This window comes from Caloramator proteoclasticus DSM 10124 (genome assembly GCF_900129265.1).
Lineage (GTDB): Bacteria > Bacillota > Clostridia > Clostridiales > Caloramatoraceae > Thermobrachium > Thermobrachium proteoclasticum.
Genome location: NZ_FQVG01000015.1, coordinates 1 through 45,908 on the forward strand (window position 1 = coordinate 1; position 45,908 = coordinate 45,908).

General features: G+C 33.0%; 42 protein-coding genes, 2 tRNA genes and 1 other annotated feature. Of the genes, 6 read left to right on the forward strand and 38 right to left on the reverse strand.

Features of this window, described 5'->3' with window-relative positions; all coding sequences use genetic code 11:
- Position 1: 1 nt before the first annotated feature.
- From tuf to BUB63_RS05110, 7 genes are all read right to left on the reverse strand, one after another.
- The gene (gene tuf / locus BUB63_RS05080; RefSeq protein ID WP_073248108.1) at positions 2–1,204 is read right to left on the reverse strand and encodes an elongation factor Tu; all 1,203 of its coding nucleotides are present in this window, start codon (positions 1,202–1,204) and stop codon (positions 2–4) included.
- Positions 1,205–1,405: 201 nt separating this feature from the next.
- Positions 1,406–1,481, reverse strand: a tRNA-Thr gene (locus BUB63_RS05085).
- A 64-nt stretch (positions 1,482–1,545) separates the two neighbouring features.
- Positions 1,546–2,187 carry an RNA polymerase sporulation sigma factor SigH gene (gene sigH / locus BUB63_RS05090; protein WP_073248220.1) on the reverse strand — a complete coding sequence of 214 codons (642 nt, stop codon included), beginning with the start codon at positions 2,185–2,187 and terminating at the stop codon, positions 1,546–1,548.
- A gap of 73 nt (positions 2,188–2,260) precedes the next feature.
- Positions 2,261–2,779 carry an NYN domain-containing protein gene (locus BUB63_RS05095; protein ID WP_143290244.1) on the reverse strand — a complete coding sequence of 173 codons (519 nt, stop codon included), beginning with the start codon at positions 2,777–2,779 and terminating at the stop codon, positions 2,261–2,263.
- Between the two features lies 1 nt (position 2,780).
- On the reverse strand, positions 2,781–3,557 hold the full coding sequence (gene rlmB, locus BUB63_RS05100; protein WP_035166204.1) for a 23S rRNA (guanosine(2251)-2'-O)-methyltransferase RlmB: 777 nt from the start codon (positions 3,555–3,557) through the stop codon (positions 2,781–2,783).
- 14 nt (positions 3,558–3,571) lie between these two features.
- A complete protein-coding gene (gene thyX / locus BUB63_RS05105; RefSeq protein ID WP_027308826.1) occupies positions 3,572–4,345 on the reverse strand; it encodes an FAD-dependent thymidylate synthase in 774 nt (257 codons plus the stop codon).
- A 14-nt stretch (positions 4,346–4,359) separates the two neighbouring features.
- Positions 4,360–4,773: a Mini-ribonuclease 3 gene (locus BUB63_RS05110; protein ID WP_051350664.1), complete on the reverse strand. Its 414-nt coding sequence runs from the start codon at positions 4,771–4,773 to the stop codon at positions 4,360–4,362.
- Between the two features lie 94 nt (positions 4,774–4,867).
- Between BUB63_RS05110 and BUB63_RS05115 the strand changes: the two genes are divergently transcribed.
- On the forward strand, positions 4,868–5,389 hold the full coding sequence (locus BUB63_RS05115) for a phosphatase PAP2 family protein (protein WP_027308828.1): 522 nt from the start codon (positions 4,868–4,870) through the stop codon (positions 5,387–5,389).
- 325 nt (positions 5,390–5,714) lie between these two features.
- Here BUB63_RS05115 and cysS read toward each other — a convergent pair whose 3' ends face one another.
- From cysS to ilvA, 3 genes are all read right to left on the reverse strand, one after another.
- Positions 5,715–7,112 carry a cysteine--tRNA ligase gene (gene cysS, locus BUB63_RS05120; protein ID WP_073248259.1) on the reverse strand — a complete coding sequence of 466 codons (1,398 nt, stop codon included), beginning with the start codon at positions 7,110–7,112 and terminating at the stop codon, positions 5,715–5,717.
- Positions 7,113–7,156: 44 nt separating this feature from the next.
- Positions 7,157–7,365 (reverse strand) — a binding site (T-box leader).
- 5 nt (positions 7,366–7,370) lie between these two features.
- The gene (gene gltX / locus BUB63_RS05125) at positions 7,371–8,825 is read right to left on the reverse strand and encodes a glutamate--tRNA ligase (protein WP_027308830.1); all 1,455 of its coding nucleotides are present in this window, start codon (positions 8,823–8,825) and stop codon (positions 7,371–7,373) included.
- Positions 8,826–9,231: 406 nt separating this feature from the next.
- Positions 9,232–10,197, reverse strand: a complete 966-nt coding sequence (ilvA, locus tag BUB63_RS05130; RefSeq protein ID WP_035166206.1) for a threonine ammonia-lyase — start codon at positions 10,195–10,197, stop codon at positions 9,232–9,234.
- 367 nt (positions 10,198–10,564) lie between these two features.
- On the opposite strand from ilvA, the gene BUB63_RS05135 reads away from it, so the two are divergent.
- Positions 10,565–10,978, forward strand: coding sequence for a hypothetical protein (locus BUB63_RS05135; RefSeq protein ID WP_027308831.1), 414 nt, complete (start codon positions 10,565–10,567; stop codon positions 10,976–10,978).
- Positions 10,979–11,236: 258 nt separating this feature from the next.
- On the opposite strand, the gene BUB63_RS05140 is transcribed toward BUB63_RS05135, so the two are convergent.
- The 7 genes from BUB63_RS05140 to BUB63_RS05170 form a co-directional block, all read right to left on the reverse strand.
- Positions 11,237–12,412: an ABC transporter permease gene (locus BUB63_RS05140; RefSeq protein WP_027308832.1), complete on the reverse strand. Its 1,176-nt coding sequence runs from the start codon at positions 12,410–12,412 to the stop codon at positions 11,237–11,239.
- A complete protein-coding gene (locus BUB63_RS05145) occupies positions 12,405–13,133 on the reverse strand; it encodes an ABC transporter ATP-binding protein (protein WP_073248222.1) in 729 nt (242 codons plus the stop codon). The genes BUB63_RS05140 and BUB63_RS05145 overlap by 8 nt, the downstream gene beginning before the upstream one ends.
- 1 nt (position 13,134) lies before the next feature.
- A complete protein-coding gene (gene ispF / locus BUB63_RS05150) occupies positions 13,135–13,611 on the reverse strand; it encodes a 2-C-methyl-D-erythritol 2,4-cyclodiphosphate synthase (protein ID WP_027308834.1) in 477 nt (158 codons plus the stop codon).
- Between the two features lie 222 nt (positions 13,612–13,833).
- Positions 13,834–15,951: a glutamine synthetase III family protein gene (locus BUB63_RS05155; protein ID WP_073248223.1), complete on the reverse strand. Its 2,118-nt coding sequence runs from the start codon at positions 15,949–15,951 to the stop codon at positions 13,834–13,836.
- Positions 15,952–16,073: 122 nt separating this feature from the next.
- Positions 16,074–16,784, reverse strand: a complete 711-nt coding sequence (gene ispD, locus BUB63_RS05160) for a 2-C-methyl-D-erythritol 4-phosphate cytidylyltransferase (protein WP_073248225.1) — start codon at positions 16,782–16,784, stop codon at positions 16,074–16,076.
- Positions 16,785–16,792: 8 nt separating this feature from the next.
- Positions 16,793–17,920 carry a PIN/TRAM domain-containing protein gene (locus tag BUB63_RS05165; protein WP_073248227.1) on the reverse strand — a complete coding sequence of 376 codons (1,128 nt, stop codon included), beginning with the start codon at positions 17,918–17,920 and terminating at the stop codon, positions 16,793–16,795.
- A gap of 110 nt (positions 17,921–18,030) precedes the next feature.
- Positions 18,031–18,510 carry a CarD family transcriptional regulator gene (locus tag BUB63_RS05170; RefSeq protein WP_027308838.1) on the reverse strand — a complete coding sequence of 160 codons (480 nt, stop codon included), beginning with the start codon at positions 18,508–18,510 and terminating at the stop codon, positions 18,031–18,033.
- 204 nt (positions 18,511–18,714) lie between these two features.
- Between BUB63_RS05170 and BUB63_RS05175 the strand changes: the two genes are divergently transcribed.
- A complete protein-coding gene (locus BUB63_RS05175) occupies positions 18,715–19,110 on the forward strand; it encodes a nucleoside triphosphate pyrophosphohydrolase family protein (protein WP_073248229.1) in 396 nt (131 codons plus the stop codon).
- 21 nt (positions 19,111–19,131) lie between these two features.
- On the opposite strand, the gene disA is transcribed toward BUB63_RS05175, so the two are convergent.
- The 9 genes from disA to fusA form a co-directional block, all read right to left on the reverse strand.
- Complete coding sequence (gene disA / locus BUB63_RS05180; protein ID WP_073248231.1) at positions 19,132–20,187, reverse strand: DNA integrity scanning diadenylate cyclase DisA; 1,056 nt, start codon at positions 20,185–20,187, stop codon at positions 19,132–19,134.
- 5 nt (positions 20,188–20,192) lie between these two features.
- Entirely contained in the window at positions 20,193–21,554 is a 1,362-nt protein-coding gene (gene radA / locus BUB63_RS05185) for a DNA repair protein RadA (RefSeq protein ID WP_073248233.1), read from the reverse strand.
- Positions 21,555–21,664: 110 nt separating this feature from the next.
- On the reverse strand, positions 21,665–24,100 hold the full coding sequence (locus BUB63_RS05190) for an ATP-dependent Clp protease ATP-binding subunit (RefSeq protein ID WP_027308842.1): 2,436 nt from the start codon (positions 24,098–24,100) through the stop codon (positions 21,665–21,667).
- A gap of 10 nt (positions 24,101–24,110) precedes the next feature.
- Positions 24,111–25,133: a protein arginine kinase gene (locus BUB63_RS05195; RefSeq protein ID WP_035166213.1), complete on the reverse strand. Its 1,023-nt coding sequence runs from the start codon at positions 25,131–25,133 to the stop codon at positions 24,111–24,113.
- Between the two features lies 1 nt (position 25,134).
- A complete protein-coding gene (locus BUB63_RS05200) occupies positions 25,135–25,662 on the reverse strand; it encodes a UvrB/UvrC motif-containing protein (protein WP_027308844.1) in 528 nt (175 codons plus the stop codon).
- Between the two features lie 11 nt (positions 25,663–25,673).
- The gene (locus BUB63_RS05205) at positions 25,674–26,132 is read right to left on the reverse strand and encodes a CtsR family transcriptional regulator (RefSeq protein ID WP_027308845.1); all 459 of its coding nucleotides are present in this window, start codon (positions 26,130–26,132) and stop codon (positions 25,674–25,676) included.
- A 177-nt stretch (positions 26,133–26,309) separates the two neighbouring features.
- Positions 26,310–26,450, reverse strand: coding sequence for a hypothetical protein (locus BUB63_RS13595; protein WP_156897890.1), 141 nt, complete (start codon positions 26,448–26,450; stop codon positions 26,310–26,312).
- Position 26,451: 1 nt separating this feature from the next.
- Positions 26,452–26,685, reverse strand: coding sequence for a hypothetical protein (locus tag BUB63_RS05210; protein ID WP_027308846.1), 234 nt, complete (start codon positions 26,683–26,685; stop codon positions 26,452–26,454).
- Positions 26,686–26,774: 89 nt separating this feature from the next.
- The gene (fusA, locus tag BUB63_RS05215; RefSeq protein WP_073248235.1) at positions 26,775–28,862 is read right to left on the reverse strand and encodes an elongation factor G; all 2,088 of its coding nucleotides are present in this window, start codon (positions 28,860–28,862) and stop codon (positions 26,775–26,777) included.
- 229 nt (positions 28,863–29,091) lie between these two features.
- Here fusA and lepB point away from each other — a divergent pair, with 229 nt between their 5' ends.
- On the forward strand, positions 29,092–29,613 hold the full coding sequence (gene lepB / locus BUB63_RS05220) for a signal peptidase I (protein ID WP_159431456.1): 522 nt from the start codon (positions 29,092–29,094) through the stop codon (positions 29,611–29,613).
- Positions 29,614–29,624: 11 nt separating this feature from the next.
- Here lepB and phoU read toward each other — a convergent pair whose 3' ends face one another.
- From phoU to BUB63_RS13990, 6 genes are all read right to left on the reverse strand, one after another.
- Positions 29,625–30,275, reverse strand: a complete 651-nt coding sequence (gene phoU / locus BUB63_RS05225; RefSeq protein WP_073248239.1) for a phosphate signaling complex protein PhoU — start codon at positions 30,273–30,275, stop codon at positions 29,625–29,627.
- A gap of 14 nt (positions 30,276–30,289) precedes the next feature.
- The gene (gene pstB / locus BUB63_RS05230) at positions 30,290–31,045 is read right to left on the reverse strand and encodes a phosphate ABC transporter ATP-binding protein PstB (protein ID WP_073248241.1); all 756 of its coding nucleotides are present in this window, start codon (positions 31,043–31,045) and stop codon (positions 30,290–30,292) included.
- 12 nt (positions 31,046–31,057) lie between these two features.
- Entirely contained in the window at positions 31,058–31,930 is an 873-nt protein-coding gene (gene pstA / locus BUB63_RS05235; protein ID WP_027308851.1) for a phosphate ABC transporter permease PstA, read from the reverse strand.
- On the reverse strand, positions 31,930–32,835 hold the full coding sequence (pstC, locus tag BUB63_RS05240; protein WP_027308852.1) for a phosphate ABC transporter permease subunit PstC: 906 nt from the start codon (positions 32,833–32,835) through the stop codon (positions 31,930–31,932). The genes pstA and pstC overlap by 1 nt, the downstream gene beginning before the upstream one ends.
- A gap of 51 nt (positions 32,836–32,886) precedes the next feature.
- Positions 32,887–33,792 (reverse strand): PstS family phosphate ABC transporter substrate-binding protein, encoded by a 906-nt coding sequence (locus BUB63_RS05245; protein WP_073248243.1) that lies wholly within the window; start codon positions 33,790–33,792, stop codon positions 32,887–32,889.
- A gap of 137 nt (positions 33,793–33,929) precedes the next feature.
- Complete coding sequence (locus BUB63_RS13990; RefSeq protein WP_278298430.1) at positions 33,930–34,064, reverse strand: hypothetical protein; 135 nt, start codon at positions 34,062–34,064, stop codon at positions 33,930–33,932.
- Between the two features lie 72 nt (positions 34,065–34,136).
- On the opposite strand from BUB63_RS13990, the gene BUB63_RS05250 reads away from it, so the two are divergent.
- Positions 34,137–36,032, forward strand: coding sequence for a methyl-accepting chemotaxis protein (locus BUB63_RS05250; RefSeq protein WP_073248245.1), 1,896 nt, complete (start codon positions 34,137–34,139; stop codon positions 36,030–36,032).
- Positions 36,033–36,045: 13 nt separating this feature from the next.
- On the opposite strand, the gene BUB63_RS05255 is transcribed toward BUB63_RS05250, so the two are convergent.
- Together BUB63_RS05255 and BUB63_RS05260 are read right to left on the reverse strand one after the other, a co-directional pair.
- The gene (locus BUB63_RS05255; protein WP_073248247.1) at positions 36,046–39,387 is read right to left on the reverse strand and encodes a TSCPD domain-containing protein; all 3,342 of its coding nucleotides are present in this window, start codon (positions 39,385–39,387) and stop codon (positions 36,046–36,048) included.
- 524 nt (positions 39,388–39,911) lie between these two features.
- Positions 39,912–40,751: a CPBP family glutamic-type intramembrane protease gene (locus BUB63_RS05260; protein ID WP_073248249.1), complete on the reverse strand. Its 840-nt coding sequence runs from the start codon at positions 40,749–40,751 to the stop codon at positions 39,912–39,914.
- Positions 40,752–40,777: 26 nt separating this feature from the next.
- Between BUB63_RS05260 and BUB63_RS05265 the strand changes: the two genes are divergently transcribed.
- Positions 40,778–41,383 carry a DNA-3-methyladenine glycosylase gene (locus tag BUB63_RS05265; RefSeq protein ID WP_073248251.1) on the forward strand — a complete coding sequence of 202 codons (606 nt, stop codon included), beginning with the start codon at positions 40,778–40,780 and terminating at the stop codon, positions 41,381–41,383.
- A 15-nt stretch (positions 41,384–41,398) separates the two neighbouring features.
- Here the strand turns inward: BUB63_RS05265 and BUB63_RS05270 are convergent, their stop codons facing one another.
- From BUB63_RS05270 to BUB63_RS05285, 4 genes are all read right to left on the reverse strand, one after another.
- The gene (locus BUB63_RS05270) at positions 41,399–42,799 is read right to left on the reverse strand and encodes an aspartate aminotransferase family protein (RefSeq protein WP_143290245.1); all 1,401 of its coding nucleotides are present in this window, start codon (positions 42,797–42,799) and stop codon (positions 41,399–41,401) included.
- A 10-nt stretch (positions 42,800–42,809) separates the two neighbouring features.
- Complete coding sequence (locus tag BUB63_RS05275) at positions 42,810–44,141, reverse strand: acyl-CoA reductase (protein ID WP_073248253.1); 1,332 nt, start codon at positions 44,139–44,141, stop codon at positions 42,810–42,812.
- Positions 44,122–45,255 (reverse strand): LuxE/PaaK family acyltransferase, encoded by a 1,134-nt coding sequence (locus BUB63_RS05280; RefSeq protein WP_084106537.1) that lies wholly within the window; start codon positions 45,253–45,255, stop codon positions 44,122–44,124. Before BUB63_RS05280 ends, BUB63_RS05275 begins: the two co-directional genes overlap by 20 nt.
- A 562-nt stretch (positions 45,256–45,817) precedes the next feature.
- Positions 45,818–45,892: transfer RNA gene (locus BUB63_RS05285), tRNA-Asn, on the reverse strand.
- Positions 45,893–45,908 lie beyond the last annotated feature (16 nt).

Consider the following 45,908-nt stretch of genomic DNA (forward strand, 5'->3'; position numbering starts at 1 on the left):
ATTATTCAAAAATCTTAGCAACAACACCAGCACCTACAGTTCTTCCACCTTCACGGATAGCGAATCTTAATCCTTCTTCCATAGCGATTGGAGTGATTAGTTCAACTTCCATGTTGATGTGGTCTCCTGGCATACACATTTCAACGCCTTCTGGTAGCTTAATTGAACCTGTAACGTCTGTTGTTCTGAAGTAGAATTGTGGTCTGTATCCGTTGAAGAATGGAGTATGTCTTCCACCTTCTTCTTTCTTTAATACGTATACTTGACCTTCAAACTTCTTGTGTGGATTTACTGATCCTGGCTTTGCAAGTACTTGACCTCTTTCTATTTCGTCTCTTGTTACACCTCTTAGAAGTGCTCCTATGTTGTCTCCTGCTTCTGCCATATCAAGTATCTTTCTGAACATTTCTACTCCAGTTACTACTGTCTTCTTCTTTTCATCTGATAGTCCTACGATTTCTACTTCGTCTCCTACCTTTAGTACTCCTCTTTCTACTCTACCAGTTGCAACTGTTCCTCTTCCTGTTATTGTGAATACGTCTTCTACTGGCATTAGGAATGGCTTATCTCTATCTCTTTCTGGTGTTGGAATGTAGCTATCTACTGTGTTCATTAGCTCTAATATCTTTCCACACCATTGACATTCTGGCTTTCCACATCCACATTCAAGTGCTTGTAGTGCTGATCCTACTACGATTGGAGTGTCATCTCCTGGGAATTCATATTCGTTTAGTAGGTCTCTGATTTCCATTTCTACAAGGTCGATTAGTTCTGGGTCATCTACCATATCTGCCTTGTTTAGGAATACTACAATGTATGGAACACCAACTTGTCTTGCAAGTAGTATGTGCTCTCTTGTTTGTGGCATTGGACCATCTGCTGCACTAACTACAAGGATTGCTCCGTCCATTTGTGCTGCTCCTGTTATCATGTTCTTTACGTAGTCAGCGTGTCCTGGACAGTCAACGTGTGCATAGTGTCTTGTTTCTGTTTCGTATTCAACGTGTGCTGTGTTGATTGTTATTCCTCTTTCCTTTTCTTCTGGTGCCTTATCTATTTCGTCATACTTTGTTGCTTGTGCTCTTCCGTATTGAGCTAATACTGTTGTTATTGCTGCTGTTAATGTTGTCTTACCGTGGTCTACGTGTCCTATTGTTCCTATGTTTACGTGTGGCTTGGTTCTCTCAAAATGTGCCTTTGCCATTTCTCTTCTCCTCCTTTATGTATAGTTTTAAATATAGCAAAATTTGAACTTCCCTTTTTGGGTTCCTGCTTCACAGATTCTTAATCTCCACAGGCGTAACTTCGGGTTGTTCATACCCTACTTTATTTTTTCGCCCATTTTTAAATGGGGCGATATGTCTAACAGAAAAACTTACCCTGGTGTTTCATAAAAGTAAAATAATGGAGCCCATGATCGGGATTGAACCGACGACCTCCACCTTACCAAGGTGACGCTCTGCCTACTGAGCTACATGGGCAAAGCTCAGAATACACTTCAGTATTATATTGTACACTCTTTAAAAAAATATGTCAATATTATAATTAATCCTCTGTTAATAGCTTCTCTATTTTTCTTTTTACCCTTTGAAGTGCATTATCGATGGATTTTGCATGTCTATCTAAATCACAGGCAATCTCCTGATAGGTCTTTCCATTAAGATAACTTCTTAAAACCTCAAGCTCTAAATCACTTAATACTTCCCTCATTCTTCTTTCAATCTTTTTTCTCTGTTCCCTGCTTATTATAAGTTCCTCTGGGTCTGATACATATATCGTAGATAAAACGTCAATAAGCGTTCTATCTGATTCTTCATCATAAACAGGTTTATTTAGAGATATGTAGCTATTTAAAGGAATATGTTTCTGTCTTGTTGCCGTTTTAATTGCTGTTATTATTTGTCTTGTTATGCATATTTCAGCAAAAGCCCTAAATGAAGCAAGAGTCTCGGGTCTAAAATCTCTAATCGCTTTATATAGACCTATCATACCCTCTTGATATAAATCTTCCTTTTCAGCACCTACCAAAAAATAACTCTTAGCCTTTGATTTAACATAATTTTTATATTTATTAATTAAATATTCCTCGGCTTTAGTATCCCCCTTTTTGGCAAGTTCAACAATTTCTTCATCCACCATATCAATATATTTCAACATTTTATTTTGTGTAGCTACATTATAACTCAATTTAACCCCCCCTAAATCAAAGGCCTTAACTAAATTAAATTATAATGCTAAATCTTCCACAAATCAAGTATTTTCAACGCTTTCGACGCATTTTTTCAAGTTTTTCCAAAATCTCATCATCTAAAACATCAGCAAGTGTTATTGTTTTATCTTTATAGCTAACATTCGACTTTTTGTAAACATCCTTTTTTAAAGACTCTATCTCCCACCAAAGCTCTGATGGTGTAATTCGTACACCACCCATCTGAAGTACTATTCTCTGTTCTATGTAATCAGAAGTTACAACATAAACCTGACCTTTTTTTGAATACTTAGCTACATTTCTTTCTATAAAGCAATCGGCAGTTTCACCCTCTTTTGTATATACCACCTCAATACTCCCCACCATTTGTCTACTCTCTATGTTACCTTTTTTAAGATGTGCATCAAATACAACTATTATGTGTGTATTTTTTACAACAGAATACTCCTGTAATAGATCAATAAGTTTATCTCTTGCATAATCTAAATTTTCATCTTTAATACTTTTTAAAACCTTCCATTGATTTATAACATTGTAGCCATCTACAAACATATATCTTGTAAACTCCACCTTATATTCCCCTCTGTCTTATAACTTCATACATAACAACTCCTGCTGCAACAGACGCATTTAAGGAATTGACTTCCCCCATCATTGGTATTTTTACAATTACGTCGCAATTTTCTTTAACAAGCCTTGAAAGACCCTTACCTTCACTTCCAATAACAAGTCCAATAGGTCCCTTTAGATTTGTTTTGTAGCTTACCTCGCCATCCATATCTGTTCCTATTATCCAAAGTCCCTTTTCCTTTAATTCCTTTATAGTTTGAGTTAAGTTTGTAACCTTAGCAACCTTTGTGTGCATTGCTGCCCCAGCAGATGCCTTTATAACAGTAGGTGTAACTAATGCAGATCTTCTTTTTAAAATTATAACTCCGTGGGCACCAAATACATTAGCAGACCTTATAATGGAACCCAAATTATGGGGGTCCTCAATTTCATCAAGCAATATTACAAAGGGTTCTTCACCCTTATTTTTTGCATATTCTAAAATCTCATCTACTGTTGAATATTTATAAGGAGATACCTGTGCAATAACCCCTTGATGAACATTAATTACAGACATATCATCAAGCTTTTTTCTATCAACTTCAATAACAGGAATTCCCTTTTCCTTTGCTAACGCATTTATGAGTTTCATAGGCCCTTCTTGTGACAAACCCTTTGCAATATAAATCTTTTCTACTGTAGTTTCTGATTTTAAAGCCTCTATAACAGGATTTTTTCCTTCAACTATATTTTCCATATTTTCATTTTTAAAATCAGATTTCTTCTTTTTTTTATCCATAATCTTTCTCTCCTTTATATGTTTTGTAAATATCTTTCCCTAATCTCCTTTTGTTTACCACAGCTCATACTTCCCTCTTTACAAACACCCTTTACACAGGATGGGCCTGCATACTTAAATATAGTTGGTGCCACTTGTTTTACAAGCTTTAACATTTCATCCGCCACCTGTCTTATTTCCCATTGTGCTCTTGTGCAACATCTATGATTAAAGAAATTTAAGAGCGTTCTTGCATTCATTGTAACAACAATCTTAGTTTCACAGGCATTTGGAAAAACATAGCGTGCATCTTCAATCGCCATCTTTTCAGCCCTTCTTTCAGCACTCTTTTCATCTTCTCCCTCTTCAATTAATCTTTTTTTATGGTTCTCCTTTAATATAGCCGCAATTTTGTCATAGTATTCTTGATCCTTCTTCATTGCCTCTATAAATAAATTCAATGCCTCCTCATTCTGTGCAATTGCTGGAGGAATAACATACTCAAATTGATTAAGCCTAACATATCTTTGGCTTTGTTGTGAATATGAAGCTATTCTATGTCTTACAAGCTGATGACTGCAGGCTCTTGATATACCCTCTATCGCAAAAGTAAAACTTATGTGTTCTATAGGAGACTCGTGTCCTAAAGACATAAGCATATTTAAAAACTTCTGTGTTGATTCATCATCAAGTTTTTTAGAAATTTCTTCAACCCCAACTGCACTATAACACAACTTCGCAGCTGAAGCCACTATTTTTTCAGCATCAGGAGTATAGGCCAAAAGCTTAACTTTTAATTTTGATTCCATAAAAACACCATCCCTCACATATTAATTCTATTTAACGTAATATCTATAATTTCGTCAAGTCTTTCATATCTTCTTGTTAAAAAAAGATATCCTATAAGCCCTTCAAAGGCTGTAGCCATCTTATAATCAAACAAATTTGCATTTTTAGGAACGTGTCCAACCTTTGCATTTCTTGTTCTCCTTACTATATCAAGTTCCTCTTCTGTAAGAATAGGTTCAATTTCCCTTAAAAACTGTGCTTGATTTGAAGCCTTTACATACATAATTGAAGCTCTATGAATTTGATTTGGCTTTACTATACCCTTTGTAATAAGATGGCTTCTTACAAACATCTCATATACCGCATCTCCAATATATGCCCAAATAATAGGGTTAAGTAGTCCTACTTCCCTTTCACTAAGTCCTATATACTTGTCAATATTTAACATTTTATGCTCCCTTTCTTAATCTTATTTAATATTAACTTTACACCATTATAACAAAAATATATTATTATATTAATAAAAATATTTGGAGGTTAATATGAAAAGAGTAAAATCTTTTATCTTTGAAAACGATATTAGAATTTTATATGCTTTTAATATAATATACAAACGAAAACTTTTTGACAAGTTGATGCCAATAGTAACCCATCTTGGTGGACCAGTCTTTACTATTATGATGCCTGTTTTGCTTATGTTATTTGGAAATGCCTATTTGAAAGAATGTGGTAAAAATTGCCTAATATCGCTATCTACAAGCCATATATGTGTACATTTTATAAAAAAAGCCTTTTCAAGACAAAGGCCCTGTTGGATTATTAAAGATTTTTCAACCTTTAATATAGAACTTAAGGATTACTCATTCCCATCTGGACATACAACAGCTGCCTTTTCAGTCTTTACAACATTAGCCTTCTTCCTTCCTCATTTATCCTTTTTATTTATCTCACTTGCCCTTTTAGTTGGACTCTCAAGAGTTTACCTTGGCGTCCACTATCCAACAGATGTATTAGCTGGTATGTTTATCGGTTCATTATTTTCATACATTACTTTTATAATCTAAATAAGGGGCCTTAAGGCCCCTATCAGATTGTTGACAAAACCACTTGTTAGCTAAAGTATAAAAAAGCCCCTTGAAAGGATTTCTATTGGCTCTTTCATGAGCTTTAACAATTATTGCTTTTCGACTTTGAAAAAGTCCGTAATTCGGCACAGGACGTGCCGAGCCGAGCGGCCATCAGGACGATGGCATCGCGAGGGTAGGGCTTTTTCAAACAAAGAAAAGCTTAGAATTGCTTAGCGAAATGAAGCGATGCCCAAGAAATCCTTCATGGGGCAAATCAATATATAACTTTTTCAACAGCCTGAAGGGGCCTTAAGGCCCCTATCTACATCCTCTTCCACCTTACACCCTGTGGTGTGTCCTCTAATATTATTCCCATTGCCTTAAGATCATCCCTTATTTTATCTGCAAGGGCAAAATTCTTTTCTTTTCTTGCCCTTTGTCTCTCTTCGATAAGCCTTTCTATTTCTTCATCTAAAGATTCTTTTGTATTTTTTTGAAGTATTGCAAGAGGAGAACCAAGTTCTCTTATTAAATCCAGTGCCTTCTTTGCAATCTCTTTAGAACTTTCAAGATTAATATTACTATTTATATCTCTTACCATATCAAATATAACAGAAATCGCATCGGCAGTATTAAAATCATCATCCATAACATCAATAAATCTATTTCTATATTCATCAAGTTTTAAGCTAAATGTCTTTTCTTCTTCCTTCATTGCATCATACTTTGAAACTTCAATAACATGTTCAAGATTTGATATCGAGTTATAAATCCTTTCAAGTCCAGCCCTTGCCTGTTCTAATAAATCGAGGCTGAAGTTTATTGGATTTCTGTAGTGCCCAGATAGCATAAACATTCTAATTACTTCTGCATCATATTTTTCAAGTATTTCTCTTGCAGTGAAGAAATTGTTTAGTGATTTTGACATCTTTTGATTATTTACATTTAAATACGCAGCGTGCATCCAATATCTTGCAAATGGTTTTCCATTTCTTGCTTCACTCTGGGCTATCTCATTTTCGTGGTGAGGGAATACTAAATCTGCTCCACCGCCGTGAATATCTATTGTTTCACCAAGAAGTGAGCAGGCCATTGTTGAACACTCTATATGCCAACCTGGTCTTCCTTCTCCCCAAGGACTTTGCCAAGCTGGTTCTCCCTCCTTCTTTGCCTTCCAAAGTGCAAAGTCCATAGGATTTCTCTTCCTTTCATCTACTTCTATTCTTGCACCAGCCTCTAAATCCTCTATGCTTTGATGACTAAGCTTCCCATATTCTTTAAATTTAGTTGTATCAAAATAAACATCCCCATCAACAGCATAGGCAAATCCCTTATCCTCTAAGTCCTTTACAAACTTTATAATCTCATTTATATATTCTGTGGCTCTTGGATTTACAGTTGCTCTTTTTAAATTTAATGCATCTGCATCCTTGTAATATTCGCCAATATATTTTTCTGCCACATCCTTTACAGTAACACCCTCTTCATTAGCCCTTTTAATCATCTTATCATCGATATCTGTGAAGTTTTGAATGAATTTTACTTGATAACCTCTGTACTCAAGGTATCTTCTAATTGTGTCAAATACAATGAAGGTTCTTGCATTACCTATGTGGAAGAAATTGTAGACAGTAGGTCCGCATACATACATTTTAACAACGTTAGGTTCTACAGTTACAAAATCCTCCTTCTGTCTTGTCATAGTATTAAAAACCTTAATTCCCATAATATCACCTCTTTTATATAAATTTACCCCTCCATCTCCTTAGAGACGAAGGGGCACTCCGTGGTTCCACTCTAATTAGGCAAAAGCCTCACTCAAAATTATAACGGAATTACCGTTCCTACCTACTAACATTTCGGTAGAAAAGCTCAAGGACGCACTAAAGGAGTGTCCATATAGCTGCTCACAGCCTAAGACAGCTACTCTCTGAAATGGATTACCTCCTTATTCTTCCCTTCATTGCCTTTTATTTTATTATAGCAAATTTTGTTTTACATATTCAATTCTTTTAATCAACATATCTCTACCTAATATTTCAAGAACATTTACAAGTTCAGGACCGTGCACTTGTCCTGTTACAGCAACTCTTATAGGCATAAATAACGCCTTTCCCTTTGCACCTGTTCTCTTTTTGATTTCATTCATTATATCCTTTGCATTTTCTTTAGTAACAACTTCTGTTTCTAATAATATATTCTTAAATTCATCAAGTAGTGCAGAAACATGTTCTTGCTTTAATACTTCTTTTGCTTCTTCATTTTCTAATTTAACTTCTTCACCAAAGAATATACCTACGTGATTTACTATTTCTGAAACATTAGATAATCCGCCTCTTACTGTATCTACTATCTTTGATATCCATTCTCTATTTGTATTTGCAAATTCCTCTGTAATAAATTCTCCCTTAACAAGATGAGGAATTGCTAAATCAACTATTCTATCAAGTTCTGCATTTCTTATATAAATACCATTTATATGGTTTAATTTGTCAATATCAAAAACTGCTGGATTTTTACTTACTCTGTTTATATCAAACATTCTTTCAAGTTCTTCCATAGAGAATATTTCTTCTTCTCCCTCAGGTGACCAACCAAGTAATGCAAGGAAATTTATTATAGCCTCTGGAAGATATCCAGCATCTCTATATTGTTCTACCCAAGTTGAACCGTGACGTTTGCTCATTTTTGTTCTGTCTTTTCCAAGTATTAAGGAAACGTGTGCAAACTTTGGTATATCAAATCCCAATGCCTTATATATAAGAATTTGTCTTGGCGTATTTGAAAGGTGTTCTTCTCCACGAATTACTGTTGTTATTTCCATTAAATAATCATCTATTGTAACAGCAAAGTTGTAAACAGGTATGCCGTCTGATTTTACAATGATAAAATCACCAATATCGTTTGAATTAAACTCTACTCTCCCTCTAACTAGGTCATCTACTACTATAAGTTCATCTTCTGGTACTCTAAATCTTACAACAGGTTTTCTACCTTCCTTCTCAAGCCTTTCTCTATCCTCTTTTGTTAAATGTCTGCACTTACCTGAATATCTTGGCATTTCTCCTCTTTGTAGAGCTTCTTCTCTTTCTCTTTCAAGCTCTTCTTCTGAACAGTAGCATAGATATGCCTTTCCTTCATCTAAAAGTCTTTGAACATAAGGATTGTATATATGTACCCTTTCTGTTGATCTATATGGTCCGTGTTCTCCTCCAACCTCTATTCCTTCATCCCAATGAATTCCAAGCCATTTTAATCCTTCAATGATTACCTTTTCTGATTCCTCAGTAGAACGATTTAAATCTGTATCTTCAATTCTAAGCAAAAACTTTCCGCCAGTTTTCTTAGCATAAAGATAGTTAAATAGTGCTGTTCTTGCACCACCTATATGCAAATGCCCTGTTGGACTTGGGGCAAATCTAACTCTTTCCATAGTACACCTCCGTAAAAATTATATACTAATACAATTTTATATATTTATTCATTTTTTTTCAACACATATATCAAAAAAGCTACAGCAATAGCTGTAGCTCAGATTGTTGACAAACCTGTTCGTTAGCTAAAGTATGAAAAAAGCCCCATGAATGGATTTCAATGGGCTCTTTCGTGAGCTTTAGCAATTATTGCTTTTCGACTTTGAAAAAGTCCGTAATTCGGCACAGGACGTGCCGAGCCGAGCGGCCATCAGGACGATGGCATCGCGAGGGTAGGACTTTTTCAAACAAAGAAAGGCTTAGAATTGCTTAGCGAAATGAATCGATGCCCAAGAAATCCTTCATGGGGCTAATCAATATATAACTTTTTCAACAGCCTGAGCTACAGCAATAGCTGTAGCTCTTTTATGCATTCTTCTTTTGAATTATATTCGCAAGCATCATTGGATCAATATTTCCACCAGTTAAAACACAAACAACATTCTTCCCTGGCATATTAACCTTACCGTTTATAACAGCAGCTGCTGTTGTAGCACCAGCCCCTTCAACTACAAACTTTGATTTTGAAAGAAGTCTATAAATTGCATCCTCAATTTCATCCTCTGATACAGTAACCACATCATCAACATATTTTTTAATTATATCAAAAGTTAAATCCCCTGGAGTCTTAACTGATATACCATCTGCAAGTGATTTTACACCTGGCAATGTTACAATTTTCCCTGCATCAAGCGACGCTCTTGTTGATGCTATAACTTCAGCCTGAACTCCTATCACCTTTATACTTGGCTTTATTTCCTTCATTGCAATTGCTATACCTGATATAATACCTCCTCCACCTATTGGAACAACAATAGCATCCACATCACTAAACTCATTTAATATCTCAAGACCTATAGTTCCCTGTCCTGCAATTACATAAGGATCATTGAATGGGTGAACAAATGTAGCACCTGTCTCCCTTTGAATTTCAACTGCCTTTTGATAACAATCATCATATACAAGTCCATATTGAACTACTGTAGCACCATATGATTTAGTTGACTCCACTTTAGTCTTTGGAGCAGTCTCTGGCATACATATAGTTGCATTTATACCAAAAACCTTGGCAGCATATGCAACCCCCTGTGCATGATTTCCTGCTGATGATGCAATAACTCCCTTTTTTCTTTCTTCTTCTGTTAGGCTTGCTATTTTGTTATAGGCACCTCTTAATTTAAACGCATTTGTCTTTTGTCTATTCTCCGCCTTTAGAAAAACATTCATTCCAGTTAATTGAGTTAAGCTATAGGACTTAGCAAGTTCTGTCTTTCTTACTACACCATCTAATCTTTTTTGAGCCTCTTTAATCATTTCAAAAGTAACTTGCATATTTTTCCCTCATTCCTATAAAAATTTTAAATTATCTTAATTTTAATATACAATACTCGACAAAAAAATTCAATTAAGATTATACGCTTATTTGTGCATTTTAGCTCATATTCATTAATTTTCGTCTATTATTAGTAATTATACTATTTTTATTAACATTTTCACTGTATATATCATCAATACTCTTAATAACTAATATTTTACAATGCATTAAAAAAATATTTTTCATTATGTCCGCATTACACAAACATAATATTACTGTAAGTTAACACATAAACCAAAATCACATTTGAAACGGATATAAAACATCTTATGTATATTTTCTGCATATTTTATAGTATAAAATAAATTTTAGGAGGTTTTCCCCTTGGAAACAAAATATAAGGAACGTTCTCTTGTAGGTCCAATTTTCAAGATGAACTCCCTTGAAAAAACTCTTATTAACCTTTCATACCACTTAAAGGGAATTAAAGTATCAAAAGAATCTATGCCTATATATCGTGAAATCTACAATGATTATTTAACTTCTCTTTCTTATTTTTCTCAAAGTCTTGGATTTATAAAATGCCTATACCTTTGCAACTCTAATCCCTCTATGAAGAGTTATCTACTTAACAACCTTTTCACCCAAGCCTATAGGAAACTTAATAACATAGATTCAAAACTTAAACTTGTTGAAGTTGATGATATCTATTTAGAGAGCAAAAAAATACTTGAGGACAAAATTTCATACATTACCTCAAGTATGAAGGATTTATTGGATGATTTAATTCATTATTGATAAAATTATTAAGTGCCAAGAACAAGCAAAACTTCTTGGCACTAATCTTTTATACAAAACATTAATTGCTTAAATCAAAAGTAAATATAATAATTGAAATATAGAAATAGCAAGTGGTATTATTACGATTGCCATTAGCCACTTCTTTTTAGCTATCGCCCGATAAATGAGTATAATAATACCAATAACCAAAGTTGCCATTATAGCAAAAATAGTCATAAACTTACCTTCTTTGCATCATACTTTAAAACCATTAAATCAAGTTCTAAATACTACTTCTTCTCTACTAAACATATACCTTGCAAATAGAATAGCAGCTATTATATAAACTATTGCCCACACAAATGTTATGACTATGTGCATAGGATTATAAACTCCAATAATAAATTCCTTTATAATAAGCGAAATATTTGCAAGAGGAATATTGAACATCATTGTAGATGCACTCTTTACATCCATCATATAGGTTCCATAGGCAACAATCATACCAATTATTGTAACAGGCGATAAATAGGTTTGAGCTTCTTTAAAGGACCTTGCATATATACTAACAGCAAGTTCAACTGCTGCAAAAATCATATTAAGTATTATAGCTGTAACTCCGATTAAAACAAGAGAGCCTATTGAAATTTTTAATCCAACATCACCCATAAAATCCATAGAATATTTAAAGGCTATATAGAGTCCCGTTAAAGATGATGTTGTTCCTATTATACCCATAACAGTTATAGCAAAAAGCTTTCCAAACAATAGCTGCATTCTGCTTGCCTGTGTTGTAAGAAGTGGTTCGAGAGTTCCTCTCTCCTTTTCTCCTGCACCTAAATCAACTGCAGCAGCCATAGGTCCTGTAATTGCATATATAATCAAGTAAAGTGGCAGAAGCATTGTTAACATAAGAGCTCCTCCACCTGCCTTTTCTCTATTTACAGGCTCATTTTTAACATCAACAGGACTTAATATAGATACATCTATTCCCCTCTTTTCAAGTCTTCCTTTCACAACCTCATCCTTATATGTATTAATAACATCCTTAACAACATCTAATGCTGTTTGAGAATTTGTACTCTCTGAATCATATATAATTTTTATATCCGACATTTTTTCCTGTGATAGTTTTTCATCAAAATCTTCCTCAACCACAACAGCCAAATATATAGTTCCCTTTTTTACTTCCTCTTGATAGTCCTTAGTTTCAACTATCTTTATATTAGGTACACTACTTAAGAAATTTTTAAAGGAAGACTCCTCTCCAATATAGGCTATCTTTACTTCCTTTGCTACCTTTTCAGTTGTACTTTTAACCCCTTTACCTATTAGGCCAAATAGTAACGGAAAAAGCACCAAAGGTAAAAGAACTGACATTATAACTGTTTTTCTATCCCTAAATAAATCCTTTAATTCCTTCTTAAAAACAATTCCCCACAAACTATTCATCTTTATCCCCCACCAATCTTAAAAATACTTTTTCTAAATCTTCTCCATTATATTCTCTTCTTAAATCTTCGATTTTTCCGTCATACACAATTCTTCCCTTATGTATAATTACCACTCTATCACACAGCCTTTCAACTTCCCTCATACTGTGACTTGAAAATATAATAGCTCTTCCTTTTTTCTTACAATCTAATATAAAATCCTGAACTATTGCACTTGATGATACATCAAGTCCTATTGTAGGCTCATCAAAGAGCATAACATCGGGATTATGAACAATCGACCTTGCTATTGCAACCTTCTGTTTCATACCCCTTGAAAATTTACCAACACGTCTATCTATATATTCCTTCATATCAAGCATCTCTGCTAAAAACTCAATATTTCTGTTTGCTTCTTCACTTGAAAGACCACTTAAATCCGCAAAATACTTTATATTTTCTCTTGCTGTCAGCCTATCGTATAATCCTACTTCTCCACCAAACAATATTCCTATCTTCTTTCTAACCTTATCGGGTTCATTTACCAAATCTAATCCACAAATCTTTGCTGTGCCTGACGTTGGTTTTAACATCGTAGATATCATTCTTAAAGTTGTTGTTTTTCCAGCTCCATTTTCTCCCAAAAGTCCAACAATCTCACCCTTATCAACTTTAAAACTAACATTATCAACTGCTGTTACTTCTTTAAACTTTTTTGTTAACCCAATTACCTCTATCATTCTATTCCCCCCTTATTAAAGTACAAACAGCGTGGGCTGCAATTCCCAAGCCCTCACCTGTAAAACCAAGTCCCTCCTCTGTTGTAGCCTTAACATTGACATCATAAATACTTACTTTGCAAACCTCTGCTATATTTTTTCGCATTCCTTCAATATAGGGTGCCATCTTTGGTCTTTGGGCTATAATTGTAGCATCAATGTTGTTTACTCTATATCCCTTCTCCTCAATTATCTTAATCACATATTCAAACAGCTTTAAACTATCTGCACCCTTAAACCTTTCATCTGTATCTGGAAAATGCTTGCCTATATCCCCTAATGCAGCAGCACCTAAGATTGCATCCATTATAGCGTGTAAAAGAACATCTGCATCAGAATGTCCTAAAAGTCCCTTTTCGTAAGGTATTTTTACTCCTCCTATTATAAGTTCTCTACCTTCTACAAGCCTATGTACATCATAACCGTGTCCTATTCTCATACTACACCTCCTATTTATACAAATTTTACCACACAGCTAAATGAAATCCAAGCAGTATTTATATCCTTTAACAACCTTTTAACATATAATAAATATACACTAATAAACTTTAATTGATAAGCTCATTTAATACAAAAACCCACAATGGAATATAAAATACCTTCTACAATCCATTGTGGGCATTTTACCTAGAAACTTTACAAATAAAACCCTAATTTAAAATTACACATAGAATAGCAGCTTTTCATAGCTTGGGAATGGCCATTTATTTTCATCAATTAGTGTCTCTAATTTATCTCCATAGACTCTTACATTCTTCATCTTTTCTGCCACTCTATCTCTAAATATACAAGCCTTCTCAAATATATCCCCATTAAAGCTATGTGCTTCTTCAAGTACAGCTTCAAGCTCTAAGGTTTCCTTCTTTAATAGATTTAAATTAAGCTGTAATTCTTTTAATAACTCAGCTTGAGTTGTTAAATCTAAATCAGGCATAGCCATCTTAACTACATTAATGGAATTTGCAATATTTGTAACTTCACCTAAAACTACAGGGATAATTTGCTTTTTAACCATATCTATCATTGTTCGTGCTTCTATATTAATATGCTTTATATATTCCTCAAGCTTTATTTCATATCTTGCTCTTAGCTCAACTTCTGTAAATACTCCGTGCTTTGTAAAAAGATTTATTGATTTTTCTGAAATCCAAGCTGTAATTGCATCCACAGTATTCTTAATATTTTTAAGTCCTCTTCTTTCAGCCTCTATTATCCAATCCTCCGAATATCCATCACCATTAAATATTATCCTCTTATGATTCTTTACTATCTCTTTAACTATTGCATTAACCTCTGAATCAAAATCCTTTGCCCCTTCAAGTCTATCTGCAATTTCACTTAAAACCTCTGCAACTGCTGTATTTAAAACAACATTTGGGTTTGCGATAGAAGCTGATGATGGAACCATTCTAAATTCAAACTTATTTCCTGTAAATGCAAAAGGTGATGTTCTATTTCTATCTGTTGCATCCTTTGGTAGTGGTGGTAGTGTATTAACCCCTATTCTTAAATATTCTCTTTCTCTCTTTTCTGTTCCATTTCCCTTTTCAATGTTTTCAAGTATTTCTGTTAATTGTTCACCTAAAAACATAGATATTATAGCAGGTGGAGCTTCATTTGCACCAAGTCTATGATCATTTCCTGTATTTGCAGCAGATGCCCTTAAAAGCTCAGCATACTCATCAACAGCCTTTATAACTGCACTTAAAAATATCAAAAATTGTGCATTTTCGTGTGGAGTTTTTCCTGGTTCAAAAAGATTCTGGCCTTCATTTGTAGAAAGCGACCAGTTGTTATGCTTTCCAGAACCATTTACTCCTGCAAAGGGTTTTTCGTGTAAAAGACAGGCTAAGTTATGTCTATTTGCAACCCTTTTTAGAGTATCCATAATAACTTGGTTGTGGTCTGTTGCAATATTTGCATTTTCAAAAATAGGTGCAATTTCGTGCTGTGCTGGTGCTACTTCATTATGCTTTGTTTTAACTGGTATACCCATCTTCCAAAGTTCATAGTCTAAATCCTTCATAAAGTTTGCAACTCTATCCTTTAAGCTTCCAAAATAATGGTCTTCAAGTTCTTGTCCCTTTGGAGGCTTTGCCCCAAATAGCGTTCTTCCTGTAAAAACCAAATCCTTTCTTTTTAGATAAAGGTCCTTATCTATTAAAAAGTATTCCTGTTCTGCTCCAACTGTTGCAAATACTCTCTTTGCTGTTGTATTTCCAAATAATCTTAATATTCTTAATGCCTGTTTTGAAACTGCCTCCATTGAACGTAGAAGTGGTGTCTTTTTGTCTAACGCCTCTCCTGTATAGGCACAAAATGCAGTAGGAATACAAAGAGTTAATCCGCCCTCGTCCTCCTTCAAAAATGCATAGGATGTAGCATCCCAAACAGTATAACCTCTTGCCTCAAAGGTTGCTCTAATTCCACCCGATGGGAAGGATGAGGCATCTGGCTCTCCCTTTATTAAAGATTTACCTGAAAACTCAGTTATTGCTCTTCCTTCACTTATAGTATTTAAAAAGGATTCGTGCTTTTCTGCTGTAATTCCTGTCATAGGTTGAAACCAGTGGGTATAATGTGTTGCTCCCTTTTCTATTGCCCAATCCTTCATAGCGTTGGCAACAACATCTGCAACTGATGGGTCAAGAGGAACACCTTCATCCATTGTCCTTCTTAATGCTTTGTAAACATTTTTAGGTAATCTCTCCCTCATCACTTCATCATTGAATACATTTTCACCAAAAACTTGCTTCAAATCAATTTTTCCATTTGCCATATAAAACCCCTCCTAATCTTCAAAAAAAAGATACGGCGCCCCTTAAATACACTTTTGTGTATATAAGGAAACGCCGTTGTTTCCGATAATCTATTTACTTCACATAGTATATTATATTAAAGTCATACAAAAATTGCAACTTCTTTTTTGAAAAATTTCATTTTTTTTAATATTAGCTCTGCTAAATATATATCTTCCTTAGTTGTTATTTTTATATTATCATAGGAACCTTCCACAACAGCTACCTTTTTTCCTAACTGTTCTACCAAGCTTGTATCATCAGTTGCAAAGATCCCCTTTTCCTTAGCATACTCGTGGGCCCTTAAAATCAATTGGTATTGAAAGGTCTGTGGAGTTTGAATAAAATATATACTATTTCTATCTAAAGTCTGTTGAAAAAAATCACCCTCTACAAGTTTTACTGTATCCTTTGCCTTAACAGCAAGAGCAGAGGCTCCATATTTTTTTGCCATATTTATTGTTTCTAATATATGTTCCTTTTTTACAAAGGGCCTTGCACCATCGTGTATGACCACTATGTCGCTTCTTTTACATTCAACTAAACCATTATATACAGAATGCTGTCTTTCTTCTCCTCCACATACTATTGCTTCAATCTTTTTATATCCATATCTTTCAACAATATTTTCTTTAAAATATTCTATTTCATCCTTTGAAACTACCACAACTATATTGTCTATAAATTCAGCCTCTTCAAATACGTCTATTGTTCTTGATATTACCTCTTTGCCATCTATTAAGAGATACTGCTTGTTATATCCTAATCCCATCCTCTTGCCTTTTCCTGCCGCAACAATAAGTGCTGTAACCATAATTCCTCCTATACTGCTTTATCCTGTGCATTTTTAAGTTTCGCAAATATCATTCTTCCTGCTGCTGTTTGAAGAACACTTGTTACAACAACATCAACTATTTCTCCAACATACTTTTTTCCACCTTCTACAACAATCATTGTTCCATCATCAAGATATGCAACACCCTGTCCAGACTCTTTTCCATCCTTTATGATATGGATATTCATCTCTTCCCCAGGTATAACAACCGGCTTTACTGCATTAGCAAGCTCGTTTATATTTAACACTGGTACACCCTGAAACTCTGCAACTTTATTTAGATTAAAATCATTTGTTATAACCTTACCACCTAAACTTTCTGCAAGTTTTAAAAGTTTACTATCAACCTCCGCTACATTTGGGAAATCCTTATCACATATTTCTACATTTACAGGAAGTTCCTTTTGAATTTCATTTAATATATCAAGTCCTCTTCTACCTCTTGCCCTTTTCAAATTGTCGGATGAATCAGCGATATGCCTTAACTCTTCAAGAACAAACTGAGGAATGACTATAGTACCTTCAATAAACCCAGTCTTTAGAATATCTAATATTCTTCCATCAATAATTACACTGGTATCAAGTATTTTAGGCTGGCTTGGTCTTATATCTAACTTCTGCTTTTTGTCCTTAGTAAATTTCTTCATAAATGTAAATACATTTGAAAGTTCATCTTTTTTCTTAATTGCTACATTTACACCTAATGTACCAAAAACAATGTTAACTATTAAGGATATGACACTCCCTATTGCTGATAAAACAGAGTTAGTCTGTAAAAAGCTTGCAACTGAACCAATAAGCAGGTTTGCTATTAAAAGTCCTATAATAAGTCCAACTACTCCAATTATTATTTCATTAGTTGGAACCTTCTGTAACCCCGCTTCTAATAGTTCAACCAATTTCCACACCATAGAAATAATAAAGGGTGATATTATATAAAATATTAGTCCTATGAATAAAATGCCAAAAATATAAATTATGATTCCTGTAAGTGATGTTGGATTGATATTAAATAAATGCTTGATATAATCGATTTTAACAACAATATCCGTCAATACATACCCTAATATTAGCCCTGATATAGTTAAAAGCCATCTGAATATCTTATTTAGCATTTATACACCTCCTATTACATATATTTTCCATATTTTAATATCTACTATACAACAATTATAAAAAAAAAGCAATGAATGTAAAAGATAATATTATTATATTTTTATTAATTTTAAGACAATAAGTTATTAATTATTTTTTGCTTCCCTTCGTCAATTGATACATTTAGCACAATAGAAATTTCACTGGATAAAAATAAAATAAAATTCTCTAATACCTTCTCTTCACTTTTAGATAACTGTTTTTTTTGTGATAAAAAATTGATATCTCTTATAATGTCTGCCATCTCATAAGGGTCGCCTTTAGATAGTATTGATTCATATAGTTTTAATCTATCTATCCATTTTGGAGGAAGACTCTTAGGAGATCCACTCCTTTTGTTAAATATTGTTTCGAGCTCTTCTTTTTCTATAACTCTTCTTATCTTTTTATAACTATTATCATCTACAGGTAACATAATCTCTATACCTTCTATTACGAATTTTATCATATAATATCTTTTTATCTCTTTTAATATCTCCCTTTCTTCTATATTAACTATAGTTCCTGCCCCAAATTTAGGATGATATATTTTATCACCTATATTAAACATAGCAACCCCTCTTTTATTTAAAATAAACCTCTTAATTCATTATATTAATATCTTTTTTAATATGTTAAATATTGTATACATTAAAGCATTACATTTGACACATTAAAGTAAGAATATTTATAATATTATTAAAGCAAAGTTTACCCCAACATATTGTAAGCTTTGTACCTCCTGTTTAATTATTAAGAAAAGGGGTGTAAGCATATGAAGGACATAATAATCGATGACTTTCAAAATGCCGTATCTGAATCATTAATAAGGCACAAAAGTATTTTAGACATAATGACCAAACTTAATGAATCACAATCTCGTATTAACAGAGCTATTGCAAAGTCTGCAACAAATTGTGGTTGTATTAAGATAGACGCAGAAAAACAAAAGCTGCCTAACGACTGCTCTTTAGAGGAAGCTTCAAAACTTCTATCATATCAGATTACGGGGAAACTTTGCGATAACTGCCGCGAAGTTCTTGAGGATGAAATTGGAACAGAACTATATTATCTTGCTGCACTCTGTGATGCATTAAACATCAACTTATTTGATGTATTACTAAAGGAATATAAAAACATAACCACCCTCGGAAAATTTTCAATGCTGTAAAAAATAGGGCTATATTTAGCCCTATATTCTTCTGTTTAAAATTACCTGTTCCTGTATCTTTCTTAATCCTTCCTTTATTGCTCTTGCTCTTGCCTCTCCAATACCTTCTACTGCATCGAGTTCCTCAATTGTAGCATTTAAAATATTTTTAAACTGTCCAAAGGTCTTAACCATATTTTCAACAACAACCTGAGGAAGCTTTGGTATTTTATTTAATAGCCTATATCCCCTTGGTGATATCATTGTTTCAAACATAGCATCCGGTGCATATCCTAAAACTTTACTTACAACATTTATGTCTATTAAATCATCAGACGTAATACTTCTTATTGCCTTTTGAACATCTGAAACATCGCGTTCTGCATAATCCTTTATAAGAAGCATACCCTCTTCTTCTACTCCATCCGCCAAATCATCAAGCTGCATTGAAACAAGCCTTCCTTCATTACCAAGCTCATATATATACTTTTCAATCTCGTACACAATTCTCATTACCATTTCATTTCTTTGAACTGCAACAGTTACATCGTAGGCTGTAACTAAATCTTCAAATTCAAGTGCAGACAGATTTGACATAGCCTCATCTAAGACCTGTTTATATCTTTCAAGAGTCTGTATTGCTTGATTAGCCTTTGTAAGGATTATACTTATATCCTTCAACACATATTTAAAATTTCCCTTATATACTGTAATTACATTTCTTCTTTGAGAAATGGCAATAACTAAATTCCCAGTCTGCTTTGCAACCCTATCCGCAGTTCTATGTCTTGTTCCTGTTTCTGTTGTTGGAATAGTTGGATCAGGTATTAATTGAGTATTTGCATATAGAATTCTTTTTAAATCGCTACTGATTATAATTGCACCATCCATCTTTGCAAGCTCATATAAATACGAAGGTGAATATTCACTGTTTATATAAAAGCCACCATCTACTATCTTCATAATCTCTTCTTGATCACCAATGACAATAAGTCCACCTGTCTTTGCCTTTAAGACATTTTCAAGTCCATCCCTTAGGGGTGTTCCTGGAGCCATTAGCTTTAAAACATTCAAAAGTTCAGTTTCTCTATATCTCATATCAACTATCCCCCTAATACCTCTTCTAATACTTCATATATATTTTTAACTCCAATTACATTTATGTCAAGTTTATCCTCTATAGCCTTTATATTTTCATAGGGAATTATGCACCTTTCAAATCCAAGCTTCTGTGCCTCTAATATTCTCTTTTCAATGAAATTTACTCCTCTAACCTCACCTGTAAGCCCTAATTCGCCAATTACAACCGTCTTAGAATCAATAGGAATATTCCTAAAACTTGAAGCAATTGCACAAACTATACCTAAATCACAGGCTGGTTCATCTAACTTTAAACCTCCAACAACATTAATGTAGGCATCAAAGGTTTGAAGCTGCATACCTACTCTTTTTTCTAAAACTGCCATTAAAAGAACTACTCTATTATAATCTATTCCTGTTGCCATTCTTCTTGGCATACCAAAGGCTGTTGCAGAAGTTAGTGCTTGTATCTCAACAAGTACAGGTCTTGTTCCCTCTAAGCTACATACAACAGCAGAACCCGGAACATCTTCAGGCCTTCCAGAGAGCATAACCTCTGATGGATTAAGCACCTCTTTCAATCCATCACCCTTCATCTCAAATATTCCAATTTCATTTGTTGATCCAAATCTATTCTTTACAGCTCTTATAACCCTGTAGGTATGATGTCTCTCCCCTTCAAAATATAAGACAGTATCAACCATATGTTCTAAGACTCTTGGGCCTGCAATTGCTCCTTCTTTAGTAACGTGTCCAACTATAAATATTGGTATAGAAAGGCCTTTTGCAATTCTCATAAATGTAAGCGTAGACTCTCTAACTTGACTTACGCTTCCTGGTGCAGATTGCAGCTCCATTTTAAACATTGTTTGTATAGAATCAACTATTATTATATCTGGTTTTAAATTTTGTATATGCTTCTCTAAAATATCAAGATTTGTTTCAGATACAATGTAAAGGTTACTGCCTTTAACCTTCAACCTCTGTGCTCTAATTTTAATCTGTTTTTCTGATTCCTCTCCTGATATATAAAAAACTTTATAACCATTTAATGACAAATTTTTGGATACCTGAAGAAGAAGGGTTGATTTTCCAATACCTGGATCTCCACCTACTAAAATTAGAGAACCTCTAACTATTCCTCCTCCTAAGACTCTATCAAGTTCATCTAATCCTGTCTTTAACCTTTCTTCCTCCGTAATCTCTATCTCATCCACAGTAAGAGGCATTATTATATTGGTTGTAGCTATATATGCTTTATCATTATTTTGTTCTATTTCTTCAACTAAGCTATTCCAGACGCCACACTCGGGGCATTTACCCATCCATTTTGGAGACTCATATCCACATTCTTGACAAATGAATTTAGTTTTAATCTTTGGCATAATATCACTTCCACAATTTCAAAAATTTTTTTATCCATTTTAATATTTTACACTAAGTTATAAAAAAATAAATATAAACTATAAAAAAATAAGGGGAATTTTTACTCCCCTTATTTATCGAATACAATCTCTCCATCCTTTACATCCATTTTAACTTTATCGCCCTTCTTGATATTACCCTTTAACATTTCTTCTGATAGCTTATCCTCAACAGCCTTAGTAATTGCACGTCTTAGAGGTCTTGCACCATATACTGGGTCAAATCCAGCCTTTGCAAGATGTTTCTTTGCCTCTTCTGTATACTCTACTTCTATGTCTAAATCCTTTAACCTCTTAATTACACTATTCAGCATCAATTCAACTATCTTTTCTATATCCTTTTCTTCAAGTGGATGGAATACTATTATATCATCAATTCTATTTAAAAACTCAGGTCTAAATGTTCTCTTTAAATCCTCCATTACATTTTCCTTCATCTTTTCATAGGAATTTTCCTTATCCTTTTCTGTATTTGCCGCAAAACCAAGGTTCTGCTGTTTCTTTATCGTACTTGCCCCAACATTTGATGTCATTATAACTATTGTATTTTTAAAATCTACAGTTTTTCCTTTACCATCGGTCAATCTTCCATCCTCAAGTATTTGTAATAATATATTAAATACATCTGGATGTGCCTTTTCTATTTCATCAAACAATACAACTGAATATGGCTGTCTTCTAACCTTTTCTGTTAGTTGTCCTCCCTCCTCGTAACCTACATATCCAGGAGGTGAACCTATAAGTCTTGATACAGCGTGCTTTTCCATATATTCTGACATATCAATTCTAATCATTGCATTTTCATCACCAAACATTGCCTCTGCAAGTGCCTTTGTAAGTTCTGTCTTACCTACCCCAGTTGGACCTAAGAAGATGAAGGAACCTATTGGACGTTTTGGATCCTTAAGTCCTACTCTTGCACGCCTTACTGCACGAGCTACTGATTTTACAGCTTCTTCTTGTCCTACAACCCTATTATGAAGTATCTCTTCAAGTTTTAGAAGTTTTTCTGATTCTGTTTCAGTTAATTTATTTACTGGTATATTAGTCCATCTTGATACAACATTTGCAATATCCTCTGCTGTAACCGATAGAATCTCATTGTCCTTCTTATTTTGCCAATTATCCTTTAATCTATTAAGTTCATTAACAAGCTCCTGCTCTCTATCTCTTAATTTTGCTGCCTTTTCATATTCCTGCATATTTACAGCTTCATCCTTATCCTTTTTAACCTTTTCTATTTCTTCTTCTAATTTCTTGATATCCGGTGGTGCTGTTAATGTCTTTAACCTTACCTTTGAAGCTGCTTCATCCATAAGGTCTATTGCCTTATCTGGTAGATATCTATCTGTTATATATCTATGCGAAAGGGTAACTGCTGCTTCTATTGCTTCATCAGTTATCTTTACCTTATGATGTGCTTCATATTTATCCCTTAATCCCTTTAATATTAGTATTGATTCCTCTACGGAAGGTTCTCCTACCATAACAGGTTGGAATCTTCTCTCTAAAGCTGAATCCTTTTCAATATATTTTCTATATTCATCAATTGTAGTTGCACCAATAACCTGTAATTCTCCCCTTGCAAGGGCAGGTTTTAAAATATTTGATGCATCCATAGCACCCTCTGCTGCACCTGCACCTACAATTGTATGAACCTCATCAACAAACAGTATTACATTTCCTGCCTTCTTTATATCATCCATTACCCTCTTTAATCTTTCTTCAAATTCACCCCTATATTTTGAACCTGCAATCATACCTGACAAATCAAGAGTTACAACCCTTTTATTCTTTAGTATCTCTGGCACATTACCTTCTACTATCTTTTGTGCCAATCCTTCTGCTATAGCTGTCTTACCAACACCAGGTTCTCCTATAAGGCAAGGATTGTTCTTCGTTCTTCTACATAATATTTCTATTACCCTTTCAGTTTCTTCTTCTCTTCCTATTACAGGATCAAGTTTACCTGACTTTGCAAGTTCAGTTAAATCACGACCAAACTGATCAAGGTTTGGAGTGTTAGCCTTTACCTTTTTATCCTGTCTTGTTTTTGTTTGCACCTCATTGTTCTGTGACATATTTTGAATTAAATCATTTCTTACTTTGTTAAAATCAAGTCCCATCTTTTCAAGTAATGTAAATGCAACTCCTTCTCCTTCTCTTATTATTGCAAGGAGAAGATGCTCTGGTGCAATAAAGCTATGGTTTAAGGAGCTTGCTTCTCCCTTTGCAACTTCAATTAATCTTTTAGTTCTCGGAGTAAGTTCAAGTTGTTTTAAGAAAAAGTCAACTTCACCTGCTCCCTCTACATTAATTATTTCCTGTCTTAATTTATTTGCATCTATTCCGTATTCAGATAAAACCTTTGAAGCATAACCACCTTCTCTTATAATTCCAAGAAGAATATGCTCTGTTCCAATAAAATTATGTCCGAGTCTTTGGGCCTCTTCTGCCGCCAAATTTATAACCCTTTGACTTCTTTCTGTAAATCCTCCAAACATAATATACACCTCCTTAACTTAACTTTTCTCTTATTAGTTTTGCTCTAACTATATCTCTGTCCCTTGGATTTAAATCTCTATTTTCTAAAAGTTGCAATGTGGCTGGTTGGACGCTTACAAACAACTCATTTAGACTATCTACTTTTACATCCTTTATTATACCCATTTCTACTCCCATTCTAACCTTAGATATAAGTTCTAAGCTCTCCTGTGTTGATATGCTTCTTGCAAATTTTAATATGCCAAGTGACCTATAAAGTTCATCCTCAAGCTCAACAGATTGTTTTTCAAGAAGCATTTCCCTTGCCTTCTTTTCCTTCTCTACAATCTTTTTAGTTACAGCTATAAGATTATTTATTATTTCATCCTCTGAAAGACCTAATGTTATTTGATTAGAAATTTGATATACGTTACCAAGTGCATTGCTTCCTTCTCCATAAAGTCCTCTTATTGTTAAACCTACCTGATTTATTGTGTTAATAATATTGTTTATATTTTTTGTGATAGTTAATGCTGGCAGATGAAGCATAACCGATGCCCTAAGTCCTGTTCCAACGTTAGTTGGACAGCTTGTTAAATATCCAAGTTTTGTATCATAGGCATAGTTCACTCTCTGTTCAATCAAATCATCAATTTTGCTTGCAAGTTCATATGCTTCCTTAAGTTTAAATCCAGGATAAATTACCTGAAGTCTAATATGATCCTCCTCATTTATCATTATTGACACATTTTTATCTCTATTAATCATAACTGCTGAAATATCACTTCTATTTATTAAATCCTTGCTAATTAAATGCTTTTCAACCATAGACATTTTTTCATTTAATGAAATATCACTTAAGTTAATAACTTCAAAATCATTTGAAATCACAGAATTACTCTCTAAAATAGCAGATGTAACATCATCTACTACTTTTTTAGCATTCTCCTTATCTAAAAGGTGTGGAAAAGGAATTCCATCTATATTACGTGCAAGTCTTATTCTACTTGTTAAAACAATCCCCTCATCTGATGATTTAGAAAAGAACCACGCCATATCATTCACCCCTTTGGTTATCTAATTTTGATTCAAGATTTCTTATTTCATCCCTAAGCTTTGCAGCCTTTTCATATTCTTCCTTATTTATGGCTATTTTAAGTTCTTCCTTTAATCTCTCAATATCCCTCTTTAACTTTAAATCTCCTCCTGTCCTTGCAGGAACCTTTCCTGTATGTTCTATATTACCGTGTATTCTTTTAATTATAGGTGTAATCTTAGGTGCAAAGGCAGAATAGCATCTACTGCATCCCATTCTTCCTTTATTTCTAAAATCGTTGAAGGACATCTTACAAACAGGACAAACCTCCTCTTCGTAAGTTTTAGGAGCTCCTCCTAACATCTCTACAAATCCATCTAAAATATTTTGGAAGGACATAGGCATACCAAAATTAATGGCAAAATTCATATTTACATCCTCACTCTGCTTTGCACATTCATCACATAGATGAAGTTCAGTCTTTACTCCGTTTATTATCTTTGTTATATGAACATTTGCCTCTTTTTGATTGCATCTTTGACATAACATATTCATACCCCCTATTCTATCATAGTTATTAGGATATTCTTTAATATATGTGCACGTACTTTATTTTTTGTCTCACCATCAAGAGGAATACTCCTATCGCTTATTGCAGCCTTTATTATTGTTGACTCTCGTTCACTTAAAAAACCTCGATCCTTAAAAAGCTCTATAATAGCATTTGCTTCATTTTGGGTCAAACTATCCATTATATTTTCTTTTATTGCTCTTTTTATATACTGATTCTTATCAAGTTCAACCCTTGTTATTCTTATACATCCTCCACCGCCACGTCTACTTTCTATATAATAACCTTTGTCAATTGTAAACCTTGTTGTTAAAACATAATTTATTTGTGATGGTGCACAGTTGAATATATTTGCTAATTCATTTCTCTGTATCTCTAGCACATTTTGTTCGCTTGTCTCAAGCATATTCTTTATAAACTCTTCTATAATATCTGACAGTCTTGCCATCACACCACCTCTTTTGACTTTGACTTTCTTTGACCTTTCATCTATAATTATAATACCACTGTATCACTATTCAAATCTAACTATTACCAATTTATTTTAAATTATAGCCTTTATAGTTTGATTTTTTAAATTATATATTTTTTTCTCATTTTTTTATTAAATAGGTGGTTAAACCACCTATTTTTTATCCTTTTTATTTTTTGACTTTAACTTCTGCTCAACTTCATCTACTCGTTTTCTCTGTTCCTCTGGAGTCATCCAAGCAAACTCAGAAGGAACCATTTCTCCATATAAATGAAGATTGTATTCATCCTTCATACTAACGCCTCCTTGCTATGATATTATATTTACTATCATCATGGCCACCCTTTACAGTTATTTCAAATCCATTGTTTTCTAAAACCCTATTAATATTTTCAGTTTGGGTTGCATCCTTTGCATCAATTGTTATAACAAGTTCATCATTCTTTCCAACTATATCAATTACATCCAATAGTTTTTTTTGATCTAATTGGTCTATAATGCTGCCAAAATTTATTCTATAATCTGACATTATATCCCCTCCTCAATATTTAGTTTTACCCTTTAAAATTTTTTTATAAAGGTATTTATAAGAAATAAAAAAAGAATAAGCCACTTGGCTTATTCTTCTTCCATTTCCTTTTGTTTTTGAGCGTTTTCAATTATTTTTTGACTAATTACAGGAGGAACCTCTTCATAACGTTCAAATCTCATTGTAAAATTGCCTCTTGCTTGAGTCATAGACCTTAATTCTGTAGCATATTTAAACATTTCTGCAAGTGGTACCTCTGCTGTAACAACCTCAAGACCATTCTTTTGTTCCATTCCTAAAACTCTTCCACGTCTCTTGTTAATATCTCCCATAACATCTCCCATATATTCATCTGGAACAGTAACTTCAACGTGCATTATTGGCTCTAATAAAACTGGGTCTGCTTCCTTCATTCCTTTCTTGTATGCTAAAGATGCTGCTGTCTTAAAGGCCATTTCTGATGAGTCAACTGGATGGTATGAACCATCGTGTAAAGTTGCCTTTATTCCTATAACTGGATAGCCTGCAAGAACACCGTGTTTCATAGCTTCTCTTAGACCCTTTTCAACTGCTGGTATGTATTGTCTTGGGACAACACCACCTACAATTTGGTCTACAAATATTAAATCCTCAGTCTCATTTTGTGGTTCAAATTTTATCCAAACATCTCCATATTGTCCGTGACCACCACTTTGTTTTTTATACTTTCCCTGTACATCGGAAGTTTTCCTTATTGTTTCTCTATATGGAACCTTTGGAGTTTCTAATACAACATCTACTCCATATTTATTTTTAAGCTTATTTGCAATTATTTCAATATGAATCTCACCAAGTCCTGAAATAATAGTTTCTGCATTTTCTACATCTCTTGTAATCTTAAAGGTTGGATCTTCTTCAAGTAGCTTATGAAGACCATTTGAAATTTTATCCTCATCTCCCTTTGCCTTTGGTTTAACTGTCATTGATAAACAAGGTTCTGGGAATTCCATCTTACCATATACAATTGGTTTTGAAACATCACAGAGAGTATCTCCTGTTAACGTATACTGCAATTTTGATACTGCTCCTATTTCTCCTGCATAAAGCCTATCTACAGCAATCTGATTTTTTCCCTTTAAAAGATATAATGTTCCTACTTTTTCTATCTTATCTTGAGTAGAGTTATATATAGATGAATCTGCTGCAATACTTCCTGATAGAACTCTAAACAATGACAATCTTCCTACAAACGGGTCTGCAATTGTCTTAAACACAACAGCTGAAAAGGCTTCATCTATGCTTGAATTTCTCTTTTCTATATCTCCTGTCTTTGGATTAATTCCTTCATAGGTTCTCTCTACTGGTGATGGAAAATAGCTAATAATATTATCAAGAAGTGTATGAATCCCTATGTTGTTTACAGCTGAACCACAGAATACAGGAGCTATTTCACAGGATAGTATGCCCTTTTTAAGTCCCATTATTATCTCTTCTTCAGAAAGCTCTCCATCACTTAAGTATTTATCTAATAGTTCCTCATCTGTTTCTGCTACAGCCTCCATAAGTGCACTTCTATATTCATCAATAGTTGGAATAAGTTCACTTGCTACTTCAACATCAACCATTGATTTAAGCTTTGAGTCATAAACCTTAGCTTTTTTGTTTATAATATTAACAACACCTTTAAATTCACTTTCTCTGCCTATTGGAATTTCTATAGGAACAACTGCAAGTCCAAACCTATCCTTCAGACTTTGCAATGCTTTATCATAGCTTGAATTTTCTCTATCTAATTTATTAATAAAAAATGCTCTTGGAATATTATATCTATTAACATAATCCCAGGATTTTTCAGTTCCTACTTGAAGACCTGAAACACCACACACACTAATTAAAGCAGCGTCAACACCCTTAAGACCCTGAATAACCTCTCCTACAAAATCAAAATATCCTGGAGTATCTACTAAATAAATCTTGTGTCCATTCCAAACGCAGTTTGCTACTGCTGATGATATTGATATTTTTCTCTTTTTTTCCTCGGGATCATAGTCTAATATAGAGGTACCATCATCTGTTCTACCTAGTCTGTCGGATTCCTTTGTGTTAAATAGAATTGCTTCTGCAAGAGATGTTTTACCTGTACCTCCATGACCTATAATCCCGATGTTTCGGACATTTTCGGCTTTGTACTCCTTCATATCAATTCCCCCTTTGGCAGTTTTTATGCCTTATTTTTATATTTCTATAGATTTTTTAAAAATCCTTCTAAAATTTTTAAAATTTTTTGAAAATACATCTTTTATTATTTTATACTTTTATTGGTTTTTTATACATTTTATTAATCTTTTATTTATATTGTATTTTTTAGTTACAAATTTTATGTAAAATGTGTATAATATTATTAGTTACTTTTAGGAGGTGCTAAAATTGAAGGAGAACATAAAAAATGAAATCAAAGAATGGTTATATTCCTTAGTAATTGCAGCAGTTCTTGCCTTTACTATAAAAGCTTTCATATTTGATATAATACAGGTTTCAGGAATATCTATGGTTCCTACTCTACATAACAATGATAGGATTATAGTTGAAAAAATAAGTATGTATAGAAAAAAAATTTATAGAGGAGAAATTGTTATATTAGACCCTGGAAGTAAAGGAAGAGGAATATATATAAAGAGAATAATAGGTTTGCCAAACGAAACTGTTGAAATAAAGGATGGAAATGTATATATAAATGGAGATAAACTTCAGGAGGATTATTTAGAACCAGGTACTTATACAGATGTTGATTTAAAGATTACTGTACCCGAAGACTGTGTATTTGTATTAGGTGATAATAGAGAGGTTAGTGAGGATAGTAGATATATAGGGCCTATACCAATAAAGAATCTTAAAGGACACGCTGTTCTTAGAGTTTATCCCTTTAATGATATAAAAAAATTAAGGTAGCAAATGCTACCTTAATTTATCTCTACTCTTTCTCCAGTTACCATATAGATAATACGTTCACATATATTTGTCGTATGATCTGCAACTCTTTCAAGATATCTTCCTACAAATAAAAGCTTTATTCCTTGGTTTAAAAATTTGCTATCCTTTTGTATATACTGAAATACCTCATTTATTACAGTGTCGTATAATTTATCAACTTCTTCATCCATTTCCGCTGCCCTTTTAGCAATCTCTATATCTTGATTTACAAAGGCATCAAGGCTTAATTTTATCATATTTTGAGCTATCTCTGCCATTTTAGGTATGTCTATTAGAGGTTTCATTAAAGACTCATTACCAATCTCCAATGTAATTTTTGCTATATTAACAGCGTGATCCCCTATTCTTTCTAAATCAGTTATTATTTTTAATGCTGAAGCAATCCTTCTTAAATCCTTTGCCATTGGTTGTTGAAGTGCAATTAAGTTTAAACAATCCTTCTCAATTTTTAGTTCCATCTCATCTATAGCATCATCTTCTGTATATATTTCTTTTGCAAGTTCTAAATCTTGATTCTTGAGAGATGTTACTGCTTTGTCTATTATTGTCTCAACCATTGCACCCATTTTAATTAAGTCGTGATTTAATCTTGTTAGCTGTTGATCTAAATGTTCTCTCATATTAACCTCTCCTTTTAACCGAATCTTCCTGTAATATAGTCCTCTGTTCTTTTATCCCTTGGATTTGAGAATATTTTGCTGGTTTCATCATATTCAATTACTTCCCCATTTAAGAAAAATGCTGTATAGTCTGATATTCTTGCTGCCTGCTGCATTGAATGTGTTACTATAATTATAGTATAATCCTTTTTAAGTTCAAGTACTAATTCTTCAATTTTCATAGTTGAAATAGGGTCAAGAGCTGAAGTTGGTTCATCCATCAAAACAACATCAGGCTGCATTGCAATAGCTCTTGCAATACAAAGTCTTTGCTGCTGTCCTCCTGAAAGCTCAAGAGCTGATTTATATATTTTATCCTTTACCTCATCATATAGTGCAACTGCCTTTAGAGTCTTTTCAACTACCTCATCCAATACATCCTTTTTATTTACTCCATTTTTTCTAAGTCCATATACTATATTTTCATATATAGTCTTTGGAAATGGATTGGGTTTTTGAAATACCATACCTATTCTTCTTCTTAGTTCAACAGGCTCCATCTCCTTTGAATAAATATCTTTTCCTTCATATATTATGTTTCCTTCAACCTTAACGTTCTCAATAAAATCATTCATTCTATTTAAAGTTCTCAAAAAGGTTGATTTACCACACCCTGAAGGCCCTATAAAGGCTGTTACATTGTTTTTGTATATATCCATATTAACATCCTTTAAGGCCTTGTGTTCACCATAGTAAAAGTTTAAATTTCTGACACTTAATATTGGTTCCATTTTTTAGCCCCCTTAGTCCTTCATTCTTATTTGATATTTATTTCTTAATATAATTGCAACGGAATTTATTCCAAGCAATATAACAAGAAGCACTATAATTCCTGCTGCTGCAACATCTTGGAAATCCTTCTTTGGCATTCCTGCCCAGTTGAATATCTGTATTGGAAGTACTGTAAACTGGTCAAATGGTCCCTTGGGTATAAAGGATACATAGGCAAGGGCCCCTACAACAATAAGTGGTGCTGCTTCACCAAGAGCTCTTGATATTGCAAGTATTGAACCTGTTAATATCCCAGGTAGTGCATATGGAAGTATAACCCCTGTTACAGTCTGCCATTTTGTTGTGCCAAGTGCATAGGATGCCTGCTTTAGGGATGATGGCACACTTTTTATAGCCTCCTGTGAAGATATTATTATAATTGGTAAAATCAAAATTGCCATTGTAAATGACGCCGCCAGTATTGTTCTTCCCATTGCAAATAGTCTTACAAACACAGCAAGTCCAAGCATTCCATAAATAATTGATGGTACACCAGCTAAGTTTGCAATATTTAATTTAATAAACTCTGTAAACTTATTATCTTCTGCATATTCCTCAAGGTATATAGCAGTACCAACTCCTATAGGGAATGCTATTAAAGCAGTTAAAAAAATTACCCAAAGGCTTCCTAATAGTGCTGGATATATACCTGACTTTCTTGGAAATCTTGAGGGGAAATTCTTTAGAAAATCAAGGCTCAGCCAAGGAAGACCTTTTCTTAATATATCTATCATTAGTATCACAAGTACTATAACTCCAAACAATGTACAAGCTAAAAATATGCCGTGCATTATACTATTTAACATTTTTCTTTTTTTGAGCCTTCTTAACTCCTCATTATTCATTAATAAGCCCTCCTATATTTTCTAACAAAATATCTTGAAATAACATTAAGTGTAAACGTCATAAGGAAAAGAAGTGTACCTACTGCAAATAGTGTCTTGTAGGCAAGTGAACCATAAGGTACATCACCCATACTTATTTGAACAATGTATCCAGTCATTGTTTGTATACTCTCTAAAGGATTTATAGTAAGTTTTGGTGTTGAACCAGCCGCCATTGCAACAATCATTGTTTCTCCAACTGCTCTTGATATAGCAAGTATAAAGGAAGCAACTATACTTGACATAGCAGTTGGAATAACAACATCCTTGGTAACTTCAAGCTTTGTCGCCCCAAGTGCATAGGCACCATTTCTTAAAGAATCAGGAACTGCCATCATAGCATCTTCGCTCATAGATGATACAAGAGGTATTGTCATTATACCAACCGCAATACCTGCACTTAAGGCATTGTATACACTCGTATCAGGAAATATATTTCTAATTAAAGGTGTTATTGCTGTTAATGCAAAGTATCCATAAACAATAGAAGGAACACCTGCTAAAACCTCAAGTATTGGCTTTAATATCTTTCTAACCTTCTTTGGAGCGTACTCACTTAAGTAGATTGCACTACCAAGACCTAATGGTATTGATATTAAACCTGCTATAACAACTATAAGCATAGTCCCTGCAACAAGAGGTAATACTCCAAAGTGAGTTGGTTCAATAAGTGGTGTCCATTTTGTTCCAGTCAAAAATTCTACTATAGATACTTCTTTAAAGAACATATATGTTTCTTCAAAAAGGGAAAAAATTATTCCAATAGTAGTAAATATAGATATAAGTCCAAGTGTTGTTAAAATAATCTTTACAACCTTTTCGAGCCTATTCATTTTTTCTTTTCCTTCAAATTGTATCTTTTTCACAACATCTCCCCCTTCTTTACAGGCCATAAGGCACCCCTTAGGGTGCCTAAATTACTTAATCTTGTTTAGCTCTTCTTGATATCTTGAATCTTCCATTGGTATATAACCAACTTCCTTAACTAAATCCTTACCCTTTGTTAGATAGAACTTAACAAATTCCTTAACTTCTGCTCTTTCTAATGCCTTATTTGAAACGTATATAAATAGTGGTCTTGAAAGTGGCTTATATGTTCCATTCTTAACAGTTTCAAGTGTTGGTTCTACACCATTTATCTTAACAATATTTAACTTATCCATATTTTCTTCATAGTAAGCAAGACCAAAGAATCCCATTGCATATTTATCTCCTGCTACACCTTGAACAAGAACATTATCATCTTCACTCGCAGTATAGTCTGCTCTTATTTGCTTTGCCTTACCATTTATTTCTTCTGTAAAATATTCAAATGTTCCTGAGTCAGTTCCTGGGCCATATAACTTAATCTTTTCCTTTGGCCATTCAGGTCTTACATCGCTCCAATATTGAACCTTTGAATCCTTATCCCATATCATCTTTAGCTCTTCTACTGTCATATCCTTTGCCCAGTCATTTTGCTTATTAACAACAACTGCTATACCATCAAATGCAACTTGTATTTCTGTCATTTCTATTCCATTTGCTTTTGCCTTATCAATTTCTTCTTGTTTAACCTTTCTTGATGCGTCGTTTATATCAGTTTCACCTACTACAAACTTCTTAAATCCTCCACCTGTACCAGAAACACCTACTGTTATTTCTACACCTTGATTTTCCTTCTTAAACTCTTCTGCTACTGCCTGAGTTATTGGATATACTGTACTTGAACCATCGATTTTAACTGTTCCACTAAGTGATTTGCTCTTTTGTCCTGCACAGGATACCATTGATAAAGAAAGAATTGCTGTCACTGCTAATGTCATAAATTTCTTAGCCTTCATAATTTTTCCCCTTTCATTGTTATTCTTTCAACTTACAATTACATTTTATATTTTTCTTTTGTTAAGTTCATGCACGTTTTTGTTAATTCTAAGTTAAGTCTTAATTTTATTTTTTGTTTTTTAACTTTTTATATACATCAAGAAATAATAAAACAGCTTCCCTTAGTTAGCTTACACTGCTTTTTTACACAGGATAGATGTTCTCCTATCTCCTTTGCTGAACTATATTCCTTTAGATCCCCCTCCATACACGCTATTGAAACAGATACCAAAGGAAACTCAACCTCTTTTCCTTCTCTATTAACAGATACAACATAATATTTGGTATAATATCAAGTTCATTTTTGATTAAAACAATAGAAAAGAATTATACTAGTTCCATTGAACAAACCTCTGAAAGATTAAACAATTTAATTAATGAAAAACTGTCTTCCTTTGAGGGTATACTTACTCTTGTTGCTGAAAACAAGAACATTAAAACACATCTATATGATTTAAACCAAGAGGTGCTTAGTGACGAATTTAAGAAGGTAATGTCTTCCAACATCAATATAAGAAATGTATTTATATCTAATAAGAATGGGAATACTTATTTTTACCCAAATAACAGTTTAAACATAAATGTAAATTCATCTACTGAAATTTACAATAAAACAATAAACAACTTCAATAATCCCTATTGGAGCAATACTATAAAAGAAAAAGGAAATAATAAAACTTCAATTATACTTTCAAAAACAATCTATGATAATGAAAACAATATAGCAGGTATAGTTGGCTTTACTATATCCTTAACAGACTTTTTAAAATCCTTTGAAGGATTTATAACAGAAAATAGCGGACAAGTATTTTTACTTGATACAAATGGCAAAATAATTACAACACGACAATCCCAATATATAAATAAAGATATTAATCAATACATAAATAATAAAAATATCATCAAAGAAATATTGTCAGGTAAAAAAAGCCTAAAGCAAACCGATTTTGATAGTAATTCAAGCTTTATATTTTATCAAAATAATTTCAAATCTAATTGGAAAATAGTTGCTCAAATAAACAAAAAAGATATATATTCTAAATCAATATTTATGTTCTATATAATGACTGTTGTATTCATTATATTTATTGGAATATCAATCTTTATAGGATATCTATTCTCAAATAGAATTAATAGAAAACTTAAAAAACTTGCAAGATATATGGAGAATATAGGTAAAGGAGATTTAACAATAGATGTAATTATTGATTCAAAGGATGAATTTGGTGAACTGTCAGGTTATTTAAATAAAATGCTATATAATATGAAACAGCTTATAGAACAAATACAAAATGCTTCAGACACATTAATGAATTCATCTCAAGATTTAAACAAAGATGCAGTATCATTATTACAGGGTTCTGATATAGTTGAAATTGCAATGAAGGAAATATCAGCAGGAACTGAAAATCAAAAGAAGGAAATTACAAACTCGATTGAAATAGCAAAGGCCTTTGTTGAGGACGCAAAGATATTAGATGAAAAAAGGTGTGAACTTATAGAGGAAAGCTATAACATAGAAAATTCTAATAAAACTGCATTAGATTCAATTAGTAACCTAAAGGAAAAGAACCAGCATACTATAAAATCAATGCAGGATATCGAAGAGCAAATAGAACTATTGGTTGAGCATATTAAAAACATAAACTCTGTTATTACAGTTATTAACCAAATATCCTCCCAAACTAATCTTCTCGCACTTAATGCATCTATTGAGGCTGCTCGTGCGGGAGAGGCTGGAAGAAGCTTTGCAGTTGTGGCAAATGAAATAAGGAAGCTGTCAGAAGAAACAAACCTATCTACCAATAATATCAAAAAAATAATTGAAGACATACAAAAGTTAACTAATTCTACTATTGAATATACAAAAACAATTAAAGAAAATATATTAAAGCAAAGTGATGCAGTTAAAGTAACAGAAAACTCCTTTGAATATTTAAATAATACTGTTGAAAGAATGCTTTATTCGTTAAACAGTATGTACGATACAATAAATGAAATTACAGGTAAAAGCAGTAGTCTTGAAAATAGTATAAAGAATACTCTATCTGTATCAGAACAATTTTTAGAAACATCTGAAGCATCATCGCTACACGTTCTAAATCAAATAGAAGAAATTAAAAATATAAAACTTCAAGCAGATAATCTGATTCATCTATCAGAAAATCTAAATAGTACAGTAAACAAGTTTAGGGTGTAGAATAATCTACACCCTAACTGCATTTTGAATATCCACAACTTGGACATATTACACATCCATCCTGATGAGTTATTTCATTACCACACTCTGGGCATTTGATTTTTGATTTCTTACTTGAATTTGCTATTAAGTCCTCTATTTCATCAGCAGGTTTAATATTTAAATCCTTAAAACCTCCCACCTTTTTTATATCTATTAAAGTTTCTATTGTTCTTGCAATAGCATCAGGACAGGATAAAACCTTTATATCCTTGTTGTTTGCTCTCTGTCTTAGAGTTGAATGACATCTTATACCCTTTAACTGTTCTATTATTTCCTTTACATCCATTCCACTTCTTAATGCTATTGATACAAGTCTTGCAGTAGCTTCAGATTGTGATGGACACCCACCAGCTTTACCTACATTAGTAAATACCTCACATATTCCATTATCATCATAGTTAACTGTAATATAGAGATTTCCACAGCCAACTCTTACCTTTTCGGTTATTCCCATAGTTATTTCAGGACGTTCTCGTGGAATATGTTCATCAATTTTAACTTCTTTATCTTTTCCAATGTTTATAACTTGACCTTCTCTACTGCCATCCCTATATATTGTAACACCCTTGCAACCAAGCCTATAGGCAAGGAGATATACAGTCTTTACATCTTCTACTGTTGCAGAGTTTTTAAAGTTGACAGTTTTAGATACAGCGTTATCTGTGTACTTTTGAAAAGCTGCCTGCATCTTTATGTGCCATATTGGTTCTATTTCGTGGGCTGTTACAAATATCTTCTTTAAATCCTCTGGTACTTCCTTAATTCCCTCTAAAGTTCCTCTATCTGCTATTTTATCAATCAAATCCTTTGAATAAATTCCCCTCTGTCTTAACTCATCTTCAAGCAAATAATTCATTTCAACAAGCCTTTCATTGTCCATTACATTTCTCCAAAAGGCTAATGCAAATAATGGTTCTATACCTGATGATACTCCTGCTAATATACTTATTGTACCTGTTGGTGCTATTGTAGTTGTTGTAGCATTTCTTAAAGGTTCTTCATCTTTATATATACTATTTTTAAACTCTGGGAACGCTCCCCTTAATTTAGCAAGCCTTCTACTCTCTTCCTTTGACTTATCATTTATAAATTTCATTATATCCTCTGCAAGTTTTACCGCCTTTTCTGAATTATAAGGTATATTAAGTTTTATTAGCATATCAGCAAATCCCATTACACCAAGGCCTATTTTTCTTGTTCTCTTTGTCATAGCCTCTATTTCCTTTAGAGGATAAACATTAACATCAATTACATTATCTAAAAAATGAACTGCATTAAATACCGTCTCCTCTAAGAGTTCATAATCTACTTCATATTCTTTTCCATTCCATTTAACCATATTTGATAAATTAATGGAACCTAAATTACAGCTTTCATAAGGAAGTAGCGGCTGCTCCCCACAATTGTGTACTACCATCCCATTTGCTATAAGTGAATTTGTAACTGGTTCTATAACATCATATACATCGCACTCTTCCCATTCTTTTATATCTTTAACTTTAAACTTATAATATATATTTTTACGAGACTCTTTGCAAATCTGACTTAATTTTAAGTTCTTTTCTTTGTGTGTAAATCCACCTATTACGTCTCTAAATTTTATAATATCATTTCCATTTATAATCAATTCATAAAGGTTATTGCCTGTATAGGTTTTTACTTCACCATCTTTGTTTTTATACTTAAATTGAGTTTGATTTTTCTTTGTTCTATTATAAACTTTACTTGTTATTCCTAAATTTAAAAGTATGATTTGAAGATCCAGCAATAGCTCCTTTGAAGCAGAAGTCAATCTAATATCTCTATGGTCTTCATCTATATAATTTATAGTACCATCTGCACTAAAAATTCCATCTAAAAAGGCTGCAATTGTCTCTTTAGACGCTGTAAACATAGACTTTGGAACTCTCTTAAAGGGTGCCTTTTTGCCTTCTATTCCAAGCTCCTTTACCTTCTCAACAAATTCCTTTCTTTTAAATAATATTTGCCAAGTACCATTTTCCCTCTTATTTACAATTCCTCTTCCACCATTGTATTTTTCAGAAATCTCCTGTATTTTATGCATTATATACTTTTCATTTTCTGCAAACACAACACCTAAAACCTTTCCATCTTTAGTAAGCCAACCATCCCCTAATATATATCCTAATAAAAACCCAAGCTCACTTCCTATACTATCTTCCTTTACAAATACTCCTTCTCCACTCTGAACAAAAACTTCATCTTCTACTGATAAATCTTTAGCCATCTTCCATCCATTCAAAGTCATAACCTTGTGTTCTGGTGTTAATATTAAATTTTGTCCATTACTTAGCTCTATCCTTAATGTTTTTCTTATTCCTGTTTTAACTATTTTAGCACTCCTTACCTTAACACCAAAACCCTCATTTAATACTCGATTATCAGTTAATATTTCAACCTCTTTATCAATATTTTCTTGATATAATTCAGATATTTTCTTTAAACCATATTTTGTTGCTATTAACGTATCTTTGTGTAAACAAGGATTAGTACTCTCTATCTCTCCTAAATTAGGTGTAGGGTTAAACTTATTCATTCTATCTATAAAAACTATACCAGGCTCTCCATTTTTCCAAGCCATTTTAACTATTAGGTCAAATACTTCCCTTGCATTTAATCTCCCCTTTACCTTCTTTGTATTTGGGTCTATTAAATCATAGTCCTCTCCCTTTATAACAGCCTCCATAAATTTTTCTGTTACTGCAACACTTATGTTAAAATTGTTAATCGCATTGTTATCCTCTTTACATTTTATAAACTCTAAAATATCAGGGTGATCAATGCGAAGAATACCCATATTTGCACCCCTTCTGGTTCCCCCCTGCTTTACTGCTTCTGTTGCTGCATCAAATACCTTCATAAAACTAACTGGACCAGAAGCTACACCTCCTGTCGACTTTACGCTTGAGCCACTTGGTCTTAATCTTGAGAAGCTAAATCCTGTTCCACCACCTGATTTATGGATAAGTGCCGCATTCTTTATAGAATCAAATATACCCTCCATCGAGTCTTCTACAGGGAGTACAAAGCAAGCAGATAGCTGTCCAAGAGGTCTGCCTGCATTCATTAAGGTTGGAGAGTTCGGAAGAAAATTTAAATTCTTCATCATTTCATAAAATATTTGTTCTGTCTTTTGCACATCAGCATTTTCATCATAAAATTTATCTGCCTCTGCAACTTTTTTAGCTACTCTATGTAACATTTCATCTGGAGTCTCTATTATGTTTCCATCAACATCCTTTGCTAAATACCTTTTTTCTAATACCTTAATAGCATTTTTAGAAAATCCCATACACATCGCCCCTTACTATATTTAGTATTATTATACACTAAGAACACTAAATATAGTATCATATCTAATTATTTTTTTAAATTTATTTATTCTCTATGAACATTAATTATCCATAACTATATTCACCTTTTTTATTTTTTTACACTTTTATTAATACATTTATAAAAATAAAAAAGACAATACATCTTTAAAACGTATTGTGAGATTGTTAACAAACCTACTTGTTAGCTAAATTTTGAAAAAGCCCCATGAATGGATTTCAGTGGGCTCTTTCGTGAGCTTTAGCAATTCTTAGCTTTTCGACTTTGGAAAGGTCCGTAATTCGGCACAGGACGTGCCGAGCCGAGCGGCCATCAGGATAATGGCATCGCGAGGGTAGGACTTTTTCAAACAAAGAAAAGCTTAGAATTGATTAGCGAAATGAACAAATGCCCAAGAAATCCTTCATGGGGCTAATCAATATATAACTTTTTCAACAGCCTGACAATACACCTTTTAAATGTACTGTCCTTTTGTTTTTATTTCTATAATGTCCATCTATGAAATACATTCAAAGATTTTAACTCATATAAGTTAATCAATAAAAGAAAAATAGAAAATACAATGCTACCAAATATTCCATACTCGCCACCGCCTATTATATCAAAGCTGCCATACATTAAATTTACAACTGAATATATATCTAAACTTTCTGGATCTAAACTTAAGGAAAAAATATAGTTGGATATATAAAACCATATAAAAGTAAAGGATAGTGTATATATTAAGTTTTTATATTTGTAATATATAATATTTAAAAACAGGGCAAACAAAAATGTATTTATTATAAATACAAAATTAAATCCTCTACTTAAGGCATTAAAGGTTGTATAGAGTAGTGCAATCAAAACTATATTTATTTCTTCTTTTAAAGGTATCATATTAAATAGATATCCTCTTAAAATTACTTCTTCAATTATTGAATATGATAGTGATATAATAAATCCTGTAAAAATCACACCTAATATATCCTCTATATAAAGCTTATCCCATATAAAATTATATACTGTGTACTTGCGAAGAAATATCAATATAAGTGTAACAATGATATTAAGGCACGATGCTAATAATACTAAATATGCTACTCTTTTAAAATCTATATTTTTAAAATATAATTTAAGAAAGTTTAATGTATCTTTTCTTATAAACAGCTTAGTATTTAAAATTAAAACTAATATAGTTCCTAATGAATAAATAATATTAAAAATATATGCATTATTAAAATAAACTGAAAAAAAGTTCAATGTCATTTCTAATATATACAAACCTAATGCATTTAAAATTAGAAAACCTAATATTTTAAAAACCAAAACTAATTTTTTCAAAATATCATCCCTTTCTGGAGGTTGTTATGCTCAATAAAGATTTTTATAAAAAGGACACTCTAAATGTTGCTAAAGAACTTCTTGGCAAAAACATTGTAAGAAATATTAATGGACATAAGCTTGTTGGTAGAATTGTTGAAACAGAAGCATATATAGGTCCCTTTGATAAAGCTGCACATTCATATAATAACAGAAAAACTCAAAGAAATGAAGTAATGTTTAAGGATGCTGGTCACGCCTATATATACTTTATCTATGGTATGTACTACTGTTTTAATATTGTTACTGAAGATGAAGGCAAACCCTGTGCTGTATTGATACGTGCTATTGAACCTATAGAGGGAATTGATTATATGTTCAAATTAAGATACAAAAAGGAGCTTAAAGAAATAAGCAAAAGCCAATTCAAAAACTTAACAAACGGTCCATCTAAACTGTGTATTGCACTAAATCTTGATAAATCTTTAAACGGAATAAATCTGTTTTCTGATACTCTATATGTTGAAGATGCAGGATATAATGATTTTGATATAGTTGAAACTACAAGAATAAACATTGACTATGCTGAAGAGGCAAGATTTTATCCCTGGAGATTTTATATAAAGGACAATCCCTGGGTTTCACAAAAATAGTGGCTAAAATAGCCACTATTTTTTAAATAAAGACTTTATTACCTGTTTACCACTTTCTAATCCAAGACTTAAAAAACCACCGTTTTTCTCGAATATATCCTCTAATGCAAATAATACTTTGTCTATCTCATCATATTCTACTATTAGAGGTGGTTCAAGTCTTATAACATTAGGATTGTTTAGGGTGTAAGCAGTTATAATACCATATTCATTCATAAGTTTTCCAGCTACTAAAGATGCAAAATATTCCTTTGACAATTCTGATAGTTTTCCTGCTGTAATTTTGTTTAATATTCCCTTTGGTTCCTCAAACTCGAGTCCAATCATAAGTCCACGACCTCTTACATCCTTTATTACTGGATATTTTGCCTTAAGTTCTAAAAGTTTCTTTATAAAATAGTCTCCCTTCTCCTTTGCCTGTCTATCAAGATTATTTTCAACTAAATACTCAATAGTTGCAATTCCTGCAGCACAGGCTAACGTATTTCCTCCAAAGGTTGACGTATGTAAAAATGCCTTATCAACAGAACCATAGGCCTTCTTCCATATTTCATCCTTTGCAATGTATCCTCCGATTGGTACTATTCCTCCACCTATTGATTTTGCAAAACACATTATATCAGGAACTATTTCCTCTGCTTGATATGCAAACATATATCCTGTTCTTCCAAATCCTGTTTGTATTTCATCTATAATTAGGTACACCCCATACTTATCACATATTTCCCTTGCTCTTCTTAAGTAACCTGAAGGTGGAACATTTATTCCTCCTTCTCCTTGTATTGGTTCTACAATAAATGCTGCAAAACCTCCCATCTTAAGCAAGTCCTCAAGGGCCTTATCATCTCCATAAGGAACAGGATAGCAATCTGGAACTAAAGGTTTAAATGGATTTTGATATTTTTCTCTTCCTGTTACAGAAAGTGCCCCCATTGATTTACCGTGGAAGGAGTTTTGGCAGTATGCTATTTTACTTTTTCCACTTGCAATCTTTGCTATTTTAAGTGCACCTTCAACTGCTTCAGCCCCACTATTTGCAAAGAAGGTTCTCTTTAACTGTCCTCCAGTTAAAAGTGAAAGGTTTTTGGCAAGTACACCCGCAAAGTTGTATATGGATGCCTGTAATATATTAGGTAGACCTACAGCCTTTTTAATTCCCTCTAAAACATATTCATTATTATGTCCTACATTTAAGGCACCATATCCACCTAAAAAGTCTATATACTCTTTTCCATCTTCATCATATACCTTTGTTCCTTTTGCCTTTACAAAATGTTTATCAAAGTCTAAAAGTCCTAAAAGTTGTACTGCAGCAGAATTAACATATTCTTTATAATTTTCCCTTACTTCATTTCTTTTTAAATTTAATGCCTCATCAACAGTTATAAAGTCCCTATAATAGTCTTTTACCTTCATATTATCCCCCCTAATCTTTTTGGTAACTAACAACATAGGTTAATTCACTTAAGTTATAAATTCCATCGTGGGACGTGCCATTCTTATGAAGCGACATTTCCCCCAACTTTGTAACAATGCTAACACCACACAAAGTAACTTGTTCAATAAATTCTAAATCATCACCACAGTATCCCATTGTTTGAAGATACCCCTTAAGATAAGTGTTAATATAGTTTATAACTTCTTCTTTATTTTTATATGGGCAAACATATATGAATCTGCCAAAACACATATCGACCTCGTTGTTCTTTGGGAAATCCTCAGAATAAACTATAGTATAATCTGAATTTTTGCTGCAGAACATATTAAATTTAGGATTATCTATGTTCTTTAAAAACAAACTTTGTCTATCCTGCAATATTTTTATAGAAGAAAAATAATCGTAGTAACCCTTAGGTAGTACCTCATTTATTTCCTCTAAACAGGACTTAAATTGCTCAAGAAATTGCTCTTTATCTATTGCTGTATTTAAAAATACAATCCTTGGTGATAAACAAGCCTTTTGTTCCCACAGCGACATATCAATAGCTATACCTCTTATTTCTTCAATACTTGGCTGTTTATCTATAACTTCAAAACTTATTTTTGGTCCGTGTTCTATAAAGTGAACAGAATGTTTTGCACATAAATTAGCCATATAGTCCCTTGAAGTTTTTCCTCCCCAATGTACAACACAATCAGAATTTGACACTATATATTCATAAATGTCACTTGAGGAACTATCAAAGTATACTATAGATAATCTTTCCTTAATAGACTCATCTATCTCCATTAGACTTTTATAAAATACATTAGCAAAATATGGTTCATCCTTTGATACCTTAACTATATTAACATTCTTTGATATTAGTCCCATAGCAATACTAATTGGTACTACTATAAAGGCATTACCTGATACGTTGTGGAATACTAATCCACGTGGTTGTCTATGAACCAAACCATAATGGGTTGAAACCCAATTATCTAAAATATCCTCTCTCCTTAGTTCCTCCTCTATTAATTTTTTTGTATTTTCCTTTAAAAGGCCCTGCATTGTGTGTTGAAGTTCAAATAATACCATTTCTTCACTTTGATTTGTTATCCTTGCTAATTGCTCAACGTGTTTTTTCGAATAATCTCTATCCAGCCACTTCTTAGCACACAAATCAAGAATATTTAACGTTTCTTCTGTTTTTATATTGTGTGCCTTATTTTTATTCTCCTTAAGCCTTAAAACCTCCGACTTTATATCAGAAATATCATAAACTGCAACATCTACAACACAGCCATTATAATCCCTTTTAATTATTTCCAACCCCATCACCTCCTAAGGTAGCACCGCAACCCTTTGCCTCTGTCCCCTTTACTCTGCCTAAAAGTTTAATAACCATTCCCTTATAGCCACATTCAGGACAATGAGTATAGGAAACTACCTCTCCTATATCATCAACAAGGATACTTGCACCTGCAAAGGCTGAAGTTCCATAGGCATTTAATACCTGAATAAAGCCTCTTTCACCTTCCTTAACAGGTTTTAGTGTCTTTATATCTCTTACTATGACTCTTGCAAACTCTGGAACGTGGAATAAATAATCCCTATGCTCTCTACTATAATGACCTGTCATCGTAAAGCTATTTTCAGTAAAGGAGTATGTATCTGTAAAGTTTTCCTGTGGTATACCCAAAAAATTAGATACCTCCTCTACAAACCTCCACCTTTCAATTAGTGCACCTATGTTTATATTTCCCTTTCTTCCGTCCCATCCACCGCCACCTGTATGAAGTATAGCTCTATCTCCAAGTTCAACAGGCTTCATCTTTTCCTTTAGATTTAATACTGTTTTGAAAATCAAAGGCGTAGAACCACCTAATGCTGCACGATGATTTTTACCATTATGCTCCTTAATATATTGTATAAAGGGTTCAATATCGAGCACCATCTTTCCATCCTGCAGTTTAAGTAGAAATATTGTCTGCTCTAAATAAGTATATATATCCACAATATTTCCCAAGTAGGACTCACATACCTTATTTAAAAACAAACCCCTATTAAACGCCTTCATTTCTTCTGCTCTTGGGAAAAAAGTACACTCATAATCTCTTTCTGCTCTATGTCTTATTTCATCTTCCAAAACAAATTTTCTTAAGTTTTCAATATCCTCTTTACTTCTTCCAACTATACTTGGATCTCCACTTGTACTACTCGATACAGTCCATTTATATACCCCATCAACTCCGACCCTTAAAAGTTTGGTAAATGAACCATAAGACCTCTTGAAGGATGTTGTCATAATAAAAGGAACAAATTGTAAGTCTTCTTCAGTTTTTAAGTCGTTAAAGGGATTAAACCCTTCTCTTTTGCATAGCTCTCTATATGCAGTACATTCTTCATATTGGCCTTCGAGGTTTTTCTTAAAATCATTAAAAAAATTCATTAAATCCCCCCCAAGGAAAATTGTGCACATTTTGTGCATATTCTTATTATAACAATATAATCAAAATATTTCAATTATGTATAAAATATTCCAAAATATTTTTTAACATATATTAACATATTGAATAAAATTGATATCATCATCAATAATACAATTACCATTAATCTTACAAACACAAAAACAGGTATTTTAAATAAATACCTCAGGCTGTTGAAAAAGGTATATTTTGATTGGCCCTATGAAGGATTTCTTGGGCATTCATTCAATTCGCTGATCAATTCTAAGCTTTTCTTTGTTTGAAAAGTCCTACCCTCGCGATGCCATCGTCCTGATGGCCGCTCGGCTCGGCACGTCCTGTGCCGAATTACGGACTTTTTCAAAGTCGAAAAGCTAAGAATTGCTAAAGCTCACGAAAGAGCCTATTGAAATCCATTCATAGGGCTTTTTCATAATTTATCTAATAAGTAGGTTTGTCAACAATCTCAGGTATTTTAAATAAATACCTGAGATTGTATTAATAAATATAAAAAGAGGTTGCTTTTGCAACCTCCTACATTCAAAGTGGCTCCACGGAGAGGACTCGAACCTCCAGCCCTTCGGTTAACAGCCGAATGCTCCACCATTGAGCTACCGTGGAATATTTTATTTTATCC

Bases quoted from the DNA above. Each gene is read 5' to 3' on its own strand.
- tuf (WP_073248108.1), bottom strand. From the start codon at position 1,204: ATGGCAAAGGCACATTTTGAGAGAACCAAGCCACACGTAAACATAGGA.
- rlmB (WP_035166204.1), bottom strand. From the start codon at position 3,557: ATGGATAAAAAAAAGAAGAAATCTGATTTTAAAAATGAAAATATGGAA.
- thyX (WP_027308826.1), bottom strand. From the start codon at position 4,345: ATGGAATCAAAATTAAAAGTTAAGCTTTTGGCCTATACTCCTGATGCT.
- BUB63_RS05110 (WP_051350664.1), bottom strand. From the start codon at position 4,773: ATGTTAAATATTGACAAGTATATAGGACTTAGTGAAAGGGAAGTAGGA.
- BUB63_RS05115 (WP_027308828.1), top strand. From the start codon at position 4,868: ATGAAAAGAGTAAAATCTTTTATCTTTGAAAACGATATTAGAATTTTA.
- gltX (WP_027308830.1), bottom strand. From the start codon at position 8,825: ATGGAAAGAGTTAGATTTGCCCCAAGTCCAACAGGGCATTTGCATATA.
- ilvA (WP_035166206.1), bottom strand. From the start codon at position 10,197: ATGCAAGTTACTTTTGAAATGATTAAAGAGGCTCAAAAAAGATTAGAT.
- BUB63_RS05140 (WP_027308832.1), bottom strand. From the start codon at position 12,412: ATGAATAGTTTGTGGGGAATTGTTTTTAAGAAGGAATTAAAGGATTTA.
- BUB63_RS05145 (WP_073248222.1), bottom strand. From the start codon at position 13,133: ATGATAGAGGTAATTGGGTTAACAAAAAAGTTTAAAGAAGTAACAGCA.
- ispF (WP_027308834.1), bottom strand. From the start codon at position 13,611: ATGAGAATAGGACACGGTTATGATGTACATAGGCTTGTAGAAGGTAGA.
- BUB63_RS05155 (WP_073248223.1), bottom strand. From the start codon at position 15,951: ATGGCAAATGGAAAAATTGATTTGAAGCAAGTTTTTGGTGAAAATGTA.
- ispD (WP_073248225.1), bottom strand. From the start codon at position 16,784: ATGGTTACAGCACTTATTGTTGCGGCAGGAAAAGGCAAGAGGATGGGA.
- BUB63_RS05165 (WP_073248227.1), bottom strand. From the start codon at position 17,920: ATGCTAAATAAGATATTCAGATGGCTTTTAACTATATCAGGGCTAATA.
- BUB63_RS05170 (WP_027308838.1), bottom strand. From the start codon at position 18,510: ATGTTTAATATAGGTGATAAAATATATCATCCTAAATTTGGGGCAGGA.
- BUB63_RS05175 (WP_073248229.1), top strand. From the start codon at position 18,715: ATGAAGGACATAATAATCGATGACTTTCAAAATGCCGTATCTGAATCA.
- disA (WP_073248231.1), bottom strand. From the start codon at position 20,187: ATGAGATATAGAGAAACTGAACTTTTGAATGTTTTAAAGCTAATGGCT.
- radA (WP_073248233.1), bottom strand. From the start codon at position 21,554: ATGCCAAAGATTAAAACTAAATTCATTTGTCAAGAATGTGGATATGAG.
- BUB63_RS05195 (WP_035166213.1), bottom strand. From the start codon at position 25,133: ATGGCGTGGTTCTTTTCTAAATCATCAGATGAGGGGATTGTTTTAACA.
- BUB63_RS05200 (WP_027308844.1), bottom strand. From the start codon at position 25,662: ATGTTATGTCAAAGATGCAATCAAAAAGAGGCAAATGTTCATATAACA.
- BUB63_RS05205 (WP_027308845.1), bottom strand. From the start codon at position 26,132: ATGGCAAGACTGTCAGATATTATAGAAGAGTTTATAAAGAATATGCTT.
- BUB63_RS13595 (WP_156897890.1), bottom strand. From the start codon at position 26,450: ATGAAGGATGAATACAATCTTCATTTATATGGAGAAATGGTTCCTTCT.
- BUB63_RS05210 (WP_027308846.1), bottom strand. From the start codon at position 26,685: ATGTCAGATTATAGAATAAATTTTGGCAGCATTATAGACCAATTAGAT.
- fusA (WP_073248235.1), bottom strand. From the start codon at position 28,862: ATGAAGGAGTACAAAGCCGAAAATGTCCGAAACATCGGGATTATAGGT.
- phoU (WP_073248239.1), bottom strand. From the start codon at position 30,275: ATGAGAGAACATTTAGATCAACAGCTAACAAGATTAAATCACGACTTA.
- pstB (WP_073248241.1), bottom strand. From the start codon at position 31,045: ATGGAACCAATATTAAGTGTCAGAAATTTAAACTTTTACTATGGTGAA.
- pstA (WP_027308851.1), bottom strand. From the start codon at position 31,930: ATGAATAATGAGGAGTTAAGAAGGCTCAAAAAAAGAAAAATGTTAAAT.
- BUB63_RS05245 (WP_073248243.1), bottom strand. From the start codon at position 33,792: ATGAAGGCTAAGAAATTTATGACATTAGCAGTGACAGCAATTCTTTCT.
- BUB63_RS05255 (WP_073248247.1), bottom strand. From the start codon at position 39,387: ATGGGATTTTCTAAAAATGCTATTAAGGTATTAGAAAAAAGGTATTTA.
- BUB63_RS05265 (WP_073248251.1), top strand. From the start codon at position 40,778: ATGCTCAATAAAGATTTTTATAAAAAGGACACTCTAAATGTTGCTAAA.
- BUB63_RS05270 (WP_143290245.1), bottom strand. From the start codon at position 42,799: ATGAAGGTAAAAGACTATTATAGGGACTTTATAACTGTTGATGAGGCA.
- BUB63_RS05275 (WP_073248253.1), bottom strand. From the start codon at position 44,141: ATGGGGTTGGAAATAATTAAAAGGGATTATAATGGCTGTGTTGTAGAT.
- BUB63_RS05280 (WP_084106537.1), bottom strand. From the start codon at position 45,255: ATGAATTTTTTTAATGATTTTAAGAAAAACCTCGAAGGCCAATATGAA.